The 49166-nt window shown below is 68.7% G+C and carries 49 protein-coding genes and 2 pseudogenes (1 of these 51 only partly in view); 24 read left to right on the top strand and 27 right to left on the bottom strand.

From position 1 onward, the window contains the following. From RBS12_RS04725 to RBS12_RS04690, 8 genes and pseudogenes are all read right to left on the bottom strand, one after another. Window positions 1–255 (bottom strand): annotated as a pseudogene (locus tag RBS12_RS04725) (IS256 family transposase); the annotation flags it as partial. A 181-nt stretch (window positions 256–436) separates the two neighbouring features. Next, on the bottom strand, window positions 437–970 hold the full coding sequence (locus RBS12_RS04720) for a hypothetical protein (protein WP_307964909.1): 534 nt from the start codon (window positions 968–970) through the stop codon (window positions 437–439). A gap of 169 nt (window positions 971–1139) precedes the next feature. Continuing rightward, the gene (locus RBS12_RS04715) at window positions 1140–2909 is read right to left on the bottom strand and encodes a glycoside hydrolase family 3 N-terminal domain-containing protein (RefSeq protein WP_307964908.1); all 1770 of its coding nucleotides are present in this window, start codon (window positions 2907–2909) and stop codon (window positions 1140–1142) included. Window positions 2910–2920: 11 nt separating this feature from the next. Further along, window positions 2921–3511 (bottom strand): helix-turn-helix domain-containing protein, encoded by a 591-nt coding sequence (locus tag RBS12_RS04710; RefSeq protein WP_307964907.1) that lies wholly within the window; start codon window positions 3509–3511, stop codon window positions 2921–2923. A 104-nt stretch (window positions 3512–3615) separates the two neighbouring features. Further along, a complete protein-coding gene (locus RBS12_RS04705; RefSeq protein WP_307964906.1) occupies window positions 3616–4944 on the bottom strand; it encodes an MFS transporter in 1329 nt (442 codons plus the stop codon). Window positions 4945–5172: 228 nt separating this feature from the next. Further along, window positions 5173–6015 carry an ABC transporter permease gene (locus tag RBS12_RS04700; RefSeq protein ID WP_307964905.1) on the bottom strand — a complete coding sequence of 281 codons (843 nt, stop codon included), beginning with the start codon at window positions 6013–6015 and terminating at the stop codon, window positions 5173–5175. After that, window positions 6012–7022 (bottom strand): ATP-binding cassette domain-containing protein, encoded by a 1011-nt coding sequence (locus tag RBS12_RS04695; protein ID WP_307964904.1) that lies wholly within the window; start codon window positions 7020–7022, stop codon window positions 6012–6014. The genes RBS12_RS04700 and RBS12_RS04695 overlap by 4 nt, the downstream gene beginning before the upstream one ends. Window positions 7023–7208: 186 nt before the next feature. Continuing rightward, on the bottom strand, window positions 7209–7877 hold the full coding sequence (locus RBS12_RS04690; RefSeq protein WP_307964903.1) for a PadR family transcriptional regulator: 669 nt from the start codon (window positions 7875–7877) through the stop codon (window positions 7209–7211). Between the two features lie 106 nt (window positions 7878–7983). Here RBS12_RS04690 and RBS12_RS04685 point away from each other — a divergent pair, with 106 nt between their 5' ends. Then, entirely contained in the window at window positions 7984–8889 is a 906-nt protein-coding gene (locus tag RBS12_RS04685; protein ID WP_307964902.1) for a DMT family transporter, read from the top strand. A 40-nt stretch (window positions 8890–8929) separates the two neighbouring features. On the opposite strand, the gene RBS12_RS04680 is transcribed toward RBS12_RS04685, so the two are convergent. The 5 genes from RBS12_RS04680 to RBS12_RS04660 form a co-directional block, all read right to left on the bottom strand. Then, window positions 8930–9280, bottom strand: a complete 351-nt coding sequence (locus RBS12_RS04680) for a putative immunity protein (RefSeq protein ID WP_307964901.1) — start codon at window positions 9278–9280, stop codon at window positions 8930–8932. 8 nt (window positions 9281–9288) lie between these two features. Continuing rightward, window positions 9289–10158, bottom strand: coding sequence for a glycosyltransferase family 2 protein (locus tag RBS12_RS04675; RefSeq protein ID WP_307964900.1), 870 nt, complete (start codon window positions 10156–10158; stop codon window positions 9289–9291). Window positions 10159–10191: 33 nt separating this feature from the next. Next, window positions 10192–10950, bottom strand: a complete 759-nt coding sequence (locus tag RBS12_RS04670; protein ID WP_307964899.1) for an ABC transporter permease — start codon at window positions 10948–10950, stop codon at window positions 10192–10194. After that, a complete protein-coding gene (locus RBS12_RS04665) occupies window positions 10943–11722 on the bottom strand; it encodes an ABC transporter ATP-binding protein (protein ID WP_307964898.1) in 780 nt (259 codons plus the stop codon). The genes RBS12_RS04670 and RBS12_RS04665 overlap by 8 nt, the downstream gene beginning before the upstream one ends. A gap of 166 nt (window positions 11723–11888) precedes the next feature. Then, the gene (locus tag RBS12_RS04660) at window positions 11889–12860 is read right to left on the bottom strand and encodes a hypothetical protein (protein WP_307964897.1); all 972 of its coding nucleotides are present in this window, start codon (window positions 12858–12860) and stop codon (window positions 11889–11891) included. Window positions 12861–13026: 166 nt separating this feature from the next. Between RBS12_RS04660 and RBS12_RS04655 the strand changes: the two genes are divergently transcribed. Together RBS12_RS04655 and RBS12_RS04650 are read left to right on the top strand one after the other, a co-directional pair. Next, the gene (locus RBS12_RS04655) at window positions 13027–13572 is read left to right on the top strand and encodes a peptidylprolyl isomerase (RefSeq protein WP_307964896.1); all 546 of its coding nucleotides are present in this window, start codon (window positions 13027–13029) and stop codon (window positions 13570–13572) included. A 222-nt stretch (window positions 13573–13794) separates the two neighbouring features. Next, entirely contained in the window at window positions 13795–14487 is a 693-nt protein-coding gene (locus tag RBS12_RS04650; RefSeq protein WP_307964895.1) for a rhomboid family intramembrane serine protease, read from the top strand. 22 nt (window positions 14488–14509) lie between these two features. Here RBS12_RS04650 and RBS12_RS04645 read toward each other — a convergent pair whose 3' ends face one another. After that, on the bottom strand, window positions 14510–15058 hold the full coding sequence (locus RBS12_RS04645) for a helix-turn-helix domain-containing protein (RefSeq protein WP_307964894.1): 549 nt from the start codon (window positions 15056–15058) through the stop codon (window positions 14510–14512). Between the two features lie 123 nt (window positions 15059–15181). Here RBS12_RS04645 and RBS12_RS04640 point away from each other — a divergent pair, with 123 nt between their 5' ends. After that, complete coding sequence (locus tag RBS12_RS04640; protein ID WP_307964893.1) at window positions 15182–16591, top strand: MFS transporter; 1410 nt, start codon at window positions 15182–15184, stop codon at window positions 16589–16591. Window positions 16592–16836: 245 nt separating this feature from the next. Here RBS12_RS04640 and RBS12_RS04635 read toward each other — a convergent pair whose 3' ends face one another. The 3 genes from RBS12_RS04635 to RBS12_RS04625 all read right to left on the bottom strand — a co-directional run bounded on the left by RBS12_RS04635 (window position 16837) and on the right by RBS12_RS04625 (window position 19310). Next, entirely contained in the window at window positions 16837–17319 is a 483-nt protein-coding gene (locus tag RBS12_RS04635) for an SRPBCC family protein (RefSeq protein WP_307964892.1), read from the bottom strand. Next, window positions 17316–17675 (bottom strand): metalloregulator ArsR/SmtB family transcription factor, encoded by a 360-nt coding sequence (locus tag RBS12_RS04630; protein ID WP_307964891.1) that lies wholly within the window; start codon window positions 17673–17675, stop codon window positions 17316–17318. Before RBS12_RS04630 ends, RBS12_RS04635 begins: the two co-directional genes overlap by 4 nt. Window positions 17676–17861: 186 nt before the next feature. Next, complete coding sequence (locus RBS12_RS04625; RefSeq protein ID WP_307964890.1) at window positions 17862–19310, bottom strand: sugar porter family MFS transporter; 1449 nt, start codon at window positions 19308–19310, stop codon at window positions 17862–17864. A 149-nt stretch (window positions 19311–19459) separates the two neighbouring features. Between RBS12_RS04625 and RBS12_RS04620 the strand changes: the two genes are divergently transcribed. The 5 genes from RBS12_RS04620 (at window position 19460) to RBS12_RS04600 (ending at window position 24427) form a co-directional block, all read left to right on the top strand. Further along, on the top strand, window positions 19460–20491 hold the full coding sequence (locus RBS12_RS04620; protein ID WP_307964889.1) for a LacI family DNA-binding transcriptional regulator: 1032 nt from the start codon (window positions 19460–19462) through the stop codon (window positions 20489–20491). Window positions 20492–20778: 287 nt separating this feature from the next. After that, window positions 20779–21810, top strand: a complete 1032-nt coding sequence (locus tag RBS12_RS04615; RefSeq protein WP_307964888.1) for a pirin family protein — start codon at window positions 20779–20781, stop codon at window positions 21808–21810. Next, window positions 21810–22121: a GNAT family N-acetyltransferase gene (locus tag RBS12_RS04610; protein ID WP_307964887.1), complete on the top strand. Its 312-nt coding sequence runs from the start codon at window positions 21810–21812 to the stop codon at window positions 22119–22121. Before RBS12_RS04615 ends, RBS12_RS04610 begins: the two co-directional genes overlap by 1 nt. Before the next feature lie 266 nt (window positions 22122–22387). Next, window positions 22388–23392: a GNAT family N-acetyltransferase gene (locus RBS12_RS04605; protein WP_307964886.1), complete on the top strand. Its 1005-nt coding sequence runs from the start codon at window positions 22388–22390 to the stop codon at window positions 23390–23392. A gap of 90 nt (window positions 23393–23482) precedes the next feature. Further along, complete coding sequence (locus tag RBS12_RS04600) at window positions 23483–24427, top strand: endo alpha-1,4 polygalactosaminidase (RefSeq protein ID WP_307964885.1); 945 nt, start codon at window positions 23483–23485, stop codon at window positions 24425–24427. Window positions 24428–24644: 217 nt separating this feature from the next. Here RBS12_RS04600 and RBS12_RS04595 read toward each other — a convergent pair whose 3' ends face one another. Continuing rightward, a complete protein-coding gene (locus RBS12_RS04595) occupies window positions 24645–26099 on the bottom strand; it encodes a DHA2 family efflux MFS transporter permease subunit (protein ID WP_307964884.1) in 1455 nt (484 codons plus the stop codon). Window positions 26100–27712: 1613 nt separating this feature from the next. Here RBS12_RS04595 and RBS12_RS04590 point away from each other — a divergent pair. Beyond that, window positions 27713–28210, top strand: coding sequence for a uracil-DNA glycosylase (locus RBS12_RS04590; protein ID WP_307964925.1), 498 nt, complete (start codon window positions 27713–27715; stop codon window positions 28208–28210). Between the two features lie 72 nt (window positions 28211–28282). Here RBS12_RS04590 and RBS12_RS04585 read toward each other — a convergent pair whose 3' ends face one another. Next, complete coding sequence (locus RBS12_RS04585) at window positions 28283–28429, bottom strand: hypothetical protein (protein ID WP_307964883.1); 147 nt, start codon at window positions 28427–28429, stop codon at window positions 28283–28285. 62 nt (window positions 28430–28491) lie between these two features. On the opposite strand from RBS12_RS04585, the gene RBS12_RS04580 reads away from it, so the two are divergent. After that, window positions 28492–28890, top strand: coding sequence for an RNA-binding S4 domain-containing protein (locus RBS12_RS04580; RefSeq protein WP_307964882.1), 399 nt, complete (start codon window positions 28492–28494; stop codon window positions 28888–28890). Between the two features lie 6 nt (window positions 28891–28896). Here the strand turns inward: RBS12_RS04580 and RBS12_RS04575 are convergent, their stop codons facing one another. Next, complete coding sequence (locus RBS12_RS04575) at window positions 28897–29166, bottom strand: DUF1876 domain-containing protein (RefSeq protein WP_307964881.1); 270 nt, start codon at window positions 29164–29166, stop codon at window positions 28897–28899. Between the two features lie 75 nt (window positions 29167–29241). Next, complete coding sequence (locus tag RBS12_RS04570; protein ID WP_307964880.1) at window positions 29242–30456, bottom strand: aminotransferase class I/II-fold pyridoxal phosphate-dependent enzyme; 1215 nt, start codon at window positions 30454–30456, stop codon at window positions 29242–29244. A 133-nt stretch (window positions 30457–30589) separates the two neighbouring features. Here RBS12_RS04570 and RBS12_RS04565 point away from each other — a divergent pair, with 133 nt between their 5' ends. Continuing rightward, entirely contained in the window at window positions 30590–31426 is an 837-nt protein-coding gene (locus RBS12_RS04565; RefSeq protein WP_307964879.1) for an oxidoreductase, read from the top strand. A 32-nt stretch (window positions 31427–31458) separates the two neighbouring features. Beyond that, window positions 31459–31974 carry an SRPBCC domain-containing protein gene (locus RBS12_RS04560; protein ID WP_307964878.1) on the top strand — a complete coding sequence of 172 codons (516 nt, stop codon included), beginning with the start codon at window positions 31459–31461 and terminating at the stop codon, window positions 31972–31974. A gap of 80 nt (window positions 31975–32054) precedes the next feature. Here RBS12_RS04560 and RBS12_RS04555 read toward each other — a convergent pair whose 3' ends face one another. From RBS12_RS04555 to RBS12_RS04545, 3 genes are all read right to left on the bottom strand, one after another. Beyond that, on the bottom strand, window positions 32055–33266 hold the full coding sequence (locus tag RBS12_RS04555; RefSeq protein WP_307964877.1) for a cobalamin-independent methionine synthase II family protein: 1212 nt from the start codon (window positions 33264–33266) through the stop codon (window positions 32055–32057). 80 nt (window positions 33267–33346) lie between these two features. Next, the gene (locus RBS12_RS04550; protein ID WP_307964876.1) at window positions 33347–34345 is read right to left on the bottom strand and encodes a PDR/VanB family oxidoreductase; all 999 of its coding nucleotides are present in this window, start codon (window positions 34343–34345) and stop codon (window positions 33347–33349) included. Window positions 34346–34348: 3 nt separating this feature from the next. After that, window positions 34349–35461: an aromatic ring-hydroxylating dioxygenase subunit alpha gene (locus RBS12_RS04545; protein WP_307964875.1), complete on the bottom strand. Its 1113-nt coding sequence runs from the start codon at window positions 35459–35461 to the stop codon at window positions 34349–34351. Between the two features lie 125 nt (window positions 35462–35586). Between RBS12_RS04545 and RBS12_RS04540 the strand changes: the two genes are divergently transcribed. Continuing rightward, entirely contained in the window at window positions 35587–36174 is a 588-nt protein-coding gene (locus RBS12_RS04540) for a PadR family transcriptional regulator (RefSeq protein ID WP_307964874.1), read from the top strand. Between the two features lie 98 nt (window positions 36175–36272). On the opposite strand, the gene RBS12_RS04535 is transcribed toward RBS12_RS04540, so the two are convergent. Further along, window positions 36273–36728, bottom strand: coding sequence for a MarR family transcriptional regulator (locus RBS12_RS04535; RefSeq protein WP_307964873.1), 456 nt, complete (start codon window positions 36726–36728; stop codon window positions 36273–36275). Between the two features lie 139 nt (window positions 36729–36867). Between RBS12_RS04535 and RBS12_RS04530 the strand changes: the two genes are divergently transcribed. The 6 genes from RBS12_RS04530 (at window position 36868) to menE (ending at window position 43523) form a co-directional block, all read left to right on the top strand. Continuing rightward, window positions 36868–37818, top strand: coding sequence for an SDR family NAD(P)-dependent oxidoreductase (locus RBS12_RS04530; protein ID WP_307964872.1), 951 nt, complete (start codon window positions 36868–36870; stop codon window positions 37816–37818). After that, window positions 37818–38702: an amidohydrolase family protein gene (locus RBS12_RS04525; RefSeq protein ID WP_307964871.1), complete on the top strand. Its 885-nt coding sequence runs from the start codon at window positions 37818–37820 to the stop codon at window positions 38700–38702. The genes RBS12_RS04530 and RBS12_RS04525 overlap by 1 nt, the downstream gene beginning before the upstream one ends. A gap of 1 nt (window position 38703) precedes the next feature. Beyond that, window positions 38704–39984: an acyl-CoA dehydrogenase family protein gene (locus RBS12_RS04520; RefSeq protein WP_307964870.1), complete on the top strand. Its 1281-nt coding sequence runs from the start codon at window positions 38704–38706 to the stop codon at window positions 39982–39984. 106 nt (window positions 39985–40090) lie between these two features. Then, window positions 40091–40552 carry a MaoC family dehydratase gene (locus tag RBS12_RS04515; protein ID WP_307964869.1) on the top strand — a complete coding sequence of 154 codons (462 nt, stop codon included), beginning with the start codon at window positions 40091–40093 and terminating at the stop codon, window positions 40550–40552. 34 nt (window positions 40553–40586) lie between these two features. After that, on the top strand, window positions 40587–41924 hold the full coding sequence (locus tag RBS12_RS04510; RefSeq protein ID WP_307964868.1) for an MFS transporter: 1338 nt from the start codon (window positions 40587–40589) through the stop codon (window positions 41922–41924). A 12-nt stretch (window positions 41925–41936) separates the two neighbouring features. Further along, a complete protein-coding gene (gene menE, locus RBS12_RS04505; RefSeq protein WP_307964867.1) occupies window positions 41937–43523 on the top strand; it encodes an o-succinylbenzoate--CoA ligase in 1587 nt (528 codons plus the stop codon). Between the two features lie 110 nt (window positions 43524–43633). On the opposite strand, the gene RBS12_RS04500 is transcribed toward menE, so the two are convergent. Then, a complete protein-coding gene (locus tag RBS12_RS04500; RefSeq protein ID WP_373886477.1) occupies window positions 43634–43999 on the bottom strand; it encodes an ArsB/NhaD family transporter in 366 nt (121 codons plus the stop codon). A gap of 127 nt (window positions 44000–44126) precedes the next feature. Next, window positions 44127–44810 (bottom strand): annotated as a pseudogene (locus tag RBS12_RS04495) (SLC13 family permease); the annotation flags it as partial. Window positions 44811–44897: 87 nt separating this feature from the next. Between RBS12_RS04495 and RBS12_RS04490 the strand changes: the two are divergent. The 4 genes from RBS12_RS04490 to RBS12_RS04475 form a co-directional block, all read left to right on the top strand. Next, a complete protein-coding gene (locus RBS12_RS04490; protein ID WP_307964865.1) occupies window positions 44898–45977 on the top strand; it encodes a LacI family DNA-binding transcriptional regulator in 1080 nt (359 codons plus the stop codon). A 150-nt stretch (window positions 45978–46127) separates the two neighbouring features. After that, a complete protein-coding gene (locus RBS12_RS04485; protein ID WP_307964864.1) occupies window positions 46128–47453 on the top strand; it encodes an MFS transporter in 1326 nt (441 codons plus the stop codon). Continuing rightward, complete coding sequence (locus RBS12_RS04480) at window positions 47450–48238, top strand: alpha/beta fold hydrolase (RefSeq protein WP_307964863.1); 789 nt, start codon at window positions 47450–47452, stop codon at window positions 48236–48238. The genes RBS12_RS04485 and RBS12_RS04480 overlap by 4 nt, the downstream gene beginning before the upstream one ends. After that, on the top strand, window positions 48235–49166 hold the 5' portion of the coding sequence (locus tag RBS12_RS04475; protein WP_307964862.1) for an SGNH/GDSL hydrolase family protein. Its footprint extends 283 nt past the window's final position; the window shows 932 of its 1215 coding nt (coding positions 1–932); the start codon lies at window positions 48235–48237; the stop codon falls past the right edge of the window. The genes RBS12_RS04480 and RBS12_RS04475 overlap by 4 nt, the downstream gene beginning before the upstream one ends.

Raw genomic sequence — 49166 nt, 5'->3', positions numbered from 1 at the left:
GTTCCAGCACCACGCCGTGACGCGCCGGAACGAGCGGTCGGGGCCCAGGCCGGCCTCGGCCTGCGTGTCCTTTCCCAGCAGCCAGCCGAGGAAGGCCTCGAGCTCGTGCCTGCGGGACAGGTCGGGGCGCCGACGAGTGGTCCCGGCCCGGCACGAGACGCACCTCCACCGCTGCGTCCCCGCGGCGGTCCGCCCGTTCTTTACCAGGACGGACCCGCATACCCGGCAGGACGTCGAATTGGAAGCAACCCTCACGCCTAAGGGTCACAGAGTAAGACGACCCCGAATTTCCCGCGCCAACACTGGGATCCAGGCCAATCCCATCCCCACGTTTTGTCCTATAACCCCGGTCGGGGGCGCGGCGTGTCTCGGCCCGACGCGGGTTCCGACTGGAAGAAACGGACTGGAGCACGCGATGGGTTCCGTTCGGGAGGGCTCAGGCGAGCTGTCTGGACAGCCACCATGCGGTAGCCCCGCCGGCGGTGTGCCGGCTCTTCTCGACATATCCGCTCTTGCGGTAGAACTCGAGGTTGCGCTCCGCACCGGTCCACAGGGCCGAGGCCGTCCCGCCGATCTCAGCGTGGCGGTGCCGCAGCAGCGCTGATCCTGCGCCGCGGTTGGCATGCCGCGCCCCGATGAAGTGCAGGTACCAGAACGATCCGGCCGGAGCTGCGGCCGCGATCTCCGCGAAGATCCGAGCGACCGCCGTGTTTGCGTGAGGGGGCGGCTCGATGCTGAGGGGGTGCCCCGGTTCGAGCCAGACCGCGACGCCGTCGAGATCGTCGGTTACTTCGATGATCGAGCCAGTGGGAGGCGAGGTGAGCAGGCTCGTGAACGTCGCGCTCATTGACTCGCGCCGCGCGTCCGACTCCGGGAAGAGCCATTGCGCGAACGGGTCACGGTCGAAGGCCTCTGTGAGCGTCTGCGACGCGTGCCAGAGATCCCCCGCTGTATACGAGCGCACACCCATGTCCCAGAATCTAGTGTCCTGCGGCTCCGGCAGTCCATCCATGGCGCAGTAGCCCGCGCTCCAGCCCGGTTGTGGTTTCCCAATCAGTCCCGGACGCGGCGCGTCTCCGCGCGACGCGGTTTCTGACGGGAAGAAGTGGACCGGAGCGCGGGGGTCCCGCGGACCAGGGTCAGTACGTCAACCCATGCCCGAACGGGAACAGCGGGTCCGCGGTGTCCGAGGGCACGTCTGGACGCGAGGCCTCGACGGCGGCCATGCTCGACGGGAGCTCGATCGGGAGGTGCCCCCGCGGTGGCACGGCGCCGAAGAGGACGTCGAGGAGGGCCTCGCCCGAGGCCCCGAAGTTGGCGACGATCGCAGCTGCGTCCTCGACGAACGGGGTGAGGATGGCGGGCCGATCGAGGAAGACGTCGACGACCGTCGGGACGATCCGGGCGATCCGGAGGATGCGTGCGGCTTCGTCCGCCGGGAACTCGAGCGAGCCCGCGTGGAAGAAGTTCTCGAACGCCGTCGAACGCTTCTCGAACGGGGCGGCGACGCGGAGGATCGCGACGTCGGCGTCCTCGGGAGCCTCGACCCGCACGCCGTATGCGGCGAGATCCCCGGGCCGGAATCCCTCGGCGTAGATGCGCACGCCGCGGGACAGCGGAAGGGTTGCTCCGCCGGCGGGCGCGCGGTTCGCGAGGACCGTGATCGAGGCGCGCTGGGCGGCGTTGCCGGCAGCGCGGAACCCCGCGCTGCCGACGATCTTCTCGGCGCGTGCCGCGTCCACATACGGATCGTCGAAGAGGCCGAGGACGAACTTCTCCCGCAGGAGACGACGTGCGGAGACGTCGAGGCGCTCCTCCGAGACGGCGCCCGAACGCACGAGCTCGACCAGCAGGCTGGGATCGGCTTCGCCGCCGAACTGGTCGGCGCCGGCCTCGAGGGCCTTGACCATGCGTTTCGCCGGCGAGAGGTGCTCGACGCCCCACGCGCGGGCCGGGAAGGGATCGCCCGCGATGACGGAATCCGTGATGAGGCCCCAGTCGGTGCACACGATCCCGTCGAAGCCGTACCGCTCGCGCAGGAGTGCTGTGATCACCGACTTGTTGAATCCGAATCCGACCTCTTCGTAGTCGGTCCCGACGGGCATGCCGTAGTAAGGCATCATCTGGCTCGCGCCGGCGTCGATGACGGCCTCGAACGGCTTGAGGTGGTAGTCGAAGTTGTCGCCTGGGTAGACCTGCTCGCGCCCGTACGCGAAGTGCGGGTCCTCGCCATCCTTCTGCGGCCCGCCGCCCGGGAAGTGCTTGACCATCGCCGCGACCGACTCCGTGCCGAGCGCCGGCCCCTGAAGACCCCGGATGTAGGCGACGCCGAGGCGTGTCGTGAGGTCGGCGTCCTGGCCGAACGTCCCGACCTGGCGCGCCCAGCGCGGCTCGGTTGCGAGATCGATCTGCGGGTGGAGCGCGACGCGGAGGCCGACGGCGGTGTACTCCTGCCGAATCGTGTCGCCGAAGCAGAGGGCCATGTCCGAGTCGCCGACGGCGCCGAGGCCGAGAGGCTCGGGCCACTGCGAGAACGGTCCCGCGTGCATCGCGGTGCCGGGGTTGTCGGTGAACGAGTGGCGCGGGTCGGTTGAGAGGGTCACGGGGATGCCGAGGCGCGTGGAGGCGGCGAGGTCTTGGAGGCGGTTCTGCCACTCGGCGATCGTGCGGGCGTCGGGGGCGGCACCGAACAGGTTGAAGTGGGTCATGTGCCGGCCGAGGACGTACTCCTCGGTCGATGGGAGGCTGAACTCGGGGCTCTCGCCGGCGAGGGCACCGCCGTCGCCCATCGCGATCATGTTCTGGAAGAAGAGCCCCGCCTTCTCCTCGAGCGTCATCTGCCCGAGGAGGATCTCGACGCGCTGCGACGTGGGAAGCGCGGCGTCCCGATACCGGGTGTCAATCGTCATGGAACTCTCTTTCAGTCGGTCGGCCTCCCCGCGAGGAGACCGAGGGCGTAGCGAATGTGGTCGACCATGTCGACTCCGGGATCGATGAGCCACTGCAGCTGCATGCCGTCCGCAATGGCGAGGGCGATGCGCCCGAAGCGCTCGGGGTCGAGGTCCGGGGAAATCGCTCCGGCCGCCTGCTGGACGCGGATGTCGTCGGCGAGGACCTGTTGGAACTTCTCGAACCGGTCCGCGAAGAACTGGCGCGCCGCGTGTTCGGGGTCGGTGGCCTCCGCGCTGAGCTGGGCGTAGAGCTGGGAGAGGCCGGGGACCTCGGTATCGTGCTGCATGACTTGGAGCATCGTCCCGAGCCAATGTCCGGGTTTGTCGTCCACGTAGGCGGCCGAGTCGAGCTCGTCGCGCTTGCGCAGGATCTCGGCGAAGAGCTCTTCCTTCGAGCTGAAGTAGTACAGGATTCCGGCCTGGCTGATGCCCGCCGCGTCGGCGATCTCGCGGACGGAGGCTCCTCGGTACCCCTTCTCGGCGATGACCTGCAGCGCGGCGGTCAAGATTTCCTCGCGCTTCGCGACGCCTTTTGTGTACGATCCCGGACGACGGCTCATGCGTCTATTCTTGCCGCTCTCACCGGTCCCTCGGTCCGGCAGCCAGTCGGCCGGCTGAGCGGCGCGGGGTGGATCGGCGTGGATCCGCCCCGCGCCGCTTGGCGTCAGTTGTGGCCTTCGGCGTGGCGCTGGGCGACGCTGCGCACCGGAAGGATCGTGACGGCGCCGAGGAAAGCGACGATGCCGGCTCCCCAGAACAGCGCGCCGTAGTTCTCCGTTCCTCCGCCGAGGCCGAGGAGGATCGCGCCGACGCTCCCCGCGAGGGACTGGGGCAGGGCGTTGGCGATGTTGAGGACGCCGAGGTCCTTGGCCGAATCATCGGGGTTCGGCAGGACGTCGACGACGAGGGCGGTGTCGACGGCGGTGTAGACGCCGTAGCCGATGCCCATGACGGCCTCGACAACGTAGAACATCGGGACGTCGTGCGTCACGGCGAGGAGTGCGGTGCCGATGGCGAAGATGGCGGTTGCCGCGATGACGAACCCCTTGCGGTTCGACGTCTTGTCCGAGAGCCATCCACCGATCTTGGCGAAGACGACGAGGGCGATCGTGTTGATGAGCACGCCGGTCGTGAGGGCGCCGACCGCGGCGCCGGTCTCGAGGTGGACTTCCTTCTGGAGGAAGAAGAGGCGGAACGTGATGAAGAGGAACATCGCGAGCACGACGAGGAAGCGGGAGATCCATACCCAGGCGAAGTCGGGGTGCTTGAGCGGGTTCACCCAGAAGGTCATGACGAAGACCTTCCAGCCCCCCGTCTCGGGACGCTTCGTGATGGGCTTGTCCGGCAGGATGAAGCAGTAGAGCGCGACCGTGAGGAAGGCGAAGGCGGCCGGGAGGACGAACAGCAGGAGCATGTTGCTCACGAACCAGCTCGCGACATACGCGGCCGCGAGGATGCCGAGGTTCTGCATGACTCCGACGTTGGCCGAGACGCTTGCGCGCTGCTCTTCCGGGACCTGGTCCGCGATGGTGGTCAGGAGCGGCGCGAGGATCATGTTTCCGGTGAGCTGGGCGAGGGCCCAACCTGCGAGGACCACGGGAACGCTCGGGGCGAGGGCGACGATCGCGAGGGCGACGACGAAGCCGACGGCGCCGCCGAACATCCACGGGCGACGACGGCCCCAGCGCGAGAGCGTGAGGTCCGAGAGGCGCCCGATGACGGGGTTGGCGATCAGCGCGACGAAGGCCGCGGCTGACAGCACGCCGCCGGTCGCCGCGGCTGCGTCGGCCGCGGGGACGAGCGTCTGCACCTTGAGTGCGAGGCTGACGGTCACCGGCGCAAGCAGCGCGACGAAGAGGCCGAACTGCGCGAGCGCCATGCCGTAGACCACGGGACGCGGTGCGCGCTGCCGCGGACCTTCCGTGCCGGTGACGAGAGTGACGAAGGGTCCGCCGGACCCACGTTGGCCGACGAGGGGTGTCTGCTCTGACATTGCTTGATCTCCATTGATGAACGACGGCGCCGACCGCGCCATCGCGCACCGGTGCCCCATGAATACAAGACGTTAAGGGTAGAGCGTGCGCTAGACAAGGGATTTGGCCAAAAAAACTGAACGTTACTCAGTTTTGCGCCTAGATCAGAGGAGATTGTGTTCAATAGATGAAGACAAGAGGGGCCCGGCACGCGGATGCCGGGCCCCTCGAGGGAACGAGAAAACAGCTCAGGCGGAGCGCTGGTAGGCGCGGAACGCCGCCGTCGCGAGCCCTCCCATAACGACGGCGAGGCCGGCCAGGAGCCCGAGGTGGCCCCACACACTCCCCCAGTCGGGCGACGCGGTGAGCGCGCCGCGACCCGCCGCGACCGCCCACTCGAACGGGTTGAACCGTGCCACGTCGCGCACCCACTGCGGGGACAGCCGGGTGTCCATGATGGCCGAGCTCAGGAACATGAGCGGGAACGAGAGCAGCTGCGAGATGCCGATGAGCGCGGTCTGCTCGCGGGCCATGAGGGCCACCGCGTTCGAGAGGGCCGAGAACACGAACGTCAGGAGCACCGCCGCGGCGAACAGGATCACGAGACCCGACCAGCCGCCGTCGAACGTTGCCCCCGTGAGCCACGCGATCGGCAGGACGACCGCCGTCTGGATGATCGTGAGCACGGCCTGGAACAGCATGGTCGACACCATGAGGGCGCCGCGGCTTGTGGGCGACGTCAGGAAGCGGTCCATGACGCCGCGGGCCATGTCCTGGATGTACGTCGTCCCGGCCCACGCGCTGCCGAAGAGCGCCATCATCATGACGATCCCGGGAGTCATGAAGTTGACGTAGCTCCCACTCGAGAAGCCCGGGATGTCCGCGACCGACTTGAACAGCTGCCCGAAGAGGAGGAGCCAGATCATCGGCTGGACGAGGTTCATGACGAGGTACACCGGCATGCGCCAGAAGCCGCGGAGCAGCCGCGCGGTGAGGAACGCGGTGTGCGCGAGGGCCGAGCCTCCTGTTGAGCGCGTCGGGCGGGCTGAACGGGCCGCGCGGGCGGGCTGGGTGCTCAAGGACTGGCTCATGCCGCCACCTCCTCGGCCTGGGCCGCCGAGTACGCGCGGCCGGTGTGGCGGAGATACACGTCGTCGAGGCTCGGACGGGCGAGGGTCGCCGAGGCGACGGCGACTCCCGCGGCGTCGAGCGCGGCGAGGGCGTGCGGGAGGACCGCGGCGCCGTCGTCCGTGCGCGCGCGGATGATCCGCGCGTCGTCCGTGACGTCCCGGACGGAGGCGAGCCGGTCGACGGCGGCCTTCGCCCGGGCGGGGTCGGCGTCGAGCGCGATTTCGATGATGACGGCGTCGCCGCGCAGCTCGCGCTTGAGCTCGTCCGGGCTGCCGCTCGCGACGATGCGCCCGCCGTCGAGGATCGCGATCCGGCCGGCGAGACGGTCCGCTTCGTCGAGGTAGTGGGTCGTGAGGAGCACGGTCATGCTCTCGGTCGAGGCCATCGACTCGATCTCGTTCCACATGTCCGCGCGGGCCTCGGGGTCGAGGCCCGTGGTCGGCTCGTCGAGGAACAGGACGGCGGGGCGGTGCATGAGGCCGACGGCGACATCAAGCCGGCGGGCCATCCCGCCCGAGTAGGTCTTGACGAGGCGGTCCTTGGCGTCCGTGAGGGAGAACCGGGCGAGCAGCTCGCGGGCCCGGGCCTTCGCGTCGCTCCCGGCAAGGCCCTGGAGCCGCCCTGCGAGGACCAGGTTCTCGTACCCCGTGTCCATGGGATCGCACACGGACTTCTGCGCGACGAAGCCGATCGCGGCCCGCACCTTCTCGGGGTGGCGCGCGACGTCGATGCCCGCTACCTCCGCGACGCCCGAATCCGCGCGGGAGAGCGTCGAGAGGATCTTGACGGCGGTGGACTTGCCGGCCCCGTTCGGGCCGAGGAGGCCGAAGACCGAGCCAGCGGCAACGCCGAAGCTCAGGCCGTTGAGGGCCTTGACGGGGGGCTTGCCGCGGCCGCCGGGGTAGGTTTTGGCGAGGTCGACGGCGGTGATCGCCGGGGCGTTCCCCGACGCTGTTTTTGGTGACATGGGTGGATTCCTTCGCTGAGGGTCCTCCCCGCGGGGCCGGCCGTAGAATGGCCGTACCCCGAGGCGAACGCAGCGCTCAACGGCGCGGCGACAGGTGACACTGGAGGACTTGGGTGGTGGCGGCTCGGATGTTGGCGCATCCGGGCCGCCGTTCTTCGTGGTGCCGCGAGCTATGCGGCGGGCCGGTCAGGCCGGTGTTGTTCCTGCCCCCTCTCCGAGTCGTGCCGCGAGCTGTGCGGCGATTTCGTCGCGTGAGGTTCCGGCTGCGAGGGCGGCATGCAGGCCCTCCCAGAGGTCGAGGCCGCCGAACGTCTTGTGGTCGATCCGCTCGAGGAGGTCGGCCACGAAGGCCCGCTCTGCCTCCTGGATCGCGAGGCGGTAGGAGGACTCGATGAGGAAAAGTTCGGGGAGGCCGCTCGCGCTCGCGTCGAGCGCCCGCCGGTCTCGGATCTCGGCGTCGAGCCGTTCGAGACGCTCCTCGAGGCACGCCCGGGCCTCGGCGGGGGTCAGAATCGGCAGGAGGGAGAGACCGGCCTCGAAGTCCGGGTACTCCTTGACGGGCCGCGCGAGGAGGTCCCGCAACCAGTCGAGGGCCTCGGTCATGCCGGCAGGCGTGATCTCGTAGACGATCCGCTCGGGGCGGTTGCCTTCGCGCTCGGTCCGGGCGGCCTTGATGAGGCCGTGCGATTCGAGAGAGCGGATGACGGCGTAGAGCGAGCCGAAGTTGAGGCGGATGCTGTCCTGCTTGCCGCGTTCGCGCAGCGTCGTGGTGATCTCGTACGGGTACATAGGGCGTTCCCACACACACGCGAGCACTGCAAGCGCCAGGGGGTTTGAAACCGGTCGCTTCGCCATGGTCCGCCTGCCTTCTATCCGCGATGTGAGCCAGGTATCCGATGCCGAATACTTCATTTAGAGTATTAGCAATGGAGTAGGAGGTCAAGCGGCATAGAGTGAGGCGGTGAACCTCCTCATCGCAGCGCTCGGCGTCCTCGGCGTCTCCGCCTCTGGTCCGCTCATCGCCGCGACGCTCGCGGGAAGCTCCGTCACAGCCCTTGCGATCGCGTTCTGGCGCAACGCCCTCGCGGCCGTCGTCCTCGCGGCCCCCGTGGCCATCCGAAGCCCTGGGCAGTTCGGCCGGCTGCGCCGGCGCGAGTACATGTGGTCGTCCTTGGCCGGCCTCGCGCTCGCGTTCCATTTCGTGTGCTTCATCCTCTCGCTCACGCTCACGACCGTCGCGGCGTCGACCGCGCTCGTGTGCCTCCAATCGGGGTGGATCGCCCTCTTCTCGCTGGTCCGCGGGCGCAGGCTGCCGGGCGCCGTCGTCCTCGGCCTCGGCGTCTCGTTCGCCGGGGTCGTCGCGATCACGGGATTCGACCTCGGCGGCTCGCGGGACGCCGCCGTCGGCGACCTCCTCGCCGTTGCCGGCGGGATTCTCGCGGGGCTCTATACGATGGCGGGCAGCAAGGCCCGGCAGACGATGGGGACCGGCACGTACACGACCTTGTGCTACGGGGTGTGCGCCGCGATCGTGGCCGTCCTCGCGCTCGCGTCGGGGCAGCGGCTCGCCGGGTTCGAGCCCATCGGCTGGGCGGGAATCGTCGCGATCACGGTCGCGGCGCAGCTCGTGGGGCATACGGCGTTCAACCACCTCGTCGCGAAGTACAGCCCGCTCGTCGTCTCGATGATCATCCTGCTCGAGATCCCCGGGGCGGCGATCCTCGCCGCGGTGTTCCTGCACCAGGTGGTTCCCGCCGGCACCTATGCGGGGCTCGCGCTCATCCTTGCAGGCCTCGCCGTCGTCGTCCTGGGCCAGCGCCGCTCACAACGTGAGCCGAACGTCCAGCCCGAACTCGGAACGGACTGAGCGCGGCTACGGACTGAGCGCGGCTACAGACTGAACGCGGCTACTGGGCGTCGCGCGCTTCCCGCAGCGCGCGGTCGGCGTAGGCGACGGCCCGCTTCGCGCGGTCGACCACATGGGCCGACGCGGCCGCGTTGCTTGCCGAGCGCGCCGCTGACCGCGCCGCCTCCCCCGTCGCCTCCTTGGCCGCGGCCTCGGCAGCGACGGACGCGGCGCGTGCCTCGGCGTCGTCGACCTCTCCCCTGATCCACGCGAACGCCGCTTCGACCGCGCGCCGAGGCCGCGCGTCGCCGGGTCGCTCGCGCTCGAAGAGGACGAGCACGCGGCTGGCCGCCTCGGCCGCCATGAGTGTGTGCGCTCGGTGCTCCGCCGCGCTCTCCCCGCCCGCCGCCACGGCGCGCCTCAGATTCCGCCGCGCTTGACGGAGGTCGTGTTCGCCGTGTGGATCGCGCGGAGGAGCTTCGCGGGGAAGTACAGCGAGAAGAACACGACCATGGGGGCCTTGAGGGCCATCTTCTTGACGTTATGGGCTTTGTACGTGCGGTCGAAGCGCGTCACGTAGTAGCGGTAATCCCGCGGCGAATCCTCGAGGCGCCGTGCCGACATTCCCGAGATCATGTTGGGCCAGTACTGGACCCGCAGCTGGTGTTCGGCGAGGTGAAGCGAGAGGTCGATGTCCTCGTGCATCTCGTCCCGCTCATCGCGGCACACCTCGCCGCGGATGGTGTGCCACGCGCCCCGGCGCAGCGCCATGTTGGACCCGAAGAGGAAGTGATACTGATGCTTCGCCAGCTTGAGCATGAGCTGGCGCGCCTTGTCGTCGGCCTTGAGGCCGAAGCGCCGCATCGGCATGTCGTAGTACACGACCGGGCCCGTCGCGGCCTCCACCGACGGATCGGCGAAAGCCTTGACGACCTCCTCAACCCAGTCCGGCTCGAGGAGCGAATCCGCGTCGATGCGGCCGAGGATGTCACCGCGTGCCGCGTCGAGCCCGAAGTTGCGGGTCGGGATGAGGCCCTGGTCCGTGTCCTGGCTCAAGAGCCGGATGCCGGCCTCGGGGTACTCGAGCTGCATCTGCCGCACGATCGACGCCGTCGAATCCTTCGACATGTTGTCCACGACGATGATCTCGAGCGCCGGGACCGACTGGTAGATGGCCGCCGTCACGCACTGGCGGATGACGCTCTCTTCGTTGTACGCGGGAACGACGATCGACACGCTCGAACGGCCGGTCGTGTGCGACGCCGACGAGGAGGCGGATTCAGGAGCCATCAGCCCCAATCTAGCAAAGCGCGGAGGTCTCGGTTACTGCGGGTCCCACCGGAACCAGCGGATGCCGATCCCAGCGAACACAACGATGTACCCGAGGCACGCGATGAGGGCCGTCGTCTCGTCGGAGCCCCACGGCACAAGGTTCAGCACCGCGGAGTACAAGTTGATGAGGGCGCCCACGGGCGTCCATGACGCGAAGGTCTTGAAGTCGTCGCCGAGGATTCCGGTGGATCCGAGGATGCCCGTGAGGATCAGGAGGATGTACAGCACCCGGCCGATCGCGTTGATCAACGTCGCGGACCTCACAAGGCCCACGAGCGCTTGTCCGAGGCTCAGGAACACGGCAGCGCCCAAGAGCGAGACCACGAGGATGAGGAGGTAATCGCCTGCCGTGAAGGCCGTGCTGTGGATGATGCTCCCCACCACCATGACGACGACGGCGACCGCCAGGTTCGTGGCGAGCTGCACCCCGAGGCGGCTCGCCATGATGGCCCAGGTCGGGGTCGGGGAGACGCGAAGGCGCTGGAACACCCCGGCCTCGCGGTCCCTGGCCACCGTCGTCGAGTAGCCGATGAGCGCCGAGGAGAGCAGGCCGTACGTGATGGCCATCCCGATGAGGAAGCCGGGATTCCCGAACCTGCCGCGGTTGGTCACGACGAGGACGATGATCGGCAGCACGAAGTTGAGGATCAGCGCCTGGCGGCTTCGCAGCAGGACGGTCGCGTCCGCGCGGACGAGCGATCGCAGCGTGAGGCCGAGTTGGGGCATGGGCGAGGCGGCGGTCTCAGTCACGGATGGCACTTCCTGTCAGCCCGATGAAGACGTCTTCGAGCGTTACGTCGCCGCGGGCGACGGCGCGCACGCGCGGATCGTCGCGGTGCATGGCCACGAGCTCCCCGGGCGCGCCGAGGGCCTGGAGCCGGCCGTGGTCGATGATGGCGACGCGATCGCAGACGGCCTGAGCCTCCTCCATCGAGTGCGTCGTGAGGAGCACGCTCCCGCCGGCCTCGCGCGACCTCTCGATGCGGTCCCACAGCTGGCGCCGCGATTGGGGATCGAGTCCCGAGGTGGGCTCGTCGAGGAGCAGGATCGGCGGATCGTGGATCGTGGCGACCATGAGCGAGAACCGCTGCTGCTGGCCGCCCGAGAGCTTCTTGAACGGCTTGGCCGCCTCCTGCTCGAGGCCCACGTCCGCGAGACGGTCCCTGAGGGCGCGGCGCGGGAGGTCGAGCCCGTAGAGGCCGGCGTGGAGGCGCGCGAGCTGCTCGATGGTGAGCTCGGCCTGGAAGCTCGAGGCCTGTAGCTGGACGCCGAGTTTCGCTTTGACGGCGAGCGGTGCGTGGATCGGGGAGGCGCCGTCAACCGAGACGCTCCCGCTCACGGGCTTCTTGAGGCCCTCGATGACGCTGAGCGTCGTCGTCTTCCCCGCGCCGTTCGGCCCTAGGAGGCCGAAGATCTCCCCTCGGAGGATCGAGAAGCCCAGTCCGTCCACGGCTGTCTGCGAGCCATAGCGGACTACGAGCTCGCGTACTTCGAGAATCGCCGGCCGCTCTGCATCGCCCACCGAGCCACCTCCGCGCCGTCGGGACCTTCCACCATGAGGATAGGTCCAGAATGTGCGCCCGTCCTGAGCACGAGTCGACCCCGATCCTGAGAGTCTGCTGTGGATCGCGGGGGCCAGAGAAATGGCCGGCTCTTCGCGGGGAAGAGCCGGCCATTCGCGGTGGGGGTCAGGAGCTAGCGCCCGCCTCGTCCTCGCCGCGGCTCGCGTTGTGGATGTTCTTCATCGCCGTCGAGGCGTCCGTCGCGACGTGCTTGGCCTCGCCCTTGGGCTCGCCTTCCGTGCTTTCGCCCGCGCCCGCGGCTTCGGCGGGCTCGCCCTCGGAGTGTTCGGGGCCCATGGCGACCTCGCTCGCGGGGACGGGGGCGGGCTCGATGACGTCGGACGACGGCGCCTCGTCGGCCTTCGCCTCTCCCGCGCCTGCGGCGTCGCTCGCCTCGGGAGCCGCGCTGGACTCCGTCGCACCGGAATCGGCGCCCGACGGCGGGGTCACGGCCACGGGCTTGACGGGAACCGGGGTCTTCCAAGGGTCCTCGACGGGCTTGGCTGCCCGCCAAGCGGCCACTCCCGCGGCCGCCGCGGCTGCGATGACACCGAAGATGAGCAGCCCGCGGCGCTTCTTGGCCGGCTTCTGCGCGACTTGCTGGACGGCTTCCTGCGCAGCGCCGATGGCCTCGCGTGCGGCGGCGTCTGCCTGCCGGACGATGCCGGTCTCGGCAAGGCGCGCCGCGACGGCGTCGACCTGGCCCGGCGCCGCGGCAAGGCCTCGGTTCACCGTCTCTGCGGCCGCTGCGAGGCCCTCGGAAATGCGCGGAACGACCTGTTCCGCCGCCTCCTTGATGGCCGGCCCCGCCTTGTCCACCGCTTCGTGGAGGCGCGGCGCCGTCGTGTCCACGATCTCGGTGATCCTCGGGGCGAGGTGGGAGAGCCCCTCCTGGATCTTGGGCGTGACGGTGGCGACGCCCTCGGCGAGGTTGTGCGCCGCCGTCTTGAGGCCCTCCTGGACCATCGGCGACGCGGCATCGAGACCCTGCTGGATCTTCGGGACGGCCCATTCCACGGCGGCGTCGACGCGGGGCTGCGCCCATTCGCGTGCGTTCTCGACGCTTTCCGCGACGGTCTTCTCGAGTGATTTCTTCACGGTTACCTCCAGAGATCTGCTAGGTCCACTCGTCAGCCTACGAGAGCCCGCCGCCGGATGCTATGGATGCAGGGCATTCGGCGGGCCGCGGACCGGCGATTTCACCGACCGCAGAACCCTTGGCCCCGCCCGGTGGGCCTGCAGGGGCGCATGGAACAATGAGCCCATGAGCGCTATCGCAACCGCCAAGGCAACCATCCACACGAACCACGGCGACATCGTGGTCAACCTCTTCGGCAACCACGCGCCGAAGACCGTGAAGAACTTCGTGGGACTCGCGACGGGCGAGCAGTCCTGGACGCACCCCGAGACGGGCGAGGACAAGTCCGGCACGCCCCTCTACAACGGCACGATCTTTCACCGCATCATCAAGGACTTCATGATCCAGGGCGGCGATCCCCTGGGCAAGGGCGTGGGCGGCCCCGGCTACCGCTTCGACGACGAGATCCACCCCGAGCTCAACTTCAAGGATCCGTACAAGCTCGCGATGGCCAACGCGGGCATCCAGGGCGGCAAGGGCACGAACGGCTCGCAGTTCTTCATCACGACGGTCGACACGAGCTGGCTCTTCGGGAAGCACACGATCTTCGGCGAGGTGGCCGACGAGGCCTCGAAGAAGGTTGTCGACGAGATCGAGGGTGTTCGCACGGGCATGCAGGACCGGCCCGTCCAGGACGTCGTGATCACGTCGATCGAGGTCGAGCAGCTCTGAATATCCTCTAACTGGAATATATAGACGTCTGAGATATTCCGAATGAGTTATGGAATGTCGCCCGCGGAGCCGGCCGCCGTGCCCGTGTGCCCTCGCCACCCAGATCGGATCTCCTATGTGAGATGCCAGAGGTGCGGGCGCCCCACGTGCACAGAGTGCCAGCGGCCGGCCGCGGTCGGCATCCACTGCGTCGACTGCGTGCGGGAGCTCTCGGCGCCGCCGGTGAGGACCCGCTTCGGCGCGCGGGTGGGCCGATCAGGCCAGCCGGTTGTCACGTGGGTGATCATCGCCGTCAATGTGGCCGTGTACGCGCTCCAGTGGCTTCTCCCGAACGATGAGGTCTATCAGGACTTTGCGTACGCGACGGCGCTCACGGCGGCCGAGCCTTGGCGCATGCTCACGAGCGCGTTTCTGCATTCCCAGGGATTCGTCCTCCACATCGTGCTCAACATGTACACGCTGTGGATCTTCGGGCGCGTCCTCGAGCCCGTGCTCGGGCGGGTCCGCTATCTCGCGGTGTACCTCATCTCGGCCTTCGGCGGATCCGTGGGCTTCTTCGTGCTCACGCCCGTCTCGATGAACGGCGTGATCGGCGCTTCGGGGGCGATCTTCGGCCTCTTCGGTGCGCTCTTCGTCGTCGTCCGCCAGCGCGGGGGAGACGTGAGCCAGCTCCTCATCCTCATCGGCATCAACGCCGTGCTGGGCTTTGTCATCCAGGGCATCGCATGGCAGGCACATCTCGGCGGGCTCATCACGGGTGGGCTCACGACGGCGGCCATCGCCTATGCGCCGCGCGGCCGCTTCCAGCTTGTCGTCCAGATCGGCGGGCTCGCGCTCGTCGCCGCCCTGCTCGTGGTCCTCGCCTTTGCCCGGGCGAGGATGCTCGGAGGGTCGCTGCCGACGTCGGCCGTCTGACCGCTCACGGCCGATCGGCGAGTCAGGACGCGAGCAGCCCGTCTGCGACGATCTCGAGCATCCCCTTCATGGTCTCCGCGGGGAGTTCGCTGCTGTCGGCGACGGCGGCGACCCCGCCCACGATCCGGCACACCTGCATGGGCTCTACGTCTGCGCGCAGTGCTGGGCCGAGTCCGTCGATCATGCGCCGATTCGCGCTGAGGTACGTCTCGCACTTCGCGGCGAAGGGCGACCCCGGGTCGCCGAGGGACGCGGTGATCCGTGCGGCCGCCCCCTTGTGCGCCGTGAGCATCGCCGCGTATTCCGTGAGCCACGCGAGCAGCTGATCGCGGGCTGGAGCGTTGAGGTCGAGCGCGGCGTCGACGGCGGCGTTGACCTTGTCTGCCCACGCCTCGAGGACCGCGTCGTACAGCGTCTCCTTCGTGGGGAAGTGCCGGTAGAGCGTTCCGGTTCCCACCTCCGACGCCTTGGCGACCTCATCCATCGATACGGCGTCGAAGCCCTTGGAGCGGAAGAGGGCGCGCGCAACGTCGACGATGCGATCGCGGTTGCGGCGAGCGTCTGCGCGCACTGAAACCAAACCCTTCTCAGAAAGCCATTGCAAAGCGGAGAGTGTCTCCGTATAGTTCTAACCGGAGCTTCTCTCCTCTTAGTGTACGTCAGCTCTCTCCGGCTAGAACAGGACACAATCCTCATGGCACCCACAATGGCTCTGCGCACGCCCGCTCCGGCGGCGCCCTCCAGCCCGCGGACCGGTAACACCGGCCTGTGGCTGGTCATGCTGGCCCAGCTCATGCTCGTCCTCGACGCGACCGTGGTGAACGTCGCGCTCCCGCACATCGCCGCCGACCTCAACTTCTCCCGGGCGGAGCTCAGCTGGGTTCTCAACGGCTACGCCCTCGCCTTCGGCGGACTCCTGCTGCTCGGCGGACGCGTCGGCGATGTCCTGGGCCGCCGCAGCACGTTCCTCGTCGGCGTTGCGGCCTTCACGCTGTTCTCGCTCCTCGGCGGCCTCGCCACATCCCCGCTCCTGCTCGTCGTCGCCCGCGCCCTCCAGGGCCTCGGCGCGGCCTTCGCCGCCCCGAGCGTGCTCGCGCTCATCACGACGAACGCCCGCGACGAGGGAGCCCGAAATCGTGCCCTTGCGCTCTTCTCGGCCATCGCGTCCATGGGCGGTGCCCTCGGCCTCATCCTCGGCGGTGTCCTCACGGACACAACGAGCTGGCGCTGGACGCTCTTCATCAACGTGCCGATCGGCATCGTCGTCCTGCTTGCCGTTCCGCGCCTTGTCGCCGAAACCCCGCGCCGGCCCGGGCGATTCGACGTTCTCGGCGCGATCACGGCAACCGGCGGCGCTGTCTCGATCGTGTGGGCCCTGCTCCAGGCGCCCGACTACGGATGGTTCAGCGCCAGGACGATCGGCGGGTTCGCTGTGGGCGCCGTGCTCCTCGGGGTGCTCGCCGTGACAGAACGCCGCGTGTCCCACCCGCTCCTGGCGCCGAAGCTGCTGCGTAGCCCGAGCCGGGTCGCCGCACTTGCGGCCATGGCCGCGACGTATGGCGGCATGCTCGCGATGTTCTTCCTCATGGTCCAGTACCTTGAGGACGACCTGCACCTCACCCCGATCGTGACCGGCCTCGCGTTCCTGCCGATGCCCTTGAGCATCTTCGCCATGTCCCGCATCATTCCGCGCCTCGTCGAGCGCGTCGGCGCCGTTCGCCTCGTGCTCATCGGAACCGCGCTGCGCGTCGCCGCCTTCGTGCCGCTCACCCAGTTGGGCCCCGGTACCAACCTCGTGACGGTGGCTCTCGCACTCGTCGGCACGGGCATCTCGGCCGGGATCACCTTCATGCCGCTCACGACACTCGCGCTGCGCGACGTCGAGCCCGAGCATGCCGGGTCCGCTTCGGGGCTCTTCCAGACGATGCAGCAGCTCGGCGGGGCAGTGGGCCTTGCCATCGTGGCGTCGACCTTCGCGGCGTTTGCCGCGCCGGGCGACTTCTTTGTCGGTGGCCGCGCGGGCTTCTGGTCCGCGACGGTGCTTTCGGTGCTCGCGCTTGCGGCCGTGGCGGGGCTGGCCATGAGGCCTCGGAAGCTCGTGTGAGCACACTAATCCACAGGCGTTGTCCACAGTGTGCACAACTTACAGGGGTGTAGTTACCGACCGGTTTGCCCGCTCCCGGTGCCGCCGTGATGGCGACGCCGCGAGCGGGGCGTCCTCCGCTATCCCCAGCTGTGGAGAAGTAGATCGAACAGAATGTGGAAACTGTGCACGGGCCTGCGGGCCCGTGCACAGTCTTGTTTGGGTCTTGTCTGGATCTCGTCTGCGTCTCGCCTGCGCAGGCCGCGTCAGCCTCGCGCGAGCACTTCGTCGAGCCGTTCGTAGCCCTCGCTCATACCGTCGGACATCCCGGCCTGGAGCATCGCGTCACGGGCTTCGACCGACTGGAACGTCGAGTGGATCGTCAGGCGGCAGCGTTCGCCGTCGAGCGGCTCGAGTTCCGCGGAATCGAGCGATACGTGGCCCGGCGCGCCCTCGTACTCGAAGGTCTGGACCATGCGCCGCGGCGCCGTGAGCTCGTGGAACGAGCCGTGGAAGGCGAACGATTGGCCCTCATTGTCGGACTGCACGAATCGGTAGGATCCGCCGCTCCGGGGTTCGAAGCGGTCGAGCGTCGTCACAAGCCTGCGAGGACCGATCCACTGGACGAAGAGCTCGGGGTCCACATGGGCCGCGTAGACTCGCTCGGCCGGAGCGTCGAACTCGCGGATGACCGTGATGAACGGGAGGCCCGGCTCGGCGGAGACTTCGGTGGTCTTGGTCGTGGTCATGATGGATTCTCCTGGGATGCGAGAAGTGCGTCGAGGCGTGCGTAGCGCTCCTCGGCTGCTTGGCGGTAGCCCTCGAGCCAATCCGTGAGGCGGGCCAGGGCCTGGGGGTCGAGATGGCAGGGGCGGCGCTGGGCGTCGCGGCTGCGCGTGATGAGGCCGGCGTCCTCGAGCACCTTGATGTGCTTGGAGACGGCCTGGAGGGTCACGGAGAAGGGCTCGGCGAGCTCGTTCACCGTGGCATCCCCTTGAGCGAGGCGGGCCACGAGGCGGCGACGCAGGGGGTCCGACAGCGCGGCGAAAGCCCGGTTGAGCCGGTCTTCCTCGGCCGTTTCGGGGTCGGCTGCGACAGTGGTCATGGCGTCCTCCCGATAGATCAACTGAACTGTTGATCAACTAACTAGTTGATAACACGAGACTAGATCGCCGAAACGATCGCGTCAAGGGCTGTCGAGGACAAAAGTCGAAGACAAAACGGAGTGCCCCGTCCGAACGCGAGGTTCGGGCGGGGCACCGCCTCGTCGGAGCGGCCGTGGCCCTGGTGGCTACTTCTTGTGGACCAAGTAGATGGCGCCCGTGGTGACGTCTTCCTCGAGGGCCTCGAGCGTGCGGCCACGGCTCTCGGGCACCTGGGTGACGACGAAGATCAGGGCGAGGGCACCGACGCCGGCGAAGAGGAAGAACGTTCCCGTGATACCCATCGACGCCACCATCGACGGGAAGTAGAGCGAGAGGAACCCGTTGACCACCCAGAGGGCGAACACGGCGACGCCGATGCCGAAACCGCGCATGTGCAGCGGGAAGATCTCGGAGAGATAGACCCAGACGGCGATGTTGAGGAATGTCTGCATCGAGCCGACGAAGGCGACAACGAGGAACAGGATCACGAAGGGACGGATCGGGTTGCCGATCGGCAGCGCCATCGAGGCGATGCCGATGAGCACATGGCAGGCCGTGGTGAGTGAGAGGCCCGTGATGAACGTCTTGCGACGGTCGAGGCGGTCCATCATCTTGAGCGCGATGATGCCGCCGACCACGGCGATCACCCCGGGGGCGATGTTGGCGATGAGCGCGCCGTCCTTGCTGAAGCCGGACTCCGTGAGGACAGTCTGGCCGTAGTACATGATCGAGTTGATGCCGGTCAGCTGCTGCGCCACCCCGAGGCCCATCGCTACCAGCAGGATCCGGAAGAGATTCTTGTTCGAGAAGATCGCGCGCCATCCGATCTGGTGGCTCTCGCGCTCCTCCTGGGCTACGTGCTCGACGTCGGCGAGTTCGGCGACTGCCCGATCGTGGGTACGGACGGTCTTCAGGACGGCGAGGGCCTCCGGGTGGCGTCCCTTCTCGACGAGCCAGCGCGGCGACTCGGGCATCCGCAGCATGCCGAAGAACAGTGCGATGGCGGGGAGTGCGCAGATCGCGAACATGATGCGCCACACGCCGCCGACGTTGCCGAAGACACTGCCAATGATGGCGTTGACGACGAACGCCGTGAGCTGGCCGATGACGATCGCAAGCTCGTTGCGGCCGGCGAGCGAACCACGGATCTCGAACGGCGCGAGTTCGGCGAGGAAGACCGGCACCACGGTCGAGGCACCGCCGACGGCGAGGCCGAGGAGGATGCGGCCGACGACGAGGATCTCGAAGTTCGGAGTGAACACGACCGCGAGCGTTCCCGCAAAGAACAGGACGGCCAAGAGGATGATCGTTTTGCGACGGCCCCACGCGTCGGAGAGCCGCCCGCCGAAGATCGCGCCGATCGCGGCCGCAAAGACGAGCGAGGCGGTGACGACGCCCTCCGTGATCGGGGTCAGCCCGAGCTCCGCGGACATGGGGCTCAGGGCCCCGTTGATGACACCCGTGTCGTAGCCGAAGAGCAGGCCGCCGAACGTAGCGACGAGCGCGACGAGGCCGAGGCGCTTGCGGTGCGGGCCATCGGTCAGGGGCGGGAGCGGTGTATTCGACGCTCCGAGCTGCGTTGGTGAACTAGCCATCAGGACTCCTTTGTCGGTGCAGCGTGCGGGCCGTGACCTCGCACACAGAACAGACTAACGCGCGAAAGACGTTAATGTAAGGTCAAACGGACAAACTTCTTGCAACTGTCTTTCTCCGTCGCCCACGTGCCGAGTGGGAGGATGAGGGCGTGACAACGCAGGCCGCCCGCGATCCCCGTCGCCCCGCGACGCAGGAGGACGTCGCGCGTGCCGTGGGGGTCTCGCGCACGCTCGTCTCCTTCGCGTTCCGTGGCGCGCCCGGGGTGAGCAAGGAGACGCGGGAGGCCATCTTCGAGGCCGCTGCGAGGCTCGGCTATCGGCAGAATGCGGCGGCGGCGGATCTCGCGAGCAAGCGGGCTTCCGCCGTCGGCCTCTATCTCCTCGACATCAGGAACGAGACGTACGCCGAGATCCTGAGCGGGATCCGCGGCGCCCTCGAGGGGGCGCGCAACCGGCTCGTGCTGAGCGTCGCCCATTCGAGTGGCGGCACCGAGCGGGCCGGGATCGAGTCCCTCATCGAAGCCCGCGTCGGGATTGTCATCGGGGCCACGCTCCTCGATTCCGAGGACCATGTCCGCGAACTCTCGCGCAGCGTCCCCGTCGTGAGCGTCGCGCGCCGGATCGAGGGGGTGGACAGCGTGTATTCGGACGACCGCATGGGCGCACGGGCAGCGACGGCTCACCTCTTGAGCCTCGGTCACACCCGCATCGCGCACTTCACGGGGCCCTCACCCTTCGGCTACCAGGACCGCGAGCTTGCCTACGAGCAGACGATGCGCGAGGCCGGGCTGCCTCCGTGGGTCGTTGTCGCCGACGATTACACCCAGGCCTCCGCGGAGCGCCTCGCGCTGCGCCTCTTCGATACGGAGAGCCGTCCGACCGCCATCTTCGCGCACAACGACCAGATCGCGCTCGGAATCCGGGAGGCCGCCTACGCCAAGGGCATCCGTGTGCCGGAGGACCTCTCTCTCATTGGCTACGACGACTCGCGGCTCGCGAGGCTCCGGGGGATCGACCTCACATCCGTCGACCTCGGCGCGCTCGAGCTCGGCCGCGTCGCGGGCGCCGCGGCTCTCGAGCGGCTGCGGGATCCCCACGCGCCGGCCGTCGACGTCAGGAGCGAGCCGTCCCTCGTTGTCCGCGCGTCGACCGCTCCGCCGCGAGGCAGCCGCTCGCGCTGAACCTCGCAGGCCGTCCCTTCCCCGGATGTCCACAGCGCTTGTCCACAGTGTGGGTAACTTACAGGCATGTAGTTCCTCGGCCGTTTCCCGCGTCATGACGAGCGCGGATCGGCATACGGGGCACTGTCGCCGGCGGCATTGTTCACACCTGTGGATAACTTTGGGGATAGCACCTGTTGGAAAGTGCACAACGCATGGTGCCAGCGGACGACGGCGGGGGCGCTCCTCGCGGGGCACTCCTCGCCGCTGTCGGTCCCAGCGGATAGGCTCAGGCCAAGGAGGCATCCATGAGCAATCTCGAACTCGAGCCCCAGGAGACACTGTGCGGTGCCGAGCACGCCGCGGTGCCAGCCATCGAACTCATCGAGCCGAGGGACGTTCCCCTCGGAGGCCCCCGTGCTATGCCGGTGCGCCGCACGCTGCCCTCCAAGGCGCGGAGCCTCATCGGCGCGTGGTGCTTCCTCGACCATTACGGTCCCGACGATGTCTCGCGGACCGGCGGCATGCGCGTCCCGCCCCATCCTCACACGGGTCTGCAGACCGTCAGCTGGCTGTTCACGGGCGAGGTTGAGCACCGTGACAGCGCGGGCCATCACGCGCTTGTCCGCCCCGGGGAGCTCAACCTCATGACCGCGGGGCGGGGGATCAACCATTCCGAATACTCGACCCCCGGCACGACGGTTCTCCACGGCGCCCAGTTGTGGACGGCCCTCCCCGAAGGATCCCGGCACGTCGAACCGGGCTTCGAGCGCTACGTGCCCCCCGTCGTCGTCCTTCGCGGGCACGACGGCGAAACGGCCGGGGAAGCCCGCGTCTTCCTTGGAGGCCTCGCGGGCAGCACGTCGCCCGTCCGCACCCACACGCCCCTGCTTGGTGCCGAAATCCTGCTCAGCCCGGGCGGCGCCGTCGTCCTCGATCTCGACGTGAGCTTCGAGCACGGCGTCCTGGCGGACAACGCGCCGGCCGTCGTCGACGGCGCGGACGTGCCTCAGCGGTCTCTTGCGTACGTTCCGCCGGGCCGATCGACGCTGCTGCTCGCGAATGCGGGTCGGGACGTGCTCCGACTCCTGCTCCTGGGCGGCACGCCCTTCGACGAGGAGATCACGATGTGGTGGAACTTCGTCGGGCGGGGGCACGAGGAGATCGTTGCGTTCCGCACGGCGTGGCAGCGCCAGATCGGCGCGGAACCGGGGGACGACGGCGTGCCATTCGGTCCCGTCGTCGAGGCTACGGGGGGCGACTCCGCGCTTCCCGCCCCCGAACTTCCCCATGTCCGCCTCCGCCCGCGCGGTGGCTCTCGAGAAAGGAACGCGCAGTGATGGACCGGATCGAGATCGTCTGGGCGCCCGACCTTCACCGCTACGAGCTCCGCGACGCAGGCAAACGCATCGGGATGACCCTCTATCGCCCGCAGGAGAAGGGGGAGGTCTACGCGTTCGACCACACAGAGGTCCACGAGGGCTATTCGGGCCTGGGGCTCGCGGGGCGTCTCGTGCAGTTCGCACTCGACGACGTCCGCGCGAGGGGCGTCAAGATCCGCCCGTACTGCCCCTACGTGCGTGCGTTCCTCCGTCGCCACCCCGAGTATCAGGACCTCGTGGTCGAAGGCTTCGTCTCGCCCGAGGACTGAGCTGATCCACAGCTGTTTTCCACAGGGCTTTCCCCACGTGGATAACTTACAGCCATGTGATTCGGGTCCGCGAAGCTGCCCGGCCTTCTCTGCGCAGGCCGTTGGGCGGGGTCTCGCGAGACAATCATCCCCAGTGAATCCACAAGCTGTGGATAACTTGTCGCACAAAGTTCACACACTGTGGACGTCGGCGGCATTCAGTGCGCCGATTCCGGTGCTACCGTGACTCTGCGGCGATTCGGCCCCTCCCTCCGCAGAGGAATCCCATGAGCATCGTGTGGAAGCCCATTGAGCCCTCGGACACACCCGCGTGGGCTGAGCTCAGCAACCTCCTGTCCACGGCTGACGGCTCGGACGAGCATTACGCACCCGAAGACCTCGCCGAGGAGCTTGAGGAGCCGGGAGTCGACCCGTACCTTGACACGCTGGGTGCGTGGAAGGGCCGGGACATGGTCGCGTACGGGCAACTTCGCGTCGGGGCAGGACTGCGCGATGGCATCGCGAAGGCTTTTCTGGGCGGTGGGGTGCACCCCGGATGGCGGGGGCGCGGCCTTGGCCGCGCGGTCATGGATTGGATCGAGCCGCGCGCGGCCCAGCTCGCCGGGATCCGCCATCCCGGAGCACCCGGCCTGCTCTCGGTCTGGGCCGGAATTCCGGGGTCGGCGTCCGCGAGACTCGCGGCAGCGCGGGGCTATCGGCCGGCGCGCTATCTGCAGGACCTCCAGCTCGACCTCGCGGACTGGTCGCCTGAAGGACTCAGCCATCTCGAGGTGGAGCGGCCCCGCGCGACGAGGCCCGGGCTGCCGTTCGACCTGGCCGACGGCGATCTCGCCGAGGCGACCCGCCGCGCCCACAACGAGGCGTTCGCCCAGCATCGCGGCGCCACCGAGCGGGATCATGGCCTGTGGGTCGCCCAGATATCGGGATCGACGTTCAGGCCCGAGCTGAGTCGGGTGGCCCTCAGCCCCGATCGAGGGCTCGACTCCCGCGACGCGGTGGACGGCTACGTGCTGTGCGGCGAGTACGTGCCGGGCGAGCTCTATGTGTGTTTCGTGGGGACTCGGCGCCGTGCCCGCGGCCGCGGCGTCGCCACCGGGCTGCTGCTGGAGGTGCTTGCCGCCGCGAAGGCCGAGGGGTTCCGGGTGGCGGCCCTCGGGGTCGATGCCGAGGGTCCCGGCGGGGGCGTCGGGCTGTACGAGCGGGTCGGGTTCCGGCGCGTGCGCACCGACGTCGTCTATGAGAAGGCGCTGCCGGCGCCCGTGCCGGCTTGACGACGCTACGCTGGCCACCGTGGATCCGCTGAGCCAGCCGTTGCCCTCGTCGTCCGTCTCGTTTTCGGCCCAGCAACGGAAGTGAGACTCATGCGCGCGGTTCCTGGGGTCGTCGTCGTCGGGCTCTTGGCCCTCGGTGCCGCGACCGCCTGCTCGGGCGGCGGCTCTCCCGCCCCCGGCGAGAGCGCGCCGCCCGCTGCCCGCGATTCCGGAGGCGCGCAGACTCCGGCCAGTCCGGCTCCCGCGCCGACTTCGGCATATCCGGCTCCCGCGCAGACTCCGGCCAGTCCGGCTCCCGCGCGACTTCCGCCGACGGCGGGCGGCCTGAGCTATCAGCTTGGCGGGGCGTACCCGCCGTCGTCCGGCGTCGCGATCGTCATTCGGGATCGCAAGGAATCGCCGGCGCCCGGGCTGTACTCGATCTGCTACGTCAACGCGTTCCAGGCGCAGCCCGGCGAGACGGCCTGGTGGAGCGAGAACCATCCCGAACTGCTGCTCCGCGACCCTCGCGGCTCGCTCGTGATTGACCCTCAGTGGAACGAGCCGCTTCTGAACCTCGACACGGATGCGGCCCGCCGCGCCCTCGCCGAGATGGTCGGCGGCTGGATCGACGGTTGCGCGCGCGACGGATTCTCGGCGATCGAGGCGGACAATTTCGACTCCTTCTCGCGCTCGCGCGGCCTTCTGAGCGAAGCCGACGCGCTCGCGTACGGGCGCATGCTCGCGGAGCGCGCGCACCGAGCGGGCCTCGTCATCGCACAGAAGAACGCGTCCGAGCTAAGCTCTCAAGCCCGTGCCGTCGGCTTCGACTTCGCCGTCGCGGAGGAGTGCGGGGCCCTTTCCGAATGCGGCGCCTACGTGGACGTGTATGGATCCCAGGTTCTGGACATCGAGTACACAGACGAGCCGGAGAGCGCCTTCATCAGGGCCTGCCACGATTTCGGCACGCGCATCCAGATCACGCGACGCGACCGCAACCTCGTTCCCGTTGGCCAGCCCGGCCACCACGAGCAGTGGTGCGACGCGCGGTCCTAGGGCCCAGGGGTTGTGCCGAACAGTACGCGTACTGGAAGGAACGTGTCCCGTCGTGTCCGCGTTTGAAGGACCTGCGCCGACGCGAGACGCGGATTTTCGGGCCTCCCCTGCGTGGCGGGCGTGGTTGAGGCGCCGAACTCGTACACGAAGGCACACGGTGGGGGCGGTTCCGCGCAGTACGCGTACAGTGCGGAACCGCCGTCCCGGGCTCGGCGTCTCAGTGCATCGCGGCAGCGGGCTCAGCGCCCTCCTCCGCGGGGACCGACGGACGATTCCGCAGGAACGCCGCGAGCACGACCGACGCGATCGCGACGCAGGCCGCAATGAGGAAGGCCGCGCGGAAGCCGCTCATCTGAGCGTCCACCGCCGTCGCCCCGGAAGCCGCGACGGCGTGCGATTGCGCCGCCATCACCCCGACGAGCAGGGCCGTCCCGGCTGCGCCCGCGACCTGCTGGAGCGTGCTCAGAATGGCCGAGCCGTGGCTGTACAGGTGGGGAGGAAGCGGATTGAGGCCACTCGTGAACGCGGGGGTGAAGAGGAGCGCGAGGCCGAGGGACATGGCGATGTGCAGCGCGAGAACGAGCCACACGGGAGTGTCCGCCGTGAGGAACGCGAGCACGAAGAGGACCGCCGTGATGAAGCCGGTCCCCGTGAGGGTGAGCGGGAGCGGGCCCACGCGGTCGAACCACTTCCCGACCGTCGGGGCGAGGAGCCCCATGACGAGGCCGCCCGGAAGGAGCAGCAGCCCGGTCGAGAGGGTGTCGAGGCCACGAACCTGCTGGAGATAGATCGGCAGGAGGATGATCACGCCGAACAGGGCGATCATGCCCACGACGAGGAGCGCTGTCCCGATCGTGTACATCGGGTAGGTGAAGGCCCGAAGGTCAAGAAGCGGCGAGCCCGAGCGCTGCAGCATGAGCTGGCGCGCAACGAACAGCCCGAGGCACACGATGCCGACCGCAAGCGGGAGAACGGGGCCGAGGCCGCCCTGGCCCTGGCCGCCGAGCTGGCTCAGCCCGTACACGACGCCGCCGAACGCCGGCACCGTGAGGACGACAGAGAGCAGGTCGAGACTTGGCTTCTCACCCTCGGCGGCGCCGACGAGCTTGCGCGCGCCGAAGAAGAGCGACGCGAGCGCAATCGGCAGCACCGTCAGGAACATGAACCGCCATGAGAGGAACTGGAGGATGAGCCCCGAGAGGGTCGGCCCGATCGCGGGCGCGACCGAGATGACGATGCTGACGGTACCCATGACCTGTCCGCGGCGCGCGATGGGGACCAAGGTGAGCACTGACGTCATGAGCAGCGGGAGCATGATCGCGGTCCCGCACGCCTGGACGACGCGCGCGAGGAGGAGTACCTCGAACCCGGGCGCGAGCGCCGCGAGCAGTGTGCCCGCGCTGAAGAGGCTCATCGCGAGGATGAACACCGTGCGGCGCGAGAGCCGCTGAAGCAGGAAGCCGGTCGTCGGGATGACGACGGACATCGTGAGCATGAAGGCGGTCGCGAGCCATTGCACGGTGGGCGCGTCGATGTGAAGCTCGGCCATGAGGCGCGGAAGCGCGACGTTCATGATCGTCTCGTTGAGGATCACGACGAACGTTGCCGTCACGAGGGCCGTGATGATGAGGCGGTTCTCGGCGGAAATCTGATGAGTGGACGCGGGCGTCACGGGAGTCTCCTGTGGGAGTTCGGGCGCGGAAAAGTGATGGGGTGGACACTGGTCATCGTGCTGGACAGGTGCGGGCAAGCGGGTTCTGGGCCTCCGACACAACAGTCCAACAGCTCAGTGTGCCCGAATGTTCCGGGGCGCGCCAGCATCCGATTGAATTTTCTCAATCAGTCTGGAACCGGCGTGTCGTGAGGCTCCGGCGTGTCGCGTTCCGGGCGGCGGACGGGCGGCGGAAGGGAGCGGGCGGTGGTCGTGAGAGTCACAGGCTCGGTGAACCTTCGGCTAACTCGGGCTTGCTAAGCTCTTAAGGCTCGGCCGTCGTTGCGGCCGGACCCATCCCCCACCTCCCACATCCGGGACGTGCTCGCGCGCGCCCTCCGGATGGCCGCGCCGACACCGAGGAGAACCTGCAGCTCATGACAGTCTTGGCCTCGCGCTCCACCTACGACGACTACGACGAGGACCACCGGTCCGACCTCGATTCCAAGTACGAGGAGGGCTTCGGCCAGGGACCCGAGCTCGACTACGACGAAGGGGACGACCTCGACGACCTCTTCTCCGGGCTTTTCGACGACGTCGACGACGAGGACGACGACGACGATTCGACCACCCAGCGCAAGGCACCCAAGGCGAAGGGCGCCAAGACCAAGAGCACGGCGGCGAAAAGTACGACGGCGAAGCACACGACCGCGCCCGCCTCGCCCGTGATGATGCGCGCCGCGGAGCCCACGCCCGAGTCGCGGGGATCCGTCAAGGAGAAGGACGGCACGGCGACGATGGTCGGGACGAGCCACGTCTCGGCCTCGGGCGTCGTGGTGACGCTCGCCTCGCCGACCCGCCTCATCGTCACGAAGTCGGATCCTGTCGCTGCGCCTGCCGCGTCGGCTCCCGATGAGCTGACTTTCGCCGATGCGGCGGCCGAGCAGCGCGCCCAAGCAGCTGCCGAGCTTGATCCCGAGGAGGCCACCGAGGGCCGTGCGACGGTGCAAGATCCCGCGCTCGTCGCCCTCGCCGAGTCGGCGTCCCGGGCCCGGGTGGCGGCCGAGACGGCGGCGAACGCGGCGAAGCGGGCCGTGACCGAGGCGGTCGCGAAGGCTGCGGCGGCGAAGGCCGCGGCGGCAGAGGCGTCGGCCGCGGAAGAGGCCGCCCAAGCGGCGCTCGCGCGCTCGACAGCGGCCGAGGCAGAGGCGCGGGCCGCCGCTGAGCGCCTCGCTGAGGCACGGCTTGCCGGACTCGAGCAGCGTGCGGAGATCCAGCCTGCGGCCGAACCCTGCGGGACGCTGTCTGAGTCAGCGGAATCGACGGCAGACGCCTCCGTGCCGGACGCCCAGATCGCGACGGCCGGCGGCCCCATGCGGGACGACGCGGTCGCCTACGAGGGCCAGCCGCATGAGGATGCCGAGCGCGCCGAGGAGCGCACCGCCGAGCCGAGGGGCCACCGCGAGCCGAGTGACGCCGAATCGAGCGGCCAGACCGAGCCGAGCGCCGTCGTCGTCCTTGACCCCGCCCTCGCGGCGGATCCGCTCTTCGGGCCCTCCATCGCGCCCGTCAACGAGCACGTCGAGTTCTTGCGCAGGCTCCGCCCCGGCTTCGAGGTGCCCTACGTGGACCCGATGCACTCGGTCGAGGAGTGCCGCATCTTGAGCCTCTTCTCGAACACGGGCGAGGCGAATCCGCGCGGCTTCGTGTGGGCCGGCGATGACGCCGCGGCGACCCGCCTCCTCGGCCTTCAGTTCCAGCTCGGCCTGCGCCCCGAGTGGATGCTTCCGTGGAACGTGTACCCGTGGTTCACCCCGGGTGAGGCGAACGGCAAGCTCGCGCCCGAGCAGGTCCAGGCCGGCCTCAAGCCTCTTCTCGCGCTGCTCAAGCTCCTGCCCCGCGCGTCGGCCATCGTGGCCCACGGCCCCGAGGCGAACCGCCTCGCGCAGATGCTCCTCAAGACGGACAACCCGCTCATCTGGCGCCGCGGGCTCAAGGTCTACAAGGCGCGCTCGCTCCACGGCCGCGCGTTCGCGGGCTCGAAGGAGCGGCAGACCGAGTGGCTCATCGAGATGGGGAAGTCGTACGCGGACGCGATGGCGCGCGCTGGTCTGCAGCTGCGGCGGGGGTAGGCGGACACGGCGACGCCCCGCCTCGCGCCGATGCGGATGCGGAGACGGGGCGTGCCGCCAGTGGGCGCTGCGTCAGCGGTTGGTGCGGGGCTTCCGCAGATGAGCGACGGGATCCGCGCCGAGCACGGTCTCGCGTTTGGCCTTCTTTTCGGCCCGTTGCTCTTTGATCGACTTGGACGGCTTCTTGTGCTGGTCCTGGTGTGGCTGCTTGTCAGGCATGTCGGCTCCTAACCGGTGTTCCCCCCATGCCCCGACGATACGCCGCTAGACTTCTGGGCACCATGGCTTCTTCGCACGCCCCCGCTTCCTCCAACTCGGCAGTCCGGATCGACGCGTGGCTGTGGGCTGTGCGCGCCTACAAGACCCGTTCGGCGGCGACCACGGCGTGCCGTGCGGGGCACGTACGCCTCAACGGGAACCCGGTCAAGGCGTCCCAGACCGTTGTTCCCGGCGACACGGTCCGCGTCCGTCAGCCGGGCTTCGAGCGGATCCTCGAGGTGCATGTCCTGATCGCCAAGCGCGTCGGCGCCGAGGCCGCGTCGCGCTGCTACACAGACCACACCCCCGAGCGCCCGCCAATGCCTTTCCTCGGCCTCCCGCAGCGGGATCGCGGCGCGGGGCGCCCCACCAAGAAGGACCGCCGGGACATGGAGAAGCTGCGCGGCCACCGCGACGAGTAGCCGGCGCTAGACCTCGAGATGCGGAGGGATCTTCGTGATGTTCTCGATGTCGGCCGCGGTCGCGTCGATGAGCTGGTGTGACAGGTCCGCCAGGGCGCGGGCCACGGCCAGTTCGTCGCCGATGGCGGGGACGTCGAGGTCGGTTGGATTCAGCCTCGCCAGGCCGACCCCAACCATCTCCGAGTTCCCGTCCCCGAACAGCTGCGCCTTGGCGCGCGTCCGGCCTTCGTGTTCGTCGATGGCGATGCTCACCGACCAGCCCTTTTCTGCCTTCACGGTCGCCTCCTCGAATGAGAGCCCATGGCTTCGATTCTGGGCGTCGAATGCTCTGGGAGCCAGAAGCGGAGTCGCCTAACCTTGGCGGGAATCGTCGTGGAACCGCTGGATGCGTTCGACGGCGGCGCCCACCGCCGCTGGCCCCGCGGCGAAGCTCAGGCGCACCGAGCGGTGACCGGCCCGCGCGTCGAAATCCGTGCCCGGCACAAGGGCGACGCCCTCGGCCTCAAGCAGCGCGCGGCAGTATTCGCGCGAATCGCGGAACCGCTCGAGCTGGTCGCCGAGTTCGGCGTAGAGGTAGAACGCGCCGTCGGCGGGCGCGGCCGGCCCCCAGCCGAGCGCGTCGAGGCTTCCGAGCAGCGTGCGCCTCGTCTCGGCGTACTGCGCCACCCACGCGTCCGCCTCGGAGTACGAGGCCGCGGAGAATGCTTCGACCGCCGCGAGCTGCGACGGCGCGGGCGGGCAGAGCGCGACGTTTCCGGCGAGGGCGTCGACGGCGGGCGTGAGCTCGCCGGGGAGGAGCATCCATCCAAGCCGCCACCCGGTCATGCCCCAGTATTTGGAGAAGCTGGAGATGACAATTGCTTCAGGGTCGAGCTCCCACGCGCAGACCCCGCGCGGGCTGTGGTCGTCGAGCGGCGCTCCCGGATAGGTGATGCCGTGGTAGATCTCGTCGCTCACGAGCCGCACGCCGTTCGCGGAACACCAGCCGGCGATGTCCGAGAGTTCGGCGCGGCTCACCATCGTGCCCGTCGGGTTCGCGGGCGAGGCGAGGACGAGCCCCGCGAGCGGGCCGTGCTCGCGGGCCGCCGCGTCGAGGAGCTCGGGCGTGGGCTGGTACCGGGTCTCCGGCCCGCAGTCGATCTCGACGACGCGGCACCCGAGCGCCGCGAGGATGTTCCGGTACGCGGGGTAGCCGGGGCGCGCGAGCGCGACGCGGTCGCCGACCTCGAACGCCGCGAGGAAGCCGAGCAGGAACGCGCCCGAGGAGCCGGTCGTCACTGCGACCCGGGCCGGGTCGACGTCGAGCCCGTACCAGCGGCGGTAGTGGCCCGCGATCGCGGACCTCAGCTCGGCCGTGCCGAGGGCGGGCGTGTAAGTAAGCGCGCGGCCCGAGGCGTGGAGCTCGGCGGCGCTCGCCGAGACGGCCGACGGCGCTCCGCCCGAGGGCTCGCCCGCGCAGAGCGACACGATGTCGCGCCCCGCGGCCCGGAGCTCGTCGACGCGCGCGAGGATGTCCATGACGGCGAAGGGCGGGACCTGGGAGCGCGACGAGGCTGAGAGACTCATGGCCCTCAGCCTGCCACACGCGGCTTCCGCACACGCAGCCTCCCCAATTGTCGGGATGTACAGGGTGAGGGGCGCGTTGACTCGGCTCAATCCAACAATTCCGGGGGTTGGGCGCCTCGGGTACCGTGGGAGCATGCCCGAGACGACTGCACGGCACGTCGCGCTCGTGACCGGCGCCTCGAGCGGCATCGGCGCGGCCACCGTCCGCGCCCTCATGGCGGCGGGCTTCACGGTGTGCGCGACGGCCCGGCGCGTTGAGCGCATGCAGGGCCTGGCGGACGACGGCGCGCGCGTCCTCGCGATGGACGTCACCGAGGACGCGTCCATGGTCGACGGCGTCCGGCGCATCACCGAGGAGGCCGGCCGCATCGACGTGCTCGTCAACAACGCAGGCTACGGCGCGTACGGCTCCCTCGAAGACGTCCCGATCGACGACGCGCGGCGGCAGTTCGAGGTCAACGTCTTCGGCCTCGCGCGCCTCACCCAGCTCGTGCTCCCGGGCATGCGCACGCGCGGGGCAGGGACGATCGTCAACGTCTCCTCGATGGGCGGGAAGTTCTACGAGCCCCTCGGCTCGTGGTACCACGCGACCAAGTTCGCGGTCGAGGGGCTCTCGGACTCGCTGCGGATCGAGCTGCGGCCGTTCGGTGTGCGGGTCGTGCTCATCGAGCCGGGCCCGATCCTCTCGGAATGGAGCGGGATCGCGCGGGACTCGCTCGTCGACGCCTCGAAAGGCACGGCCTACGAGGCGAACGCGCGAAAGGTGGCGAACGTGCTCGAGGCCTCTTACGTCCCGGGTCGCGCGTCGGAGCCCGAGGTGGTGGCGCGCGCCGTCGTCCGCGCGGTCCGCTCGAAGCATCCGGCCCCGCGATACCCCGTGGGCGGGAACGCGGGCCTCATCCTCGCCGCGCGCAAGGTGCTGCCCGACCGGGTCTTCGACGCGATCGTCGGCTCGGTCTACGGGCACTGAGGAGTCCGCGGTTCCGGGGAGGAAGGAACGCCATGGAAGAGCTCGACGGACAGTACAGCGAGGAGGACGGCCGCGCGTCGGTCACGTTCGTTCGCTCCTATCCCGTGCCCGCGGCCGACGTCTGGGCGGCGGTCAGCACGTCGGAGGGCTTCGCAGGATGGTTCCCCTCCGCCGTCGTGATCGATCACCGGGCCGGGACCGTGACGCTCACGGGCGACCCCAATCTGCCGGCGGCCGTCGAGCGCATCACGGAATGGGAGCCGCCCCTGCGCTGGGCGTTCGAGTGGGGCGAGGACTCGCTTGAGTTCCGGGTCGAAGGCTCCGAGGCCGACGCCGAGCTCACCCTGCGGAACTGGCTCGGCGACCGCAATGCCGCCGCCCGCAATGCGGCCGGGTGGCACGTGTGCCTCGCGGAACTCGCGGTCAAGCTCGGCGGCGGCGAGCCGGGCGGACCTCACAGCGCGGGCGCGCTCGCGTGGCAGCCGCTCTACGACGCCTACGTGCGCGAGGGGCTCCCGTTCGGCGCGCCGATCCCGGGGCAGGGTTAGGCGTCCCTTTAGGTGGGGTTCGGCCCGTGGCGGTCACCCCATGCCCGTTGAGGCTGGCGCGGCTTAGCGGATCGGTGCCCTCAGCTCCAGAGCCGCTGGGTGGCGAGACGCGCGCCCTCGGAAAGCGACTCGAGCTTGGCCCAGGCGATCTGCGGGTGGATGCGGCCGCCGAGGCCGCAGTCGGTCGACGCGATGACGCGCTCGCGCCCGAGGATCTGGGCGAAGCGCTCGATCCGGTCGGCGACGAGCTCGGGGTGCTCCACGACGTTGGTCGCGTGGGAGACGACGCCCGGGACCACGGCCTTCTCCTCGGGCAGCGTGAGCTCGCGCCAGACCTTCCATTCGTGTTCGTGGCGGACGTTGGCGGCCTCGAACGAATACGAGCCCGCGTTGATCGAGAGCATCGTCTGGGCGAGGTCCTTGAAGGGGAGGTCCGTGGTGTGCGGGCCGTGCCACGAGCCCCAGCACAGGTGGAACCGGATCTGCTCCTGGGGGAGGCCGCGGATCGCGTAGTTGAGCGCGTCGACGCGGAGCTGGGTGAACGCGAGGTAGTCCTCGACGCTCGGCTCGGGGTTGATCATGTCCCAGTTCTCGGCGATCGAGGGGTCATCGATCTGGACGGTGAGGCCGGCGTCGATGATCGCCGTGTACTCCTCGCGCATCGCGTCGGCGCACGCGTAGACGAGCTCCTCGTCGCTCGCGTAGTGCTCGTTCGCGAGGCGGGACGCGGAGCCGGGGGAGAGCGCCGGGAGGAAGCCGGTCTCGAAGCCGTTCTCGGCGAGCGCCTTCTTGAGGTGGTCGATGTCGCGCTGCACGGCCGCGTGCCCGATGTACGTGATCGGGCCGGTCACGGTGGGCTGCGAGCCGGGCTTGCGGCCCGTGAGGATTCCGGACGTCGGGTCGTTGTACGCCTCGTTGAAGCGCTGCCGGTCGCGGCGGTCGGTGAAGCTTGTGAGCCGGACCTTGCCGGGCTCGGAGCGGACCTGCTCGGCGTTCTGCCACCGGTCCACGCCGCCCGGCGTGAGCCCGCCCAGACGCGAGAACGAGTAGTTCCACCACGCCCCATAGTCCACGGAATTCGACATCGTGTGGCCGTACTCGCCGTCGTTCGGCATGGTGATGCCAGCCTCGCGCTGCTTCGCGACGATGCCCTGCACGGACGCCGCGAGGAGCGACTCGAACGCCTCCGCGTCGCCCGGGTTCTCCGCCTGGGCCGCGTTCGCGGCGAGGAGTTCGGGGGTGCGGGGGAGGGAGCCAGCGTGTGTCGTCTGGATGAAGTCCGTATTTTGCATGGGGCGACTTTCTCTTGTGCGCGGGTCTGATGAATGCCCAAGCGAACCCTGGCGTACAGAATTCGGGGCCCTGTCTTGCCTCAGCTTAACTCGATGCTGATGACCGGTTTCCGTTCGCGACTACCGGTAGCCGCCGGGGTCACAACGCGGGAGACGCAGCAGCACATCTTGGCCGACGCCTCCTGCTGGCGTTGGCTGTAGAAGACGTCGCGGTGGTCGATGTCCCCGGTCAGCTCCAGAACCTCCACCTCGCACAGGCCGCATTCGCCCTTGCGGCAGTCGAACATCGGGTCCGCCCCCGCCGCTTCGAGAGCCTCGAGCATGGAGCGGTCCTTGGGGACCACGGTTTCGAGGCCGAGGCGGGGAATCCGGACGACGAACTCCTCCGGGTCGAACCAGCCGCTGTTGCCGAACGTCTCGTAGCGGAGGTTCGGCAGATCGAGCCCGAAGTCCTGCCAAGCGCGCCGCACGGCGTCCATGAGCCGGATCGGCCCGCACATGTACAGTTCGGTGTCTCGGCCGAGGCCACCCACCAAGGACGGGACGTCGAGCGGCGTACCCTCGGCGTCGACGTGGACCTCGATCCGGTCGCCGTGCTCGTCGATGAGCTCGTCGAGGTACGCCATCGCCTCGCGGCTGCGCCCCGCGTAGACGAACCGGTAGTCGGCCCCGAGTCGGGCCAGGACGCGGGCCATCCCGAGGACGGCGGTAACCCCGATCCCTCCCGCGAGGATGATGTAGCGGGCGGCGCCGACGCGCAGCGGGAAGTTCTGCAGCGGCTGGGTGAGCTCGACCTCTGCGCCCTCGCCCAGCCCGTGCATGAAGACCGACCCTCCTCGCGATGTCGGCGTCCGGAAGACGGACAGCGCAAGGCGCGTGCCGTCGTCGTCCGATTCGACGACGGAATAGGAGCGCACGTCCTGCTCCCCATTGACGACGACGGCGATGTCGACGTGGGTGCCGGGCGCGGCCCGGACCGGCGACTCCGGCTCGATGACGACGCGCCGGATGTCCCGGGCGACGTCGCGGAGCTCGACGACGCGCCCGCGCTGCCAGACCGTGCTCGAATTGGCGGCCATGGCTCAGGCGCCGACTCGAGCAGGCTGGGGCTCCTGGGTCGCGGCGAGGCGGCCCTCGGCCTCGAGCATGCGCTCGATGAGCCGGCGGACCCACATGCCTCCCGCGTCGATGTTGAGGCTGTAGAACTCGTAGTCCGGGTTCGCGTCGATGGCCTCCTGCTGTGCCTTGAGCATGGCCTCGTCCTCGCCGAACACGCCGTGCACGCCGTTTCGCAGCTGGGTCGTGATGAGCTGGCTGTCGAGGCAGTAGTTGCGCATGAACGCCCAGAAGTAGTGGCACGTCTTGTCCGTCTCGGGCGAGATGGTGTTCATGACGTAGCCGTTGACGCCTTGGCTGCGGTCGCCGTCGGCCGCTCCGGTCCCGGCCTTGGCGACGCCGACGTCGATCCTGATGGTCGACGGCGCCTCGAAGTGGATGATCTGCCAGCGGTCCACCCGACCCTCGAAGCCGGGGAACTTGTCGCGCATGTTCTTGAGCCAGAAGGGCGGGGCCTCGATGTCGAACATCCAGCGGGCAACCGTCACGGTGCGATCGTCGTGGGTGACCTTGAAGTCGGAGGCGCTCAGCTCCTCCTGCCCGATCGAGGAGGCGTGGACGAACTCCTCGTGCGTGAGGTCCATGAGGTTGTCGAGCACGAGCTGGTAGTTGCAGGGGGCATAGATGGTCTCGCCGTCGCCCGCCCATTCGGGGGAGCTCATCTGGTGCATGTCCGGGATGAGCGCGGGGTCGGCCTTCTCGGGGTCGCCGAGCCAGACCCATGCGAACCGGTAGCGGTCGACGATCGGGAACGAGGGCACCGTGGCCGAGGGATTGATGGTCTCCTGCGCCGGCATCGACGTGCAGCGGCCCGCGGAGTTGTAGGTGATGCCGTGGTACGGGCATTGGATCTCGTCTCGACCCAGGGTCTTGCCCATCGAGAGGGGGGCGAGGCGGTGCCAGCACGCGTCGGCGAGGGCGACGGGCCGCCCATCCTCGGTGCGGAAGAGCGCGAGGGGCCGGTTGGCGATCGTGCGGGCGAGGGGTTTGCGGGTGAGCTCGTAGTCCCAGCCCGCCACATACCAGGCGTTGAGCGGGTGGGCGAGGGTCTTGTTGGTCGTGGAGGTCGGGTGCGACATGGCGATCCTTCCTGCCCGCCGCCATTGGCGGGCAAACAACTACCTATCTCCATAGATAGAGGGTGAGGCAAGACACACTTTATCTATGTAGATAGATAGTTGCAAGAGACGGATAGGGTGGCCGGGTGAGCCTCAGGAACGCCCTCCTGGCGATGCTGACGTCGCAGCCCATGACCGGCTATGACGTCTACAAGAACTTCCAGACCTCGGTCGGCTACGTCTGGCACGCGCCGGACTCGCAGATCTACCCCGAGCTTCGCCGCATGGAACAGGACGGACTGATCCGTGGCGAGACCGTGCCGTGGGGCAAGCGCGGCACCAAGAAGCGCTATTCGATCACGGAAGCAGGCGTCGAGTCCTTCCGGGCGTGGCTCAATGCGCCGCCCGAGTACCAGCGCGAACGCGATCCCGTTCGGCTGCGCGCCGCGTACCTCGAATGGGCCAGCCCCACGGCGTCCGCCGACTTCTTCCGCGCCCACATCGCGTACCACTCGGCTCGGGTCGAAGACTGGGAGGACATGATCCGCACTCTTCGCGATCACTCCAATCCGACCCTCGCCAAGCGGCTCGAGGGCAAATCCGAGGAGGAGGCCGAGCGGATCACGGCCTACAAGGTCTTCGCCTACGAGGGCATGATTGCGCGGGCCCAGACAGAGATCGAGTGGGCCGAGAAGGGGCTTGAACTCGTCGAGAGGCTCGAAAGGCGGGGCTAGGCTCGCGGGGGACGACGGCGGAAGGCGACTTTCCGCCGTCGTCCGTCCTTCGGCGTCTCCCTCGCAGAGACGCCCGACGTGAGGGCGGGCCTATACGCCTAGCCCCAGAGGGCCTTTCGCAGGAGGGTTCGCAGTGAGGTGAGCTCGTCTGGTGCGAGCGCTGAGAACTGCTCAGCCTCACATTCCCGCATCGCGGTCTCAGCCGTCGCGTGGAGGCGCTCGCCCTCAGGCGTCGCGAGCACGATCTTCTGCCTCCGGTCGGTCCGCCCCTGCTCTCGGGACACGAGCCCGCGCCCCTCGAGATCGTCCACGAGGGCCACGATCTGGCTCGGGTCCAGCGCGAGGAAGTCCGCGAGCTCGCGCTGGGTCGGCTCGAGGCCGCTGCACGCGAGGCGCAGCACCGAATACGACCGCTCGCGCAGCCCGAACTCGGCCAGGGCCTTGTTGTTGAATTCCGACCCCGCTGCCCGCAGCTTCGCGAGCAGGAGTCCGATGTCGTTGGCCACGGCTCCCTCGGCGAGCCGCGGGATCACCACCTCGTCGTGACCGCTCACAGGCCCACCTCCAACAGGTTCAAAAAATAACTCATTGACATTTTCAACGATCGGTCTTTTCATGGACTGTGACAAGGGTCTCACGTCCGGAACGCCGGGCGCCAACGGGACGAGCAGCACGAGTGCAAGGGAGCACGGCATGAGCCTGGCAGGCAAGGTAGCGATCGTCACCGGAAGCGGACAGGGCCTCGGCCTCGCCTACGCCCGGGAGCTCGCGCGGCGGGGTGCCGCCGTCGTCGTCAACGACGTCAACGAGGTGACCGCGGCCGCCGCGGTGGCCCAGATTGAGGCCGACGGCGGGAAGGCCACCGCCGTCGTCGTCCCCGTGGGTACGAGCGAGGCCGCGAAGGCGCTCGTCGACGGCGCGGTCGCCGCGTTCGGCCACCTCGACATCCTGGTCACGAACGCGGGCATCCTCCGCGACAAGAGCCTCCTGAAGATGACGGACGAGGACTTCGACCTCGTCATCAACGTCCACCTGCGCGGCACGTTCACGTGCGTCCGCGAGGCGTTCGCGTACTTCAAGTCCAACAACGTTGCCGGCCGCATCATCACGATCGGCTCCCCTACGGGCCAGCGCGGCAACTTCGGCCAGACCAACTACGCGGCGGCCAAGGCCGGGATCGTGGGCATGGTCCGCACGTGGGCGCTCGAGATGAAGAAGGCCGGCGTGACGGTCAACGCCGTCATCCCCGTCGCCGCGACTGCCATGACCAAGACCATCCCGTACTTCGCCAAGGCCGTCGAGGCGGACGAACGCGGCGAGGCCATGCCGGCCTTCTTCCGCCACGACCTCGGCTTCGGAACGGCCGACGACGTCGCGGGCCTCATCGCGTACCTCGCCTCCGACGCGGCGGCCGGGATCACCGGTCAGGCTATCGGCGCGGGCGGCGACCGCCTCCAGGTCTGGACTCACCCCGAGCCGGCGACGACGGACTACCGCGAGGGCGGCTGGACCTACGAGGCGCTTCAGGAGCAGGGCGGGCAGGTCATCGGCGGGCACCTGCAGAGCGTGGGCGAGGAGTTCCTCCCGCTGCCGGCGGACCTTCAGCCGCAGGCTCAGAGCGCAGCACCCGCCGAGGCGCGCTGATGCGCTACGAGCTCGGCATCGACGTCGAGAGGATCGACGCGATCGACATGCACGTCCACCTCGAGGTGGACGGCCACGGGCACGCGTCGCTCCCGGCGGCGCTCACGGAGGCTTCCGCGAAGTACTTCAAGGCCGAGGACCGCTCCCCGAGCCTCGACAAGATCGCGGACACGTACCGCGAGCTGAACATGGCCGCCGTCGTCTTCACCGTCGACGCGCGGACCCAGCTCCACCACGAGCCCAACAGCATCGAGGAGCTCATCGAGGGCGCGGCCCGCCACAACGACGTCCTCATCCCGTTCGGCTCCGTGGACCCGCGGACGGGGGAGGACGCGATCGCCCGCGCGAAGCACCAGGCCCTCGAGCTCGGCGCGCGCGGCTTCAAGTTCCACCCGTCCGTGCAGGGCTTCGATCCGTCCAGCGAGGAGTTCTACCCGCTCTGGGAGGCGCTCCAGGAGCTGGGCCTCCCGGCGATCTTCCACACCGGCCAGAACGGCATGGGCGCGGGCCTGCCCGGCGGCTATGGGATCAAGCTGCGGTACTCGAACCCGCTCCTGCTCGACGACGTCGCCGCCGACTTCCCGGGCCTGACCGTCATCATGGCGCACCCGTCGGTGCCGTGGCAGGACGAGGCGAACTCGATCGCGACGCACAAGGCGAACGTCTTCATCGACCTCTCGGGCTGGTCGCCGAAGTACTTCCCGGAGTCGCTCGTGAGGGCCTCGAACTCGGTCCTGCAGGACAAGGTCCTCTTCGGCACCGACTTCCCGCTCATCACCCCGCAGAAGTGGCTCGGCGCGTTCGCCGACCTGCCGCTCAAGGACGAGGTGCGCCCCAAGATCCTCAAGGGGAACGCGGTTCGCCTCCTCGGGCTGGGGGCGTGAGATGAGCACGACGACGGCGGAGCCCGCCGTGGGTGCCGCGGCACCGGGTTCCGGGCCGGCTTCCGGGAGCGGGGGCGAGGGCAGGCGGCTCTACGAGGTCGCCGACTGGTACGACGCCGAGGCCCTCCTGACCGACGACGAGCGCCGGGTCCTCGGGCGCCTCCGGAAGTTCCTCGATGACGAGGCCAGACCGCTGCTCGGCGAGTACTGGGATCGTGGCGAATTCCCCGAACAGCTGCGGCAGCCGCTCATCGACCTCGACCTCATGGAGCCGGCAGAGCTCACCGCCGGAGGCGGAGGCGAAGCCGGAAAGAACAGGCCGGCTCGCGGGATCTACCAGGGCTTCCGGATCTTCGAGCTGGCCCGCACGGACGCGTCGCTCGCGACGTTCTACACGGCGCAGGCGGGCCTGTTCCGCACTGCGATCCGCGTGGGCGCCTCGCCGGAGCAGCAGCGCGAGTGGATGCCGCGCGTCGTCGACTTCTCGCTCAAGGGGGTCTTCAGCCTCACCGAGCCCGAACACGGGTCCGACATCGCGGGCGGCCTCGCGACGACGGCGCGGCGCGACGGCCACGGGTGGGTCATCGACGGCGCGAAGCGCTGGATCGGCGGCGCGGCCACGGCCGACGTCCTGGCGGTCTTCGCGCGCGACGTCGCCGACGGCCAGGTCAAGGCGTTCCTCGTGCCGCGGACGGCGCCCGGTGTAACGGTGGAGAAGATCCACCGCAAGACCGCGCTGCGCATGATGCAGAACGCACACATTACGCTCAGCGGCGTGCGCGTCACCGAGGCGGATCGGCTCCACAACGTGAATTCGTTCAAGGACGTCGCCGCGATGCTGAGGGCTATGCGCTCGGACGTCGCGTGGATCGCCACCGGGATCCAGGCCGGCGCGTTCGAGGCGGCCCTCAAGTACGTGCGGGAGCGCGAGCAGTTCGGGCGCAAGCTCGGCTCGTTCCAGCTCGTCCAGGAGAAGCTCGCGCGCATGCTCGGCAACGTGACGGCGAGCCTCTCGCTCGTCGTCCGGCTCACCGAGCAGCAGGAACACGGCATTTGCCGCGACCAGGACTCGGCCCTCGCCAAGATGCAGACGTGCCTCGCGATGCGCGAGACCGTCGCCCTCGCCCGCGAGGTCGTGGGCGGCAACGGCATCACGCTCGACACCGACGTGGCCCGCTTCCACGCGGACGCCGAGGCCGTCTACTCCTACGAGGGCACGCACGAGATCAACGCCCTTATCGTCGGCCGCGCCCTCACGGGCACCAGCGCTTTTGCCCGATAGAACAGCGCCTAACGACACAACTGCGACGCATAGGCCCCAGAAAATCGCTCAAAAATGCCGTGAATTGTGTCGATAGAGACCGCGTCCCCATCGAAAGGAAACTGTAATGACCCAGCCCCGCCTCGTCGTCGACTTCGACAAGCTCCTCACCATGTCCGGCGCCGATCTCGGCGCGACCGACTGGCTCGAGATCACCCAGGACCGCGTCAACCTCTTCGCCGACGCGACCGACGACCACCAGTGGATCCACGTCGATCCCGAGCGCGCCAAGGACGGCCCGTTCGGCGTCCCCATCGCGCACGGCTTCCTCACGCTATCTCTGCTCATCCCGTTCTGGGGCGAGCTGTTCGACGTCGACGGCGTCACGACGAAGGTCAACTACGGCCTCGACCGCGTCCGCTTCACGTCGCCAGTGGCGGTCGGTTCGAAGGTCCGCATGGTTGGCCAGATCGCCGAAGTGACCGAGGTCAAGGGCGGCGCCCAGATCAAGGTCAACGCGACCATCGAGATCGAGGGCCAGGAGCGGCCCGCCGTCGTCGCCGAGTTCCTCGCGCGGTTCTACAAGTAACCCCTCACCCCCAGAGAATCCCCTAGGAACCACCATGTCCGGAACCACCCAGCTCACGCAGATGAGCACGGCCGCGCAGCGCAAAGAGGCGCGCACGGTCATCCTGTCCAGCTACCTGGGCAGCACCATCGAGTTCTACGACTTCCTCCTCTACGCGACCGCCGCGGCCGTCGCCTTCCCGACGGTGTTCTTCGCGGGCACCGACCCGTGGGCCGGGGCCGTCGAGGCGTACGCGACGTTCGCCGCGGGCTACGTGGCCCGTCCGCTCGGCGGCGTGATCTTCGGCCATTTCGGCGACCGGATCGGCCGCAAGGGCATGCTGATCGTCTCGATGACGGTCATGGGCCTCGCCTCCGCCGCCATCGGGCTCATCCCGGGCGCGAGCAGCATCGGGCCGTGGGGCGCCGTCATCCTCGTCCTCCTGCGCGTGCTCCAAGGCATCGCCGTCGGCGGCGAATGGGGCGGCGCGGCGCTCATGGCGCTCGAGCACTCCGACCCGAAGCGGCGAGGATTCTCGGCGTCGTTCGTCAACGCGGGCGCCCCCACAGGCGCCTTCCTGGGAACGGTCATGATGGGCCTCGTCTCGGCGCTCCCCCGCGGGGACTTCCTCGCCTGGGGGTGGCGTGTCCCGTTCCTGCTCTCGCTCGCGTTGCTCGTCGTCGGGCTCTTCGTCCGGCTCCGCGTCTCGGAGAGCCCGATCTTCGCTGCCGCCCTCGCCGCGGAGGAGGCGGCGCGACGGAAGACGGAGGCGAAGCCGAAGGTGCCGCTCCTCGAAGTGCTGCGCCGTCCCAAGGCCCTCATCTTCGTCATGCTTGCGGGTGCCGCCGGCTTCGGCCTTCAGGTCACCTTGTCCACGTTCGCGGTGACCTACGCCGTCTCGAAGGGCGCCCCACAGCAGGGCGTGCTGTACGCGTTCGCCGGCGCCTCGGTGCTCTCGATCGCGTTCGTGCTCTTCGGCGGCAGGATCTCGGACCGGTTCGGCCGCCGTCCCATCATGATCGCCGGCCTCGTGCTGTTCGTCGCGTACCTCTTCCCGATGTTCGCGCTCCTCGGCTCGGGCAACGTGGGGCTCGTGTTCCTCGCGTTCACGCTGGCCCTCCTCTTCCACTCGACGCTCTACGGGCCGTTCGCCGCGTTCGTCTCGGAGCAGTTCGGCACGACGTCCCGCTATACCGGGGCCGCGCTCGGCTACCAGCTCGCCACGCTCATCGGCGGCGGTTTCACGCCCGGCATCGTCGGCTCGCTCTACAAGGGGTCGGGCCTCAATGCGGGAGCCGTCGTGGGCTTCCTCGCCGCCCTGTCCCTCGTCTCCGCGGTGTTCATTCTCCTGACCCGCGAATCGAAGGACAATGACCTTACGGCCGTCCGCTAGGAGGACAGTCCCATGTACAACAACGGAGTTGGTTCCTGGCTCGAGCGGCGTCGGCCGAAGTCCGCGCCCAAGCCTGCACTGATCTCGGGTGAAAGGACCGTGAGCTACGCCGAGCTCGCGGAACGGACCGACCGCCTCGCCAACGCGCTGCGCCGCCGCGGCGTGGCGCGCGGCGACAGGGTCGCGTACCTCGGCGAGAACGATCCGGCTTTCGTGGAGACGTTCTTCGCGTGCGGCCTGCTCGGCGCGGTGTTCGTGCCGCTCAACACGCGGCTCGCCGCGCCAGAGCTGCAGTTCCAGCTCGACGACGCGGGCGTGCGCCTCCTCGTCAACGCCGAACGCCTCGACGCTCTGGCGGCGGCGGCCGCGGAGGGCACGGGCGTGCAGCGTCGCCTTGTCGTCGGCGACGTCGAGTCCCCTACCGCCGAGGTCGGGCCCGATACCGCCGAGGTCGGGCCCGGTACCGCCGAGGTCGGGTCCCCCGCCGTCGAACGCTATGAAGAAGCGCTCCTCGCCGCGCCCGCGGAGCCGATCGACGAGACAGTGACGCTCGACGACGGCGCCATGATCCTCTACACCTCCGGCACCACCGGACGCCCCAAGGGTGCGCTCCTCACGCACGGCAACATCACGTGGAACTGCGTCAACGTGCTCGTCGACACGGATCTCAGCTCTACGGACATCTCGCTCATGATCTCCCCGCTGTTCCACGTGGCCTCGCTCGACATGGGCCTCCTGCCCATCCTCCTGAAGGGCGGCACCGCGGTGCTCGAGCAGAAGTTCGAGCCGAGCCGGGCGCTCGAGCTCATCGAACGCCACCGCGTCACGACGCTCAACGGCGTGCCCACCACGTTCCAGATGCTCGCCGAGCAGCCGGCCTGGGCGACGACGGACCTCAGCTCGCTCACGAAGCTCACGTGCGGCGGCTCGGCGATCCCGGCGAGCGTGCTGGCGGCGTACGCGGCCCGCGGGATCGGGTTCTCCAACAACTACGGCATGACCGAGACCGCGCCGGGAGCTACGACGCTTCCGCTCGGGCGCGCGCAAGAGAAGATCGGCTCGGCAGGGCTTCCGCATTTCTTCACCGACATCCGGGTGGTCGACCCGATCGGCGAGGTCCTCGCGCCCGGGGAAGTGGGCGAGATCCAGATCTCGGGGCCAAACGTCATCAAGCAGTACTGGAACCGGTCCGACGCGACGCGGGACTCGTACGCGGACGGGATCTGGTTCAGGTCCGGCGACATGGGCTATCGGGACGAGGAGGGCTTCCTCTACGTGTCGGACCGGCTCAAGGACATGATCATCTCGGGCGGCGAGAACATCTACCCGGCCGAGGTCGAGGCCGTGATCGTGGAGCTTCCACAGGTCGCGTCGGTGGCCGTGATCGGGGTGCCGGACGAGAAGTGGGGCGAAGTGCCGAGGGCGATCATCACCATCAGGGAAGGGGCGGAGCTTTCCGACGACGACGTGCGGGCCTACCTCGACGGACGGCTCGCGCGGTACAAGATCCCGAAGTCGGTCGTGTTCGTCGAGGACATGCCCCGGACGGCGAGCGGCAAGATCCGCAAGGCGGAACTCCGGAAGCAGTACGCCTCGTAGAGTTTCGCGGTTGAGTGTAGGAGCCCGGCCGGCCTAACCCTGCGCCAAGGCGCGGCGCGATGCGCCCGTGCGGGGACCGGTGGGCACAACCGGCAGGACCGCGGTGCTGCTCACGCGAGAGACGCGAGCAGCGCCGCCGGGACGATCATGACAGGCACGAGGATGAGTCCGGCGGCCGCATAGCCCCACCACGAGATGCGCACGCCGAGCCTGCGGAGCTGTTCATGCCAGATGAGCGTCGCGAGCGAAGCCCACGGGGTGATGAGCGAACCGACGTTGACGCCCACAAGGAGTGCCGCGAGGCGGGCCTGTCCGCCAGCGGCCTGCTCCAATGCAAGATATGCGGGCAGGTTGTTGATCACGTTCGCGCCGAGCGCGCCCACAGCGGCCACCCTGACCAGATCGAACGGCCCGTCGCCGGAGCCCAAGAGGCCAGCCGCAACGGCCTGCGCCCCGAGACCGCGGAGCGACTCCATGACCACGAAGAGCCCGCTGGCGAAGAGGATGAGCTGCCACGGCACGAGCGACCAGGAAAGCGCCGAGCGCCGCATCAACCAGAATGCCGCGACGAGGAGGGCGGCCGCCGCGAGTGACGGGATCCAGACCGGGATGCCTGAGACGAGCGCGGGGAGCAGGAGTGCGAGCACGACCCCCCCCGATCCTCAGCAGTGCCGCGCCGGCCGGGGGATCGTCCGCGTCGACGGGCACAGGGGCCGGGGGCTGCGAGGCGTACCGTCGGGCCAGTTCCTTCCGGAACAACAGGGCCACGGCGACGGATGGCACTAATGCGCACCATGCAGCGGGCAACGCCATGCGTGCAGCGAACGCCGCCGGAGAGGCGCCTCCGAGGGTGTTCAGCGCGAGCAGATTCGTGAGGTTCGAAACGGGCAGGAGCAGCGACCCGGTATTTGCGAGCCACACGGCCGTGAGTGCGAACGGCAGCGGGGCAAGCCCACAGCGGCGCGCGAGGATCACGACGATCGGCGTCAGGAGGACCGCCGTCGTGTCAAGGGAGAGGAACACGGTTGCCGCGAGCGAGAGCGCCGTGACGAGGCCCCAGAGCGTCCACGCCCGGCCGCGGCCCCAACGACGAAACTGCTGGGCGATCCACTCGAACAGCCCGGACGCGTTGAGTAGCTCCGTCACCACCGTGATGGCGGCGACGAACACAAGAATCGGCACCACGCGGTCAGCAAGCGCGCCGAGGGCAGCCCACGGGAGCAGCCCCGAAGCCACCGCCGCAAGTCCGACGGCGAGCAGGATGGCACCCGTGACTGCTAGAGGCATGCGGTCAGTCTAGGGCCGGGCATCGGCGGGCCGTCCCTGCGCCACCCGAACGCCGCCTATGCTGGGAGGGGCAAGAGGAGAGAACAGATGGACGGGCGCAGCCAAGGTCTGCGCGGCGATCGCCGCGTGACCCTGACTGAGGTGGCCAAACGCGCAGGCGTCTCACGGTCCACCGTCTCCTTCGTACTCAACGGTCGAACTGATCTACGGCTTTCAGCCGATACCTTCACTCGAGTCCGCCGTGCGGCCGACGAACTCGGATACAGCCCCAACGCGACGGCCAAGACGTTACGCACCGGCAGGTCGGGTACGGTCGCACTCGTGTCCGACTTCATCGGCACGACGTCGTTCGCGAACGCGATGGTACGTGGCGTACTCGAGTCGCTTCACGACGCTGACACGCTGCTCTACACGGTGGACACCCAGGGAGAGCCGTCACTCGAGTCGAAGTTGCTGCGGAGCCTCATCAACCGAGACGTCGACGGAATCATCTACGGGTCGATGTTCACCCGAACCATCGCCGTCCCGGAACTGCTGCGAAACGTACCCTTCGTTCTCTTGAACTGCGTGTCGGATGACCCAGACACCGCGGCGGTCATCCCGGACGAGGTCGGTGCCGGGGCGACAGCGGCCTCGGCTCTGCTCGCCGCCGGACACCGCGATCGCATCTGGTTCGTCGGGATTTTCCCCCCAGGGACCACAGGGGGCGCCGCCTGGCACAGCTGGAGTCCCCTCGCGCTCCCGGAGAGGCTTCAGGGGATCGACGGGGCGCTCGCCGCGGCCGGCACCGAGCTCGCGGGCAGCGTGGCGATCGCCGATGACTGGGATGTGGCCAACGGCTACAGCAGCGTTGCGAAGCTCGTCGCCTCGGGCGCCACCCCGTCCGCCCTCATCTGCATCAACGACGCGGTCGGGGTCGGCGCGTGCCTGGCGCTTCAGGAGGCGGGCATGCGGGTCCCCGACGACGTGTCGGTGATGGCGTTCGACGGCAGCCCTCTCACGACGGCCGTCCGGCCCACACTGACTTCCGTGGCTCTGCCGCACGAACAGCTGGGCCGGCTCGCGGCCCAGCTGTTGCTCGACGGCACGGCCGCTCCGCGCGTTCATCGCGTGCCGATGACGCTGTCGCCTGGCCATTCCATCTCCGCACCGTCCTCAGCCCGCTGAGCCCGGAGCGGTCCACAAGATTGTTTATTTTTACAACTATTGATCTTGACATGTGCTATATCGGTATAGCACCATGATTTGACGCCGACGAGATTCTCTGGTTCGTTCGTGGCGCTCCGTTCGACAATCCGACTACGAGGGAGTATTCGCATGTCCACATCAGGTACGGTCAGGCCGGCCCCGAATGCGTGGTGGGTCGGTGTCGTTTGCGGCCTGGCCACGTTCGTGGATACCGGCATCACGACCGGAATTCCGATCGCGCTGGTGCTGTTCCAGGCGCTCAAGCCCGACATGCCGGGCCTCTCCCCAACAGAGGTCGGTCTGCTCACGGGTGCGCTCACCGCAGGCGTGGCGATCGGATCGCTGTTGGGCGGCAGGTTGGGCGACCACTGGGGCCGCCGCACGGTCTTCCTCGTCACCATGGCCGTCACCGCTGTCGGCGCCGCCATTCCTCTCCTGGGCGTGGCTCTTCCAACCCTCCTCATCGGCGTGTCTCTCATCGGCATCGGTGTGGGTGCCGATCTCCCGGTCGCCCTCGCGACGATCTCTGAGGCGGCCAACGACCGCAATCGCGGCAAGATCCTCGTGTTCTCGAACCTGTTGGGCGGTTTCGGCATCCTCCTCGCCGTGCTGCTGGCCATCAACTTCGGTGCCTCCGGTCCCGCGGGCGGTCTGGTCATCTTCGGCACCTTCGCGGCGGTGGCCCTTGGCGTGTTCCTCCTCCGACTGACGATTCCCGAGTCGGCGTCCTGGCTCACCGCGCGCGACGAGCATCGCGCCGGAATCCACACCGTTCGCGCCGAGCGGGTTCGCCTCCGCGACTTCGGGCAAGTCCCGTACCGTCGCCCGTTCTTCACCCTGATCGGCTACTACGCGCTGGCCGCGATGGCCACGAGCGTCGCCGGAAGCTTCGGCACCTTCGTCGCGGTCAACATCACGGGCGCCTCGATCGCGGAGTACAACTCATGGACCACTCTGGCCATGCCCGCCGCAATCGTCGCCGCGATCTGGTTCATGGCCGTCGTCGACACGAAACTTCGGATGTCCTACTACGTGGTGGGCTCCATCGGCGTCGTCCTCGCGAACCTGCTTCCCGTCATCTTCGGATTCAGCTTGCCCGCGCTCATCGTCTCCACGGTGGCCACCGTGTTCTTCAGCGCCTTCTGCTTCGAGACGATCATGAAGGTCTGGACCCAGGAATCGTTCCCGACCATGCTGCGGGCCACTGCGCAGGGAACCGTCTACGCCGTCTCCCGGTTCGCAACCGCCGGACTGAACATCGTCACTCCGGCACTCGTCCTGCTCAACCCGAGCGCCCTGTACGTCGGCGTGTCAGTCCTCGCAGGCGCAGGGTTCTTCATCGGCTGGCTTGGGTTCCGGCGAAACGCGCGCAACGAATTCGACCTCGAGTCGGCGCTTGTCTCCCCGCAGGGCGAACTCGACGCGACCCCCGTTCGGGAGGGAGAACAGTCATGACCGTGATTCGGCCATTTCAGACCATCGTGGACGGGCTCTGCCTGCGCGGCACCCACTACTCGCCGCCGCCGCCCGAGCCGGGCCCGACCGCAGTGCTCTTCCACGGCTTCGGGAACTCGCGGGTCGAAACGACCTGTCTGTTCGTCACCCTTGCGCGCCGACTCGCCGCGACTGGCATCGGAGTCATCGCCTACGACCGCGCAGGCCACGGCGAGAGCGACGGCGAGTTCTTCGATACGTCCGTCTCGCTGGATGTCCGCCAGGCGCACGACGTCCTGGCGGCCATCGCCGACCTCGATGACGTCGATGCGGGCAATCTGCATCTTGTCGGCATGAGCCTTGGATCGGTCATCGCGTCCGTGGTCGCTGCGGAGTCGGCGCTGCCGCTTCGCTCCCTGACGATGTGGTCGACCGCAGCGATGTTCGCGGACGAGATCCGCAGCGGCACCCTGCAGGGACGCTCCCTGGAAACCTTGGATTCCGAGGGATACTTCGACTTCCTCGGCATGCGGATGGGCCCGGCGATGCGCGACGACGCGGAGTCGTTCGACGTCTACGGCCGCGCGGCCGCCTACGCCGGGCCAGTTCGCCTCCTCCACGGAACCGCGGACTTCATTCCGCTCTCCTACGCCGAGCGCTACCTGCAGGTCTATGGCGAGCGAGGCGAGCTGATCGTTGTCGAAGGCGCCGACCACGGCTGGGCGCAGCTTCCCCAACGTGACCAGGTCATCGCCCACACGGGGGACTTCATCAGCCGGCACGCGACGCTGAGGGTGAACGAATGACGGCGGCAACGTGCGGGGAGGTCCTCTCCCTGCCAGGCGGCAGTGTCCGCATCGAGGGCCATCTCGACTTGGTTTCCGTACCCGGCGGAGTGCGCCCCGTCCGAATCCCCGTGCATCACTGGTCGCACTTTCCGCCCGCCGGCGAGAACCTGCGCGCCATCGCCTCGGCCGCGAGCGGCGTGCGTCTCCGAATGGAAACGACAGGTTCGCGGGCCGCCCTCCGTGTCCGGTGCACCCACATCCAGATCGGGGACATACCGCGGCCACGCAACCGGTTCGTCGCCCAGATCGACGGCGTGACGGTCGCAACGGCCGAGGCTCCCATCAATCACGTGCTGCACGTCTCGGTCGCGGGCGACGACGCGACGACCGTAGCGCACAGCGCCTCGTCACTCGTCGAGTTCGATTCGCTGCCCGTGGGGGAGAAGACAGTCACGGTGTTCCTCCCGCAAGGGGTGATCATCGACCTGCTCGACGTCGGCGGCGACGCCCCGGTGTTCGCGGCCGCAGAGACTGGCCAGCCGGTCTGGATCCACCACGGCAGCTCGATCAGCCACTGTGTCGAACCGGCGCTGCCCACGAGCGTATGGCCCGTCGTCTCCGCCGCGATCGCCGGCCTCGACCTCATCAATCTCGGCTTCGGGGGCCAGTGCATGCTGGATCCGTTTGTCGCGGATTCGATCGCCGCCGCGCCCGCCGACGTCATCTCGCTCAAGGTGGGGGTCAACATCGTCGGCGCCCGGTCGATGGATCAGCGCACCTTCGTCCCGGCACTCCACGGCTTCCTGGACCGCGTCCGGCGGGGGCATCCCGATACACCGATCGTGCTCGCCTCCTCCATCCTGTGGCCCGGAAGCGACGACACCCCCGGGCCGAGCGACGTTGAATTCCTCGCGGATGGAGGCATCCGCTGCCACACCAACGGAGA

The organism is Sinomonas sp. ASV322 (assembly GCF_030908245.1).
In the GTDB taxonomy this organism is placed as follows: domain Bacteria; phylum Actinomycetota; class Actinomycetes; order Actinomycetales; family Micrococcaceae; genus Sinomonas.
Note: the sequence above shows the minus strand (reverse complement) of the source record. Positions and strands in the feature narration are given on the sequence as shown.

What these genes read in the sequence shown, in the direction of transcription:
- RBS12_RS04530 (WP_307964872.1), top strand. Translation starts at nt 36,868, where the DNA reads ATGAGCCTGGCAGGCAAGGTAGCGATCGTCACCGGAAGCGGACAGGGC.
- RBS12_RS04570 (WP_307964880.1), bottom strand. Translation starts at nt 30,456, where the DNA reads ATGAGTCTCTCAGCCTCGTCGCGCTCCCAGGTCCCGCCCTTCGCCGTC.
- RBS12_RS04585 (WP_307964883.1), bottom strand. Translation starts at nt 28,429, where the DNA reads ATGCCTGACAAGCAGCCACACCAGGACCAGCACAAGAAGCCGTCCAAG.
- RBS12_RS04590 (WP_307964925.1), top strand. Translation starts at nt 27,713, where the DNA reads ATGCACTCGGTCGAGGAGTGCCGCATCTTGAGCCTCTTCTCGAACACG.
- RBS12_RS04520 (WP_307964870.1), top strand. Translation starts at nt 38,704, where the DNA reads ATGAGCACGACGACGGCGGAGCCCGCCGTGGGTGCCGCGGCACCGGGT.
- RBS12_RS04655 (WP_307964896.1), top strand. Translation starts at nt 13,027, where the DNA reads ATGAGCGCTATCGCAACCGCCAAGGCAACCATCCACACGAACCACGGC.
- RBS12_RS04515 (WP_307964869.1), top strand. Translation starts at nt 40,091, where the DNA reads ATGACCCAGCCCCGCCTCGTCGTCGACTTCGACAAGCTCCTCACCATG.
- RBS12_RS04490 (WP_307964865.1), top strand. Translation starts at nt 44,898, where the DNA reads ATGGACGGGCGCAGCCAAGGTCTGCGCGGCGATCGCCGCGTGACCCTG.
- RBS12_RS04720 (WP_307964909.1), bottom strand. Translation starts at nt 970, where the DNA reads ATGGGTGTGCGCTCGTATACAGCGGGGGATCTCTGGCACGCGTCGCAG.
- RBS12_RS04500 (WP_373886477.1), bottom strand. Translation starts at nt 43,999, where the DNA reads ATGGAGTCGCTCCGCGGTCTCGGGGCGCAGGCCGTTGCGGCTGGCCTC.
- RBS12_RS04600 (WP_307964885.1), top strand. Translation starts at nt 23,483, where the DNA reads ATGCGCGCGGTTCCTGGGGTCGTCGTCGTCGGGCTCTTGGCCCTCGGT.
- RBS12_RS04705 (WP_307964906.1), bottom strand. Translation starts at nt 4,944, where the DNA reads ATGTCAGAGCAGACACCCCTCGTCGGCCAACGTGGGTCCGGCGGACCC.
- RBS12_RS04625 (WP_307964890.1), bottom strand. Translation starts at nt 19,310, where the DNA reads ATGGCTAGTTCACCAACGCAGCTCGGAGCGTCGAATACACCGCTCCCG.
- menE (WP_307964867.1), top strand. Translation starts at nt 41,937, where the DNA reads ATGTACAACAACGGAGTTGGTTCCTGGCTCGAGCGGCGTCGGCCGAAG.
- RBS12_RS04565 (WP_307964879.1), top strand. Translation starts at nt 30,590, where the DNA reads ATGCCCGAGACGACTGCACGGCACGTCGCGCTCGTGACCGGCGCCTCG.
- RBS12_RS04675 (WP_307964900.1), bottom strand. Translation starts at nt 10,158, where the DNA reads ATGGCTCCTGAATCCGCCTCCTCGTCGGCGTCGCACACGACCGGCCGT.
- RBS12_RS04560 (WP_307964878.1), top strand. Translation starts at nt 31,459, where the DNA reads ATGGAAGAGCTCGACGGACAGTACAGCGAGGAGGACGGCCGCGCGTCG.
- RBS12_RS04580 (WP_307964882.1), top strand. Translation starts at nt 28,492, where the DNA reads ATGGCTTCTTCGCACGCCCCCGCTTCCTCCAACTCGGCAGTCCGGATC.
- RBS12_RS04690 (WP_307964903.1), bottom strand. Translation starts at nt 7,877, where the DNA reads ATGGCGAAGCGACCGGTTTCAAACCCCCTGGCGCTTGCAGTGCTCGCG.
- RBS12_RS04615 (WP_307964888.1), top strand. Translation starts at nt 20,779, where the DNA reads ATGAGCAATCTCGAACTCGAGCCCCAGGAGACACTGTGCGGTGCCGAG.
- RBS12_RS04525 (WP_307964871.1), top strand. Translation starts at nt 37,818, where the DNA reads ATGCGCTACGAGCTCGGCATCGACGTCGAGAGGATCGACGCGATCGAC.
- RBS12_RS04485 (WP_307964864.1), top strand. Translation starts at nt 46,128, where the DNA reads ATGTCCACATCAGGTACGGTCAGGCCGGCCCCGAATGCGTGGTGGGTC.
- RBS12_RS04695 (WP_307964904.1), bottom strand. Translation starts at nt 7,022, where the DNA reads ATGTCACCAAAAACAGCGTCGGGGAACGCCCCGGCGATCACCGCCGTC.
- RBS12_RS04555 (WP_307964877.1), bottom strand. Translation starts at nt 33,266, where the DNA reads ATGCAAAATACGGACTTCATCCAGACGACACACGCTGGCTCCCTCCCC.
- RBS12_RS04550 (WP_307964876.1), bottom strand. Translation starts at nt 34,345, where the DNA reads ATGGCCGCCAATTCGAGCACGGTCTGGCAGCGCGGGCGCGTCGTCGAG.
- RBS12_RS04610 (WP_307964887.1), top strand. Translation starts at nt 21,810, where the DNA reads ATGGACCGGATCGAGATCGTCTGGGCGCCCGACCTTCACCGCTACGAG.
- RBS12_RS04510 (WP_307964868.1), top strand. Translation starts at nt 40,587, where the DNA reads ATGTCCGGAACCACCCAGCTCACGCAGATGAGCACGGCCGCGCAGCGC.
- RBS12_RS04480 (WP_307964863.1), top strand. Translation starts at nt 47,450, where the DNA reads ATGACCGTGATTCGGCCATTTCAGACCATCGTGGACGGGCTCTGCCTG.
- RBS12_RS04710 (WP_307964907.1), bottom strand. Translation starts at nt 3,511, where the DNA reads ATGAGCCGTCGTCCGGGATCGTACACAAAAGGCGTCGCGAAGCGCGAG.
- RBS12_RS04715 (WP_307964908.1), bottom strand. Translation starts at nt 2,909, where the DNA reads ATGACGATTGACACCCGGTATCGGGACGCCGCGCTTCCCACGTCGCAG.
- RBS12_RS04545 (WP_307964875.1), bottom strand. Translation starts at nt 35,461, where the DNA reads ATGTCGCACCCGACCTCCACGACCAACAAGACCCTCGCCCACCCGCTC.
- RBS12_RS04640 (WP_307964893.1), top strand. Translation starts at nt 15,182, where the DNA reads ATGGCACCCACAATGGCTCTGCGCACGCCCGCTCCGGCGGCGCCCTCC.
- RBS12_RS04630 (WP_307964891.1), bottom strand. Translation starts at nt 17,675, where the DNA reads ATGACCACTGTCGCAGCCGACCCCGAAACGGCCGAGGAAGACCGGCTC.
- RBS12_RS04635 (WP_307964892.1), bottom strand. Translation starts at nt 17,319, where the DNA reads ATGACCACGACCAAGACCACCGAAGTCTCCGCCGAGCCGGGCCTCCCG.
- RBS12_RS04700 (WP_307964905.1), bottom strand. Translation starts at nt 6,015, where the DNA reads ATGAGCCAGTCCTTGAGCACCCAGCCCGCCCGCGCGGCCCGTTCAGCC.
- RBS12_RS04605 (WP_307964886.1), top strand. Translation starts at nt 22,388, where the DNA reads ATGAGCATCGTGTGGAAGCCCATTGAGCCCTCGGACACACCCGCGTGG.